Consider the following 57,671-nt stretch of genomic DNA (forward strand, 5'->3'; position numbering starts at 1 on the left):
ATAGCCATCCACGTCCTGCAGGCTGAGTCCTGCGTCCTCCAGCGCGCCCTTGGCGCACTCGGCGTGCAGTTGCGCGACGGTCTTGTCCGGTGCCTTGCGGGTCGGGTGCTCGTAGGCCCCGACGATATATGCCTTGCCTTTGATGCTCACGCTGGTCTTCTCCAGGTATCCGATGTCGGCACTTTGTTCGCACATCGTAGCCGCACACCCGGGACACCAGGCAAGCTGAAGATGGTGCCCTACCCAATTAAGGTGGGGTGACAGCGAGTGATATGTACGTATAAATGGATGCCGATGCACCCTTGCGGCGGCGCGCGGAGGGTTGCCGCTTTGTACCCGGAGCTAGCATGACGAGGCCGGGGCGGCTGGCAACGCGCTCCCGGAACGCCTCCCCGCGATGGATTCGGTTTCGCAGGCACCTCGGAACGAGAGACGCCGATGCCCGACGCGGCTCCTTGCAAGGCGCTGATCGCGGCGGACGACGTGGTGATGACGGGACTGGTGGCGAAGACCTGCCTTGAAAGGCAGGGGGGGGGATGTTGGGGTGTTCAACACTGCCCGTCTATGCGAAGCGCTCCTGTGCCGCATGTTTGCGCCGGAGCAACGGCGCGTACTCGTGCAACTCCCGCGGCGCGATGTCGAAGGCGCGACGGAATGCACGCGTAAAGCTCGACGCATCATTGAAACCCAACCCCGAGGCAATGTCCTGTACCTCGATATGCGGAAAGCGCACCAGCTCATTGGCTGCCATGCGCAGCCTGCGGCTGCGGATATAAGCGGCCAGGCCGCCTTCATGCTCAAAGAGACGGTACACGCTGGCGCGCGAGAGATGCAGCGATGCCAACACGCTGTCGGGCGACAAATCCGGATCGTGCAGATTGGCCTCGACATGGCGCCGCACCTGTCCATAGACGGCAGCGCGTACCGCCGCGCGGCCATTGCCGGAAAGACCGGCCTGACGGCTGAAAGCGGCGACAAGCAGCTCTACCGCGGTGATAAAGCGCTGACGCGCTTCCTCCCGGTCGAGCCCGACGATTTGTCGATTCAATGCAACCAGATGCTCAATGATCAGGCGGATCAAAGGCGTGGTTGCGTGAATCCAGCGGCCATGCAGCGAGGCGGCATCGGGGAACGACCTCTCCACCAAAGCGCGCGGCACAAAAAGGAGCAGTATCCGACCCTGAAAACTCCGGATTGTGCACGGCTGATCCATGTCCAGCGCGAGGATACTTGGCACTTGCGGTATGTGCGGCGCGTCGGGCGGCGGCTTGCCGCCCAGGAACTGGCCCGGTGGCCCTTCAAGGAACACGCTGAAGCTTATGTCATGAACGCTCTCGGTCGAAACCCGGCCCAACGATCGCACGGCCAGGTTCGGCCCGGTGTGGAAGTCGAAGAAGCTCAGATTGTCGATCGTGTAACGAGACAGCGAAGCAGCGAAGGTATCCTCGGCTCGCTTTGACGGAGGCCGTATGTCGTAGACAGGACTCATGCGCTCCTGCCAGGCCCGGAAGCTTTGCCGGGCGTCGCCTTGCACGCTGAAACTGCTGTGCACGATGCCGGGCGCAAGCGTCGGCGGCTCCGGCGGCAACAACAAGCGGCTTAGCGGCATGGCAGTGTGTGGCAGGTCGTTGTTCAATGCAGCGCCCATCGCTGATTCTTCGTCCAGTTATGAGCACGCCCCGTGTGGCTGAACCTTAAGTTGAGCCACCAGCCCGCCCGGAGCGCGCTGGTGCAGGTTGCAAAGCATACCAGTACTTGTTTTGCCGTAGCGCACAGTGAACGACTCGCCGGCAAATCGATCGTTTCAGTGCTTGGAAACCACACACTATCTTGAGCAGACCGACTATCGGTGACCGCATGGCATTTCCGTCCCGGCTTGCCGGAATGACCGCTTTCGAGGAGGGCCACTGCCTGTTTCGGGTCGACCAGAGCCAAATGGCACACGGCTGCCGGAGGTCGTATTCCGGCCAGGAAGGGCCGCTTAGTCGCTCCGTCGGGAAGACGTTCCGATGTCCGTTGTGCCCACAAAGGCGTCTACTGGCACTAGTGGAAAGGTCTCGTTGACGAAGTGTTTGGTTCCGCACAGACGCGCCCAGATCTTCGGCAAGAATAGCCGGGGGACCTTGGTATCCCTCATGCTTGTTGCACGTTCATGCACTTTTTGGGATGGATCGAGAACCTCAACAACGGTCCATCGAAAGGAGACCGAAGGATGACACACGTGCCTTCAAACGAAAACGGAATGACCTTGACAGCCAGCCAGTTGGACGCCTATCTCGCAAGGATCAAGATCGACCAGCCGGTCTCTCTCGACCTTCACGGCCTGTCGAGGCTTCATCGTGCTCACCTCATGACGTTCACCTTTGATGCGTTGGATGCCTTCATGGGATGGCCGTCCTCGATCACCCCGGCGTCTGCCTTCGCCAAGATGGTGGAGGGCAGGCGCGGCGGCTGGTGCTACGAGATGAACGGTCTCTTCGGCGCAGCTCTCGATGCGCTCGGTTTCCGGGTAACCCGTCTGTGCGGCGGCGTTAATCGTGAAATACTGGGCGACGTTGCCATCGGCAATCACCTAACCCTGCGTGTCGATCTCGACTGCCCCTATCTCGCCGAGGTCGGCGTGGCCGACGCCATCGTCGAACCCGTGCCGCTGGATATCGGACCGATCAGCCAGCGCGGCTTCGATTTTTCAATCATGTCGACGGAGGACGGCTGGCTGCGCTTCAACAATCATGCGCATGGCATCGCGCGCAGCTTCGACTTCCGGGTCGACCACAGCGACGAGGCTGCCATGGCCGCCATGCATGCCTGGTTGATGCGGGATCCCGGGTCGCCGTTCACAAACGCGCTGGCAGTCCTGCGTCATACCGCGGACGGCTATGTCGCCCTGCAGAACGATCGCTTGCGCAACGTGATGCCCAACAGCGTTAGCGAACACCGCATCACCAGCGCGGACCATCTCGCGGACACGTTTGAAACCGTTTTCGACCTCGACATTCCCCAGCCCGGGCACGTTTGGGACAAGATCCGGGCGATTAGCAGCGATAAGGCTGGCTGAACAGGCGACACTCGCTCACCACTGGGTATCTCAATGGCACGGGCGGAGGCGTGTGACTCAGCGTTAGGAGTTCCAATCTCTTGGCACGTCACAAAGTGAAGTTGGCAATAGGCTTCTGTTCGGATGAGATCGTGTAGATGGCCGTTGAACCCGAATAGCCGCTGTTGAGGCAGGCAACTTCGAACGGCGCATTCGGCCCACTTCGGCCATTCGCGGCTTGCTCTCCCAACGGCAGGACCGGCCGATCAGGCGACCCAAACGAAAGTGCCCACGACGAAGTGCCATAGTTCGACCCGGTACAGGCGCCGGCTAACGTCGCGCGTAACTTCAGCCACCTCCTGACGCATAGTCACCGGCACGCGTTCACTATCGACGATTACCACCCGAAATGGCCGGAGCACCATTAAGGTGCAGGTTTCGTCGCGATATCCGGTGTCCGGTGCTGAACGGCAGGTCGTTCGCCGGCTGACATCGCGTCCATTGGACGGCGAGAACGCCAGGCCGTCGGCCCGGCCGCGTCGCATCAGACCTATCGACGCAACTCGCGTGTCACGTCAATCGACTGGCTTGATGCGCCGGAATGCACCAAGCAGCGCGAGGTCATAGGTGATCTTTAGCAGGCCGCAAGCGACCAGTGGCGCGCCGACCCAGCCCATCGCCAGCAAGCCGCCAGCGAGGGTCGGACCCAGCGCGGAAGCCAGGCTCCTGGGTACCGCGGTCAGGCTGGCGGCAGCGGGGCGCTCGGGCGGCGTCACGACCGCCATCACATAAGCGGTCCTTGTCGGTACGTCCATCTGCGACAGCGCGCTGCGCGCGAGCAAGAGGACCAGCGTCGCCACCAGCGAAGGAGAGAATGCTGCGGCGATCAGGCATAGGCTGGACGGAATATGGGTGAACACCATGGTGTTCAGCAAGCCGAACCTGCGAGCCAGCGGCACGGCAACCAGCAGGGAGCCTGCGGAGAGCAAGCCCGACCAGAAAAAGAACCGGCCGGCAGCCCCTGGCGAGAGGCCGAATCGTTGCATCAGCCACAGTGCCAGCAGCGAGTTCACCACCAGCCCACCGGCAAAGGCGTCGACGCTGAACAGCAGGGCAAGGCGGGTAACGATTCGGCGGGACGGGCCTAGTGGCGTTCTAACCGATGCCACGCGCGGCTCTGGCTCGGGCATCCGCGTATAGAGGAACCAGAGCGCGACACCGGTCAATGCATAGATCATGAACATCGCGCGCATGGCGCTGAGGAACGATACCCCCAACTGGGAGGCAAGCCAGCCCGGCAGCGCCGCTGCCAACGCGCCAATGGCGGCGGAGAGGGCTCCGGTCAGACTGTACCGGGCGAACAGCGCCGTGCGCGCATCTGAGGTAGCGGAATCAGCAAGGCGAGCCTGCTCCAGCGGCAGGAACACGCTGACGTCTCCGGAGCTTGGGTTAAGCGTACCGACGAACGCAACTAGCAGTAGTGGCCAGAGGGAGGAGAGCCCGGCGAATCCGATGCCGGTCGCGGCCATCAGCGCGGCCGCCAGCAACAGCAGACGGCGCTGTGGGTAGCGATGGCCGAGGACGCCCACCAGTATCGTCGCCAGTGCCGAGCCGATCAGGGTGGCACTGCTGACCAATCCCACTGCCAGTTGCGCGAAACCGAGCGCTAGCAGGTATGCGGGCAGGAGGACGGCGATGAACCCGTCGCAGAAGCCGCGTAACGCGCGCCCGACCAGAAGTGGCAAGGCACCGGCATCGACGCCTGCTGGCAGTAGCAGGCGAGCGAGCCGGGCTTGGCCGACGGTCACGGCAGGATCCTCAAGCGTTTGCATCGCGGTACGCGACCATTGGTTTCACATCTTTTCCCGGTGCTATTTCGTACCGCCGGACCCATATGAGAAGGTGTCGAACAAGGTCACGCTGTCCGCCTTGGTCCATACGCCCACCGCGCCGGCACCGCTGATATGGTCGTCCGCCACATCGATGTAGCGCTTGCCGTCCAGCGCGACCTGGATATGGTTCCCCACGAACTCCACGCGTAGCGTATGCCAGACCTTGGCTTCGACAGGCGCATCCTTGTACTGGATCGTGTGCCTGCGTCCGGCTGCCGTGTAATACAGCGAGACATTGTTCTCCAGTGCATTCGCCCGCGCGACATAGTAGTTGTTGCCGTCCTTCCAGCGCCAGACAACACCGCCTGCCTGGTCCTCGCGGCCGGACATGGGTTTGAACCTTGCCTCCACGAAGCCATTGGCGATGGAGGCGGCAGGGTTCACACACCAGGGGAAATCCCCGGAACCGGACTGCTTGAGCACGTTGGTGCCGTCCTGCACGGACGGGTCCGCCTCGACAGTCCATTTCGGCGTGCCACCGCCGGTGACACCGGCCACCCATCCCGCCGGCAAGGTACCTTGCCTGTCCTGGTTGAACATGATCGTTTCTCCGGTTGCCGGCATGGCTGTCAGCAGCATCCATAACATGAGCGGGATCGGCTTCACAGTGCATCTCCCGAGCAATGACGCGACTAGCAGTTCATGCAGGCATCTTCGGCGGCCAACGATGCGCTTCCGCCTGGCAATGCTGGCACCAGGCATACAAGGCGTCGTACATCACCATGCCGTGCCTGAGCATCTCGTGGTCGTCGGAAAACACCTGCGAGAGCCCCAGCGAGATGGCGTAGAGCCCGCCCGATTGCGGTGTGAGGTCCAGCTTCGACGTGTCCGCCCCCCGCACAATGCCAGCGAGTTGCTGCAAGGCGGGATCATTCAAACGGTACTTGTCCAGGAAGGCGTCGAAGCTGCACAGTTCTCCGACATGCGAAAGTTCGACACCAGGAATGTCATAGGGAACAGCCCCGGTCTCGCCTGCGACTTTCACGACGTTGCCGGTCGGCACGTACAGGAATTCCGGTTCCTTGTCGATAAAACGGGCTATCAGCCAGGGACAGGCAATCCGGTCTATCTTCGGACGTTCGCGGGTAATCCATTTCATGGCCGGCTCCTTACGATTTGCCGATGGTCGGGTGATCGCCGGCGGACCATTGCTCAATGCCGCCAGTGAGATAGGCCGCTCGGATACCTTCGTCCTCTAGCCGTGCGGCGCAGTCCTGGCTGACTTGCAGGCCATGCGCGCAATAGACGATCACCGGCCGGCTGGAGTCGAGTTTTGCGATCCAGCTATCCATGTCGTCAGGGTTGCGCCAGGAGGCACCGACAATCATTTGCGCGCTGGCATCAAAAGCCTGCCTGCGCCTGACGTCGACAATCTGCGGCGGGACCGGCGCTTGAATCGCTTCGGCAAGTTCGTGGGAAGAGATGGCAGTGGGCATGTTCTTGGCTCCGAACTTACTTCCGGGCTTCGGCGAAGCGCTCGGCTGCCTGGGCCCAATGGATGTTCTGCATGAAGGCATCCACATACGCAGCAGCTTTTGCACCGAAGTCCATGTGATAAGAATGCTCATACATGTCGAGCGCCAGGATCGAAGTAGCGCCCGCCAGAGTGTGTGCGTGATCGGGCGCCCACTGGTTCACGAGCCGCTTGTCGCGTGGCGAGTAGTTCAGCAGCACCCAGCCCGAGCCGCCGCCCAGCGCCTTGCCCATGCCCGTGAACTCAGCTTGCCAGCGGGCCACGCTGCCAAAATCGCGGATAAGCGCCGACTCCAGTTCGGGGCCCAGGGCGCCGCCTTCACCGAGCCCGTCGAAATACACCTCATGCAGGATCATCGAATTGGCGGCGATCAGTTCTTCACGCTTCAGGCCATTGAGCATGAAGACGGGTGCGGTCGCCGGATCCAGCGCGGCAAGTTCCGCCGTGATGGCGTTCAATCGCTTCACAGCGCCGCCGTAGTTGTTCTCGTAATGGCTGATAATCAGCTTTACCGAAAGGCCGGTGAGCTTGCGTGGATCGACGGCAAGCGGCTTCATCTGGTAGGTCATGATCGATTCCTTGTTCGTGCGGCTCAGGCGTGAAGTAGCGGGTAGGCAACCAGACCAGCCAGGGCTGCGCCGATGACGATGACTGGCTCCGGCAGCTTCTTGAATTTCCAGAGCAGGGCGACTGTGACGAGCGCAAGCAGGGCGGTAGGCAGATCGACAATCGAGCGTTTGGCCAGGACGATCACGGCACCCGTGATGGCCCCGACTGCCGCCGCCGTCACGCCATCGACGAAGGCGATGATCCCGGGCCGCTTGCCGTACTTCTTGAAGTAGGGCGCCGGGATCACGGTGAACAGGTAGCAAGGCAGGAAGGTGCCAAGCGCGGCCACGGATGCGCCCGGCAGGCCGGCGACCAGATAACCGATGAAGCCGACCGTGATCACCACGGGGCCCGGCGTGATCATGGCCACTGCGACGGCGTCGACAAACTGCTTGTCGTTCAACCAATGGTGTTCGGTCACGACGCCGCCATAGAGGAACGGCACGATGGCAAGCCCGGAGCCGAATACGAAAGCGCCGGCTTTGGCAAAGAACACGCCAACCTGCGTCAACAGCGGCCAATCCACGGTGCTGACGATCCCGCTCACTGTTGTGGGTACCTGCGTCGCCGCCATGGCATTGAGGCCGCCCTGACGCAGCCACTTCGGCGGCGCCCGCCAGAACCACACCACCATGCCGGCCGCCAGGAACAGCCAGGCAATCTCGGACTCGGTGACGACCGTCACCGTCGCCAGCATCAGGTAGATCACCCACAGCAGCTTGTCGCGGCCAACGCTTTTGTTCGTGAGCTTGTATGCGCTGATCGCAATGATCCCGATGACCGCGGCACCTACCCCATAGAATACCGACTGCATCCAGGTCAGTCCGCCAAACCGGACGTAAGCCCAACCCAATGCCACCACCATCAGGAACGACGGAACGACGAATGCAATGCCGACCAAGGTCGCCCCGACGATGCGGTAATGCACATAGCCGAGATAGATGGCGAGCTGCGCGGCCAGCGGCCCGGGTGCCAGTTGCGCCAGCGCCAGGCCTTCCTTGTAATCGGCATCGGTAATCCACTTGCGTTCATCCACCAGGTCCCGGTGCATGTAGCCGGCGAGGGCCACGGGACCTCCAAAGCCCAGCGTACCCAGGCGCAACATATAGAGCACGAGTTGCCAGAGTGTATAGCCCATTCGCTCAGCCGCTGGCATGTCGGGGATATTGGTTTGCTGCAGGTTGCTCATGGATCGTCCTTGAGATAGGTTCAATGACCCCTAGCGTTTCCGGTTGTTCAAGAAGTGGGCATGCAGGGAATCGAGCACCAAGCCGGTTTCGGCCAGCAGCGCATCGTCATCGGCCAGCCGTTCACGGGCGCCGGCCAGAATCGCCTCGAACCCGCTCGCTTCCGGGACGGTCGGTCCGCCGACATCCAGCGCATGGACCATCCCCGCCAGACGCTGCAATCCTGGATTTGCCTCCAGGGCAAAGCTCGCCAGCAGCACCTCGAAGGAAACCTTTTCACCGACATGGGTGAATGTCGCGCCGTCGAAATCGAAGCCCAGGGCATCGGCGGGACAGTCACCGGGGGCTTCGAGCCACAGGAAACGAGCATGGGGATCGATGAAGCGCTGGATCAACCACGCGCAAGCCACCCGGTCGACCCAAAGATGGCGGCGTGTCGCCCATAGCCGCCCCTGGTATTGCGTGGGGTCGCGTCGCGCGATGGCCCCTGCGGCGGGGTGCGGCTCGCCCGGCGACAGGATTGTTTCAATGGCGCCCGTGAAGTCCCGCCACTGTGCCTCGGCACGCAAGGACGCCTCGTTGGGAAAGAAGTCGATCTTGCGGATCGCCTCGTAGATGCGGCCGAGCCGTCGCTGCAGGCGATTGAGTTCGGCTTCACTTAGACTGGAAAGCGTCTGGCGGGCTGCCGAGACGGACGCGAGGAGTTCGGCGTAGTCGCTCGACCTGTCGAACAACGCGCGGTAGGTGGCGGCGTCGTCGTCCTCTTGGGGCTGTACCGTCAACAGCCAGGCTTGGCCGTCCTGCTGCTGTGTATCGTCGGCCAGTTCGCGGAACTGTTCCACTTGCTCGGCGCCGGCCGGCAGCAGATAAGCCCCATCGCGCAAGGCGGCGCCGCCTAACGCCTTGAGCGTGCGCCAGATCCGCATGCGGGCGGTCGCACCCGATGTGGGAAGGCTGACGATCAGCAGGATCCAGGAATCTTGGGACGTGGTCATGGAAGGCAGCATAGGGTTCCATAGCGCAGGTTTCAATGATGTAGAGATCATTACAAAAACCGGGCCGATTGGGAGGTGGTCCCTCGAATCCCAATGGATCGACATCGCCGCTGCCTGGGTTCGCCCGCGCAAACCACGGGACGGACCAGCCCGAAAGACCGGATCCGGTGTTGCTCGCGCCGCACAAATCGGGCGCGGAAGGCTCCGCTGGAGTCTCGTTAACGTCGACTAGCCGGCGTAAAGCCGGCACGCAATGTCGAGTGGCCTGACGCAGACGACCAGGCAATGCACCCCGCCTTCCGGAAGAGCGAGACGAAACGTACCGGGTGCGCGGCGGCTTTGCGAGCGTCAATCTATTGCAAGGTACAACTCCCTATAAGCCCCGACGAGGTCATCGAGGCTGAACGAGCGATTCAAACCGCTCGGATTTGGCAGGATCCACGCTTTCGACCCGCCGAACATAGCGTTCTGGCGTCCCCACAAGACGTGCCGCTGACCTGAAATGGCTGCGTATGCGGCCTTCCCCAGGAAGGCGATATAGGTGGGGCGATAAAGTTCGATTTTCTTCAGTAACGCCGAAGCCGACTCAAGGAATTCATGCGGTGAAAGCTGGCCGGCCCGCGCCGTAGGCCGGCCAACAGCTGTTGTCAATCCGCACCGATGGGCGAGCAGGTCCCGGTCGTTTTCGGCACGCATCAGTTCTGGCGTGAAACCGGCCAAATGCAGGGCACGCCAGAAACGGTTGCCATTCCCTTCAAAATGGTGGCCCGTCGCCACCGCTCTCATGCCGGGGTTTATTCCACAGAAAACGACCGCCAGACCTTCCGATATTGCGTCTGGAAGTGACGTCAACGCAGCTGTCCCGGGTGCGCAGGTAGCCATTTGTGTGCTGTTTCAACCGGCGAGCATCTTCCCGTTAAGGAGAATGTGCAGCGTTCTGACAAAAAGAATCACAATCGCGAGGCTCAGCATGGCGAGCAGGATGATTGCAATCACCTTCAGGGGCCAGGCCTGGACGAACATCGCGTATTTCAGCGCGGCACTCGCCAGCGCCGCCATCGGAAAGCTGATCGCCCACCAACCGGTAGCAAACGGAACCCCCCTGCGAAACACCTTGGGTGCCAGTGTGAGGAATATGAAAAGACCGAAGTAGAACAGCAACCCGGAGAAGGTATCGACGTGCTGCGTAAAGTTGGTGTAGGCAAGAAAGCCCACTTCGAACGGTGCCATCAGGATTAGCAGCGAAGGGACCATGCCGGCGGGCAGCGGCTCGTGGTGAATCATTCGCGACATGATCATCGTAAAGAACAACAGGGCAATCATCGTTCCCACGGCCAGCGCGAACATGTTGACCTCATGCGCCCACGGCATTGGCATGGTTCCGCCCGCAACGGCGATATCCAACGTGGCCACGCCCGGGATGAACCAGGCGGGAACTGCGTGCGCAGCGTCGATCTTTCCCCGCAGCAGCCGGCCCGCAATCGCGAAACAGAGCGCGAGCGTGAAAATCGTACCTACCGCCCACATGACTTCGGCAAGCATCTGGCTCAGTTGGGCAACGACCGAGGAAAGCAGCAGGATAGCGATCGTGATCGTGCCGAAGAAATTGCCGGCGACGGGATGCCGGTATTCCGCGACGACCGCCTCAGGATGTTTGACTGCCTTGAAGAGATAGCCCGCGCTCAGCACGACGAATACAACCAGGGCGAGGATGCCGGCTGCGTCAGAGATCAGCGGAGTCACCCCAAATTCGTGGCTGGCCTGGCGCCACGCAATAGACAGTCCGGCAATACCCATTACCGACGCAAACAGGTTGACGGGCAAGTTTCTGATGGAAGCGGTTGTTCGCAAGGACTGCGGATGGGGACTCGAAAGCGTTGACACAGCACATTCTCCTGATTCTTGGGGACCCGGGACGTGGCGGCCAGAAAGCAGCCGATTGAGAGGCCGCGAATCGTTCGCCGCCTCGCCTGTCGGGGAGATGCGGCCGATGGTATTCTCTTCCACCGATGAAGATAATCTGTCATTATTGGGAATCATCCTCCCAAAAAATGAGAACATGGCTGATCGCTTCGAATCCATGTCGATCCTGGTGGCCGTGGTCGAAGCAGGCAGTTTTTCTGCCGCGGCGCGCCAACTCAAGATGCCGCTCGCAACGGTGAGCCGCAAGGTTGGAGACCTGGAGTCGCACCTGAAAACCCGACTCCTGCATCGCTCCACCCGACAGCTTTCTCTCACCGAAGCCGGGCAATCGTATGTCGCCGCATGCCGGCGCATTCTCGAGGAAGTGGGAGAGGCGGAGCGTGCGGCGTCCGGGGAATACGCGGCGCCCAAAGGCGAGCTGGTCATCACTGCACCCATCGTCTTCGGACGCCTGCACGTCTTGCCCGTGGTCGCGGAATTCCTCAAGACTTATCCGGACATCGATGTGCGGATGGTGCTGACCGACCGCAGGGTGCCTCTTCTTGAAGAGCACGTCGACGTCGCATTGCGGATTGCGGAACTGCCCGACAGCAGTTTCATCGCGGCACCGATTGGCACGGTGCGTCGGGTGGTGTGCGCAAGCCCCGCCTACTTCGCCGAATACGGCACGCCGACGAGCCCCCTTGAGCTCGCCACGCATGCATGCGTTACTTTCGAACAGATGACATCCAGGCAGGTGTGGAGCTTCATGTCGGGCAAGTCGGAGATCGCGGTGCCCGTCCGCTCGCGGCTTGCCGTCAGCACTGCCGAGGCTGCAGTCGACGCGGCGGTGGCTGGCGTCGGGATTACTCGCGTGGTGTCTTATCAGATGGCGAGCGCGTTGCGTGCCGGTGCACTCAAGATCGTGCTCGCACCGTTTGAGCCGGCGCCGTGGCCCATCAGCCTTGTTCACACTGGACAGGGAATCCTGCCGCTGAAGTTGCGCGCTTTTCTTGATTTCGCCACGCCGCGGTTGAGGGCCCGGGTGGTTGAGGTGGGGGTCTGACGTTTGCAAGTCGGGGGGCGAACGTTGCAAGTGGGGCGGGAATGGTCGTCGCCGTAGATGGCCGCTCACGGCCAGTTTGCGACACTCGCTGGCGTGTGTCCGCAGACGATTGAACGGCGGTTCTACCTTGGTGGCGGACAGTGGGACAATGGCGGACCGAGCCCATGTGAAGGTAAGGCCGGCAGACCTATCAAACAAACCGAGAAGTAGTTCGTGCCGCAAATCACTATCAAAGATGGCAACCTTAGCTCTAATTTCAAATTTTATCGAGAGAATTGAGTGTTGCAGTGGAATCTCCGGGGATTTCCCTAGGTTCAGATCTGATTTATACAACAATGCCACATAAAAATGAAAATATTATTCATCGCTTCGCTGGGATTTTTAGCGCTAATTCAAGCATCACTATCCTTCGCGGATAATGTAAATGGAAAAAATCTCTATTTACAGAGATGTGTCATGTGCCACGGAATGGATCTCAAAGGAACAGGACCGTTGGCTAATAAAAGCAACCCTCCCACACCTGATCTTACAACATCCGCTTTCAAAAAACGACTAAATGATTATCCTGGCGTTATTGTATCATCGATAATACTTCGTCCAAATGGAGACTTGATTCCCAAAACTCTGCAAGAGAATGGTGTAAAGCTATCGCCGTACTCTTGGAGGGTTAAGGATTTTCGCGATTTAAATCAATACATGATTAGTGTGATTTCCAAAAATCGATGATTTTTAGATGAGAGGTGGGCACGGAAATCTAAGGGCCATTTCAGGGTCCGGACGGCCTGGCCCCGTCATCGGGCCCAGCCCAAAGGGTCTTCTAACGGCCCTGCAGGCAAGTGCCGCCCGGCCAGCTTGATGCCCTGCCTGTCGCCTGCGGTCTGCGCGCACCGCCAGGCCGTCGGGTTAGCACCTCGGGCCTAACAAGGGGGTGGCTCCTTCCCTCAGCCCTGCAATGCGGGCATGACCACTTCCTGCACAATCCGCATCCCTTCGGGCGTACTCCAGCTACCCGCAAGCTCGGCAATTACCTGGTTCGTACTGGAGAGCGTGACGCCGTTCTTCTCCATGCGGCGCAAGGCCATGTCGTCGCCGATCTTGCTCGGCGAGCCGCCGGCATCGGCGATCACCTGCACTTCGTAGCCAACGCGCACCAGGCTCAGTGCCGGGAACACCGTGCAGACATCGTTGGTGACGCCAGCGATGATGAGCTTCTGGCGCCCGGTTGCCGCGACGGCCGCAGCAAAGTTCTCGTCATCCATCGCGTTAACGATACCGACGCGCTTGATGCGCGCGGCGAATTCGTCCGGCAGGATGGTTTCCAGTTCGCTCAGCAGCGACCCTTGTGCGTATTCCTCCATGCTGGAGGTCAGCACGACCGGCATCTTCAGGATGCTGGCGGTCTTGGCCAGCATCAGCGCGTTGCGCTTCATCTCTTCGAAGGGGATGGAATGGACCCAGCCCATGGTGCCGACCTGGTGGTCGATCAACAGAAGCGCGGCGTTATCGCCGGTGAAGCGTTCGAAAGCCATGATGAGACTCCTTCGTGGTCAGGTTGCGGTGGAGTGCAACGGCGGGCCGGCAAAAAGCATGACCTCGGCGCTGCCGTGGAGAGCTTGCAGCGTGATCGCGCAGCGCGCGTCCTGCGCCGGAAAGACCGGGAGCTTGAGATCGTTGCGCCCGAAGTCCTGGCCGTCCACCATCGCCGTGCCGAAGATCGGCATGACGAAGGCACAATGTCCTGAGTCGATGCGCACGGCCAGTTCGGCACCTTCTTCCAGCGAAATGTCGAGCATCGTCACTTCGGTCGGCGGCGTCAGCGGCGAACGGGCGTGCCGGAAGCGTCCCACGGGCACGCGCACCTTTGCCCCGGGCAACTGCACCACCGGTACATCCTGCGGTTCCAAGGTCAGTGCGAATGGAGCAATGTACTGTCGCTCCGGGGCAAGGTTGACGAAGATCTGCAACGAATGGACAGTCTTGCCGGCCTCTGCCGGAACTTCCTCATGAACGATACCGCTCCCGGCCGTCGCCCAGTGCAGGCCACCGGGTCGGATCAGGTTGCGGGTGCCGAGCGAATCACGGTTGTCGATGCCCGTTTCCGAGTCGAGGAACAGGTAGGACACGGCCGAGAAGCCGGCATGGGGATGCGGCGGAAAGGTCGGCGCGCTCATCCAGGCATGATCGATCCCGAGGAAGGGATCGATCAGCGCTGCCACCCCGCGCAGGCCGTAGGCGCGGAAGTGGCTGCCGTGGTTGGCGCGCTGCAGCGGGGCAATGACGGGCATGATGTTTGCCTCAGGCACCCTGGGCTTCACTCAAGGTTGGGTAGTCGATGTAGCCCTGCGCAGTGCCGCCGAAGAAGCCATTGCGGTCCGCCTCGTTCATCGGCGCGCTGTGCTTCAGCCGGGCGACGAAGTCCGGGTTCGCGAGTACCATCTGGCCGTAGGCTTCCAGGTCGGCCAGCCCCGAAGCCAGGTCGGCCCCGACCTGCTCGCGCGGGCGGCCCGGCCGGTTCAGGATCAGCGTGCGCTGCCAGAGCTTGCGGATGTCGGCCTGCACCGCTTCATTGCCCTGGTGCATGATGTGCAGGTAGGCCAGCCCCAGCTTGTCGAGTTCGGCGACCAGATAGCGGTACAGGGCCGGTCCTTCGGCGCCTTCGTCGATGCCCCACATCGTCGTGCCGGGCGACAGCCGGATGGCGGTGCGGTCCGCGCCGATTTCGTCGGCAATCGCAGCAGCCACCTCGATTGCGAAGCGGGCGCGGTTCTCGATCGAGCCGCCGTATTCATCGGTGCGGGCGTTCGCGCTGGGGGCGAAGAACTGCTGGATCAGGTAGGCGTTGGCGCCATGGATCTCGACGCCATCGGCACCGGCCTCGATCGCGCGGCGGGCCGCATAGCGGAAATCCCGGACAGTCTGGCGCACTTCCTCGGTGGTCAGCGCACTTGGCACCGGAATGTCCTGCATGCCCTTGGCCGTGAACATCGGCGTGCCCGGGGCGATGGCCGACGGCGCGACGCCCCGCCGGTGATGCGGCGTGTTATCCGGGTGCGACATGCGCCCGGCGTGCATCAACTGGATGAAGAGGTGGCCGCCCTTGGCATGCACGGCATCGGTGGTTTTCTTCCAGCCTGCCACGTGCGCGTCGGTGTAGATGCCTGGCGTGGTCAGGTAGCCCTGCCCGTCGTCCGAGGGCTGGGTGCCTTCGGTGACGATCAGGCCGACACTGGCGCGCTGGGCGTAGTACTCGGCAGCCATTTCGCCCGGCGTGCCGTCGTACTGGGCACGGCTGCGGGTCATCGGTGCCATGACCAGGCGGTTCTGCAGGGTGTAGCGGCCGACGCGGACGGGATCAAACAGTTTGCTCACGATGGAATTCCTCGGTTGAATTGGATGGAGGCATCATCGCGCGTTCCTTGTGCGGGATAAATATGGTAATTTGGAGAACATTGATCCGATAATGGAGCAATTGCATGGAACTGCTTAACGACATGGCGTTGTTTGTTGAGGTCGTCAAAGCCAAGGGTTTTCGCAGCGCCGGGGAGGCCATGGGCGTGCCGAACTCGACACTGTCGCGCCGGATCAGCGGATTGGAGAAGGCGATCGGGCTGCGCCTGCTGCATCGGACGACCCGCAAGATCGAACTGACCGAGGCCGGCCAGATTTACTTCGAGCGTTGCAAGCGCATCGTCGATGAAGCCCGCCTGGCACACGAGCAGCTCGGCGAAATGCTGGCCCAGCCCAGCGGCGTGCTGCGCGCCTCGTTGCCGGTGGATTTTGCGGTGACCTACCTGGCGCCCCTGATCGCCGAATTTGCCGGCCTCTATCCTGGCATCACCTTCGATTTCGACCTGACGCCGAGACGGGTCGACCTGGTCAGCGAACCCTTCGACGTGGCAATCCGCATGGGGGAATCCGAAAGCTCGCAGTTGATCGCACGCACGCTGGCCTCGCTCACGCCATACCTCTATGCCTCGCCGGGCTACCTGGAGCGATCGGGCGAGCCAGCCAATCCCGCCGACCTGGCACGGCATGAGTGCCTGGGCATCCTGAAGGCGGGATCATGGACATTGCACGATGGCGAGCGCGCCACCACGGTGTCGGTGGGTAGCCGCTTCACGCTCAACAGCGTTGGCATGATCCGCCGGCTGGCGACGCTCGACATGGGCATCATCCTGATGCCCGAGGAAATCGTTGCCGATGACCTGGCCAGCGGGAAGCTGCGGCGCATCATGCGGGCATGGCACGGCATGCCAATGCCGGTCTATGCCATCACCGAGACCCGCCTGCTTCCCGCGAAGACTCAGCGCTTCATTGAGTTCCTGCGGGAGAGATTGGGGCGATAGCTCGGCAGGGTCCAATAGTCGCCGAGCATCGGGATGATTCGGCCCTCAAGCGCAATGGGGATCAGTCCCGAAGAAGGACCGCTTAAACCATGGTCAAACCGCAAGACTTCTCGCGTTCGATCCACCCAAGGCGTGGTTTCTCCGCCATTTCCCTCCATGCAATGGCGAATGTCCGTCGCTCGGTGCCATAACCGCCGTTCAACCGCGCGCGCAACGGCCGTGATGGGTCAACCGGCCATTGAGCGAGCCGCACGACGCGCGGTGGAGCGACCGCCTTGCTCCCCAAACTGTCGAAATGCCAGCAAATGCTAGGCAAGCAACCGCAAGGCATCAGCGAGCGAGAGCACCGTTGTGCGCGAATCGAACGCCGTTGAAAAAAGATGATCGTGCACGACCTGATCCGGGTCGTAGCAGCAATCCTTGACCGTGAATAAACGGAAGTCCGCATCGCTCGCGTACGCGACCGACGACAGCACCACACCGGTCGAAGCAATGCCCACCATGAGCAGGGTATTGATACCCTGCGCGGAAAGCCGTACCTGCAGGTCGGTACCAAAGAACACGCTGGCGCGATGCGCGACGATGAGTGGCTCGGTGGCCTGTTGGCCGAGTTCCGGCGAGATCTGGTCGTCGACGAAAAGACCAAGTTGCTTGATTCCCTGCCCATTCCTGTTCAACGGACTGACTTCCGGATAGCCTGGACGGAAGTGGATCTTGGCGAAATAGACGCTGACGCCCTTGGCCCGCGCAGCGTCACACAGCTTGCGCGTATTGGAGAGCAAAGTGGGTGCGACCGATGGAAATAACGCCAGGATGTCGGTCTGATAGTGCATGACCACCAGAGCGGCTTGCGCTGGAACAATTGCCGGAATCCGCATGGTCACACTATGTGCATCAGCGGCGCTTTCCATGCCCTGTCGATGGTCTGCTGAATCGACGGGTCCACGTTCAACGGGTGGCGGCATAAGGCTACGCGATCAAGAATGATGATCGACTCTACCACGACCAATCGGTTGACCGTTCAGGGTCGGGGACGGACAGCCAGCAGGGATCTCACAATGCCTGCGCCCGGCCAATAGGGGACCGTCAGCTCTCGGTCCAACTGGCCGCTTGAGCGTCCGTAACGACGCTTCAAGCGGACACAGGCTGGCAACGCTGATGCCGCTTCATCGACCTCAAAGGCAAGGACCGCACGGCGACCTGTAAGGCGGCGGCAGTGATGCCTGTGGCACGCGTTTCACCACCGTCAAGCTTTCTCGGCTCGTCCCGGCGAATTCTCGGATACGTTGAACCAACCTGGCGTTGCATCGATGACAGCCCATAGCTTTTGCGGGATGCCAACCCGCGAAACGTCGCTAGCGGAAACAGAAAGGCGGATGCTTTCATCGCGACCTTCACGCGCCTGCGCCATCCAGTCTGGGTTGATTACGAGGCCCTGACCTACGGCCGCAAGCGCGAGCCCCATCTTTATCCCGGCTTCGGCTTGCTCCGGTGTCCTGATGCCGCCCGCCGCAATTAAGGGGACCCGACCACTAATGTGATCCCGCAGAATGTTGACGATCGACTTGTCAGAATTGGCCATCGCGGGCCTTTGATCCAACGCACTGCCGAGCGAAGCATGGATATAAGTCGCTCCGGTATCGATCAGGCGCGTGACCAACTGGAGGGAATYACTGATGCCCAGTCCTCCGTCTACGCTTTCTTCTACTGATATCCGATAACCAAGCGCGAAGGGACGATCGGCATGATCTGCGATGGTTCGCTTCACAGCCTCTACAACTGCGAGTGGGAACCGCATACGGTTTTCGAGCGAACCGCCCCATCGATCAACGCGTCGATTCGAATGGGGGGAGAAGAAGTTCTGGATCAAAAAACCGTGTGCGCCATGAAGCTCAATGCCATCGAAGCCGGCAGCGATAGCGCGTCGCGTGGCGGCAGCGAACGCCTCAATAACGTCCAGGATTTCCTCTTCCTGAAGCTCCCGCGGCACGAGGGCTGAGGCAAACGGGCCTGCGTCACCTTCAACGTCGCTTGCTGCTACTACGTCGCTGACGAGCGTCGGCAACGTCTTCACGCCAGCGTGAAAAATCTGCAGGATCGCATGGGCACCGCCGCTTTTAGCGGCCTTCGCTAGTTTTTTCAGACTTGGAATGAAGCGATCCTCGTACGCGGCAAATTCTCCAGTGAAACCAACCCCATTCTCTTGCACATGCGTGCAGCCGGTGATGACCAAACCGACGTCCTTCACCCGAAGGCGGTAATAGGCGTCCTCCTCGTCGGAGACGGTGCCATCGTCGTTGCTAGCCCAGGTTGTCATTGGGGCCATCGCTACTCGATTGCGTACGGTCAGGCCAGGTGCCAGCACTATTGGCTCAAAAATCTTGCTGTATTTCACGTAACTTTACTTCGGGTTCTGGTGGCTCGGGGACACAATGGCGGAATGTTGACCACCACCGCGTTATGGAAATCAAACCGTATAGTCGATCTGACTCATGTGTTCTTTGCCCATACGGTCGCCGAAGACAGGGTATTTTGAAAGCTTGGTGTCGATTTCCTGAATGTCAGCGCCCGTAAGTTGGAGGCGCTGGGCACCGAGGTTTTCGAGCAGATGCGCCTCGGTACGCGTACCCGGAATAGGAACGATATTGGATCCTTTCGCAAGCAACCACGCCAGCGAAACCTGCGATGGTGTCGCCCCTTTGGTAGCTGCGTACTCCTTGAGCCATTGGATGATGGGCATATTCAACTTCAAGAATTCCTTCGAGAAGCGAGGGAACCCAGCGCGAAAGTCATTTTTTTCGTCGAACTTCGTGTTCGTATCGAAGGCGCCGGCCAGAAAGCCTTGGCCCAATGGTGACCACGGCACGAAGCCGATTCCGAGTTCTTCACACGTCGCCAGCACACCATTCAGTTCGACGTTGCGGGTCCACAGCGAGTATTCCGTCTGGACTGCGGCAACTGGTTGCACGGCATGCGCGCGACGGATGGTCTTCACACTCGCTTCGGAAAGCCCGAAACGCAGAATCTTTCCCTGGCTGATCAGGTCCTTGATCGCTCCGGCGACATCCTCGATCGGGACACTCGGATCGACGCGGTGCTGGTAATACAGATCGATGCGATCGGTTCGCAGGCGTTTCAGAGACTCCTCAACCACTTTGCGGATATGCTCCGGGCAGCTGTTCAGCGCAATCGTTCCGTCAATAGCAAAGCCAAATTTGGTGGCGATCTGCACCTTGTCACGGAACGGCGCAACCGCTTCGCCAACGAATTCCTCGCTCAGGTACGGTCCGTAGACCTCGGCGGTATCGAAGAATGTGACGCCATGCTCGAAAGCCGTTCGGATTGTCTTTAGAGCTTCGTTTTTCGGGACGGGGGCATTGTAGTTGCCAGCGAAAGTCATGCAGCCTGCGCCGATTTCCGAGACCTGCAGTCCTCCTAACGTGCGCTGTTTCATACCTTGTCCTTGTGTGGGTTGAGTGTCATGTTTGCGTTGGGAATATGCCCTGCCAATACCGAGGGTGAGTTCGGCGGCTGCGACCGCGCCCAGTGCAATCGCGTGCTTTACGAAGGTGCGCCGGCTGTCGCTTCGGAGACTGAGACGATGCGGTGGCTGCTGCGGTAGTCCAGCGTCTTCGTCACTAACAAGCATGGTCATGCCTCGTGGTTTTTGCGGATGTGCGTTCCGCCGGCTGCGTACTGTCAATCTATCACCGTGAAACTCATACGATTAGATGGCACAATCCTCTTGCTGTTATAGGAAGGGGTTATAAATATGAAGGTGAGCCTGGATGACCTTGCCGCGTTCCTCACGGTGGCTTCGAAAAAGAGCTTTACGCGAGCGGCGGCGCAACTGGGGATCTCGCAGCCTGCATTAAGCGCGAAGATGACGTCTCTCGAACAGAGATTGGGCGTCCAGCTTCTGACGCGCACGACTCGCAGCGTCTCCACGACCGAGGCAGGCGAACGGCTGCTCAGATCGATCACGCCTCACTTCGAAGGTATTGCCTCTGGCCTYGCCGATCTGAACGCGCTGCGGGACAAACCAGCCGGGAGCCTGCGGATAACATCTGTCGAGCACGCTTCGCAAGAAATCCTGGTGCCGACGTTGGCAAAGCTGCTGCCTGAATACCCCGATATCAGCGTGGAGGTCATCAACGATTACAGGCTGGTTGACATCGTGGCGGAGCGGTTTGATGCGGGTATTCGTCTTGGCGTGCAGGTAGCGCAAGACATGGTTGCCGTGCGCATTGGCCCAGACTTCGAACAGTGCGTGGTCGGCGCGCCAACGTATCTCCAACGGTATGGCACACCCACGACCCCGGACCACCTGATGGGGCATCGCTGCATTTCCCTGCGCCTGCCGAGTTCCGGCGGCGTCTGGTCGTGGCCGTTCGTAAAGAAAGGGAACGAGCTGAAAGTACGGCCGGGTAGCGAGTTGTCGTTCAACACGATCACGCTACAGCTGGACAGCGCCCTGGCCGGGCTCGGCCTCGCATACTTGCCGGAAGACGTCGTGAGCGACTATGTCGCGGCTGGGAAACTCGTGCGCGTATTGGCCGACTGGTCGATGCCGATGCCCGGTTACCACCTCTACTATCCGAGCCGTCGCCAGCCGAGTCCGGCATTTACTGTTCTCGTTGATGCTTTGAGATTTCGAGCAACAGCAGCCCCGGTGAGATAGACGGGAGGGCCTGTGCGTCGCGCAGGCGCTGAGGGTGCACCCCAATGGGAAAAGGTGTACACCGTCGAATGGTCAATACGGGTAAGGCAGTGGCGGCTTCGCTATATGAGTCGGCGCGTCTTCAGGACGCTTGGCTCACGAACAAATGAAACGGAGCGTCGGTGTTTTCCTACGGCGCAAGCGACCGTCCGTTATAGCTTGAAAGCCGACCTGGATGCGGCGTGTCGCCGATCGTCCCCTGTGGGTCGGGAAGGGACGACCGGGTAGCGGCCGGTCGAGGTCCCTTCCCGGCCAAGTATGGATGTTCCGCCGACACGCGTCGGCGGCCGCGGCAGAATCGAAAACGGCCCATCAAGGGTGCTTGCCGGAATTCGACGTCTCCGCAAGACTGACTTGCATAGGTTGCGTTTCGCAACTATATTGCTTGCGAAGCGCAACTTGTGAGAGCCCGTCATGGATCTTGTCGACATGCCAGCCAAGCCCCGGGAAACTACGATACTGGAGCTCCGGGACTTTTCCCGAAGACTGGTTCGTGAACTCGGTTTCATGCGAACGACGCTGGCCGAGAGTGATCTTGCTCCGTCGGCTGTCCACGCGATCATCGAGATCGGGGCGACGCCGGGCATCAATGCGAAGGATCTGGGCAATATCTTGCGCCTGGACAAGTCGAACACCAGCCGGCAGGTCGCGAGGCTGGAGGCGAGCGGACTTGTGGAGCGCCAGACTGCAAATGAAGATGCGCGTTCGTCCGAGCTGTATCTGACGGACGCAGGGCAGAAGCTCCGGAGAAAGATCGACCGATTCGCGACGGATCAGGTCTCCAACGCGCTTCGACGTATGGTTCCTGCCGACCAGCAAGCCTTGGTCCGCTCTCTCGCGCTGTACGCCGACGCACTTGCAAGGGACAACTCGGCCAAAGCCACTTCCGAAGATGCCTCGCCCACACGGATTCTGGAAGGCTACCAGCCTGGCTGCATTGGCGACGTCGCGAGCTTGCACGCCCGCTTCTACTCGGAGCACTGGGGCTTCGGCGCTTTTTTCGAGAAGAAGGTGGCAACGGAGCTTGCCGAGTTCGCCGGTGCGCTGCCGGCTAGCGGCAAGGCGCTATGGCTCTACGCAGAAAATGGCCGATTTCTCGCCTCGTTGGCAATCGACGGGGATGACAACGCGGGCGTAGCCCATTTGCGATGGTTCATTGTGGACGATTCGTTGCGTGGCTCCGGTATCGGACGGCAACTGATGTCTCGCGCGATGAGATTTGTTGACGAGCGCTTTAGCGAGACATACCTCTGGACGTTCAAAGGTCTGGATGCGGCGCGCCATCTATATGAGTCATTTGGCTTTCGGTTGACCGGCGAATCGGAGGGGGCGCAATGGGGAACGGAGGTCATCGAGCAACGGTTCAGTCGTCGCTCGGCCAGACCCTGACACTAATTCGAAAATGGACGACAGCGAGAGGCCAGCAAGCCATGCGCTTGCGGCAGGGACCAGGCCGCTCATGCCGAGCGGCCTGGTAGTCAGTCTTGCGCAGTGGCCCCGGGAAACCCCTTCCAAAACCGGTCAAAAAATAAACCGTGTATTGATAAACGTGTCGCTGGCGTCGCGGCGTTCGGCAAGTAAGGGCTTTCGCCGCTGCGGGGGGGCCGGCCTATTCGGGCTGGATGCCGGCGATGGCGATCAGGCGTTTCCAGATCTGCTGGTCTTCCATGATCGCCTTGCTGACCTCCGGCCCGGCGGCCGGATACGGCGCGCTGCCGCGGCTGGCGTAGTGCGCGACGGCTTCCGGCGAGTTCACGAACTCCAGCGTCAGGCGGGTGAGCCGGTCCACGATCGCGGGGGGCGTGCCGGCCGGCGCGAACAGGCCCGTCCAGTTGATCATGGTGAGTTCCGGCAGGCCGGATTCCGCGATGGTCGGCACGTCGCCAAGGACCGATACGCGGTTTGGACCGACAACCGCCAGCGCCCGCATCTTGCCGGAGCGGATATGCGGCGCCACGGCGGATGCATCGACGCCGGCGTAGTCGACCACGCCGGCCATGACATCGGTCAGCAGATTGCCTTGCGTCTTGTAGGGGACGTTGACGGTCCGGATCTTTGCTGCTTCCCCGAACGCAGCCATGATCGTCTGGTAGCCGGAACTGCTGGTGCCGTAGTTCAGGCTTCCCGGCCTGGCTTTGGCGGCCGCGGTCAGATCGGCGATGGTGCGCAAGGGCGAAGAACCCGGCACCACGATGGCGGCCGGCAACGCGGACATGCGCGCCACGGGGACGAAGTCCTTGCGCGGGTTGTAGGGCAACTGCTTGTACAGGAACGGATTGGCTGCCATCGCGCCGGAGCCCGCATAGAGCAAGGTGTAGCCGTCCGGCGCGGCTTTCGCCACGTAGTCGGTGCCGATGATCATGCCCGCGCCGGGCCGGTTCTCGATCACGACACTCTGGCCGAGCTTCTGTCCAAGGAACTTCGCCAGCAGGCGGGAGTAGTCGTCCAGGCCGGTGCCGGGGCTGGTGACCGAAACGATCTTGATCACCCGTTCGGGATAATCCCGGGTCTGAGCGCTCGCCGGCAAGCCAAGGCCGTACAGGGTGCCGATGACAGCCAGGCCGATGAGGCGGCGCCTGGCCGGTAAGGGAATCATTGTCATGCTTGTCTCCTGCATTCTTGTTTGTTTTGATGGCAGCATCGAGCCGGCCGTAGCCGGCGTGTCAGGCCGCGCTGGCCTGGGGCTTTGCAATCAGCGCGTCCACCGCGACGACGCCGTCCGCGCTGCAGATGAGCGGATTGACATCGAACTCCGCGATCACCGTGCGTTGGTCGGCGGCAAACTCCGAGAGCCGGACGATGGCGTTGGCGAGCCCATCGATATCGACCGGCGGGGCGCCGCGGAAGCCCTGCAACAACGGATAGCCGCGCAGCTGTTCGAGCAGGCGGTGTGCCTGCTGCGTGGAGCACGGCGCCATGGTGGTGACCGTGTCCTGCATCAGTTCCACCAGGACGCCGCCCATGCCGACCACAAGGAGCGGGCCGAGTTGCGGATCCACCTGCGCGCCGACCAGGATCTCCACGCCGGCCGGGACCTGCCTTTGCACCAGCACGCCTTTGATGGCGGCCTCGCCCGCCACCTTACGCGCGTTCGCCATGATCTCGCGGTATGCCGTCACCACGGCGTCGGCATCGCGCACACCGATGCGGATCACGCCTGCCTCGGACTTGTGCGGGATGTCCGCGCTTTCGACCTTGAGGACCACGGGATAGCCGCAGGCCGACGCCGCCTCGATCGCTGATGCCTCGCTTGTCGCCAGGTGTTCGCCAACCACCGGTACCCCATACAAGGCCAGCACGTCCTTCGATTGCCGCTCGGTCAGTACCCTGGCCGGCGTGGCCTCGATCATCCCGCGCGCATCGCGAATCACGGATTCGTGTGTCAGGCGGGGCGGCCGTTCCTCGTTGCGCTGCGCCAGCCATTGCTCGCGGGCGTGCCAGGCTGCCAGCGCGGCGAAGCAGTCCGACGCCGAGCGGAACAAAGCGAGCCTGGGAAGGTTCTCGGCCATCGCGGCATTTGGCCCTTCCAGCCATTCCGACAGCCACAGCCCGCAGGCCATCTTGTCGTGCCTCGCCGCCAGGTCGTTGAACAGTTGCAGCCGCCTGACATTGGGCTCGCCCGTGACCGGCAAGGGCAACACCACCGCGCCATAGGCCGGGTCGCTGAACATGGCTTCGCCGCATTCGACAAAGGAGGTGAAGTTGTTGGCTGCCTCCGCGGTGACGTCGCACGGGTTGCGGGCCGCGCCGAAATCCGGGATGCAGCGCTCCAGCACGGCACGTGTTTGTTCGGCGGGTTGGGGCAGGGCCACGTGATGGTGTTCGGCTTCGTCCGCCGCGATGATGCCTGCCCCGCCGGAGATGGACACGATCGCGGTGCCGGCGGCGCTGGGCCGTGGCGCCTTGGCGAAGAACGCGGTCGTGGGAATCAGTTGTTCGAGCGTTTCGACCTGCACCACGCCCGCGTGGCGGAACGCCGCGGCATAGGCGCTGTTGGAGCCTGCCATCGAGCCTGTGTGCGACAGTGCCGCCTCGGCCCCCAGTTTGCCGCGGGCCGTCTTGTAGACCACCAGCGTCTTGCCGGCGTCGGCGCAGGCTTGCGCCGCCTGGACGATGCGGTTTGCGTCGGACAGTCCCTCGAAGATGCAGGCAATCGCGGCGCAGTGCGGATCGCCGGCGAGAAAGGAGATCTGGTCCGCCACGTCGATGTCCCCCGCATTACCGCAGGAAAACACATGGCTGAAAGCCGTACCGTGGTGGACGGCCTCCTGCATGGCGAAGGCGAGCGCGCCGGACTGGCTCACCACGCCGATCGCATGCGCCGGCAGCGGTGTCGTGCGCGGCGCCAGGTCGGCAAAGGAGACGATGGCGTTGTCGACGTAGCTGGCGTAGCCAATGCAGTTCGGTCCGAGCAGCCGTACGCCGCTCTCGCGCGCCAGCCGGATCAGCCTGAGCTGCTCTTCGACGTGTTCGGACTTGCCCGTCTCGGCGTACCCGGAGGCGAACACCACCACGCCGCCGACGCCAAGCGCGCCGCACTGGCGCACGATCGGCTCGACCGTGTCGCGTGCCGTTGCGATCAGGACGCAGTCCGGGGTCTCGGGCAGGTCGGCCAGCGAGGGATAGCAGACTTGCTCCCCGATACGGTCGTACTTCGGATTGACGAACATCCTTTGCCCGCCGAAGCCGCGCAGGTTACCCATGGCGCGGCCGGCGAAGGCGCGTTCGTTGGGCGTCGCGCCGACGATCGCGATGCTGCGGGGATGAAATATGCGCCGCAGATCGGCATGGGTGTACAGCGTGCGTGAAGCCATCGATTTTTCCATGTTCAGAAGGACTCCGGAAGGCCATCGCGCCCGGCAAGGCGGCCGGCGCGGCAGCAGTTCGTTATTGCGCGCCAGCGCGCCGGTGTTCCGGCCACAGCACCTTGACCGCTTCGCCGTCGATGCGGTGGGTGTGGCAGCTGTCGACCAGCGACGGCCGTGGCATCGGGCTCTGCCCGTCGGCAGGCCGGCGGCCGCCGCGCTCGGTGCGCTGCATCGCAAAGAGGCTCTGCATGGCGGTAGTGGCGAGTACGCTGACCAGCTCCGTCAGGTGCGTGCAACCTTGCACGCCGCCCAGACGCGCCTTGACCTCGCGTTTGAAGCCCGGGCCGATCCGCATGCCGCGCAGTGCCGCGTAGGCCGTCTCGATCTCGGGACAAAACTTGGTCGGACCGCTCTCGATGCGCGCCGTCGCAGCCTGGATGACCAGATCGCGGTCCACCGTCAGCACGATGCGCATGTCATGGATAGGCGTGCCCGGCGGCACCGTCTTGAAAATAAGGTCGGTGCCATCCGGACTGATGTCCTGCAACTGTCCTTCGATATCGAACAGTCCATCGCTGCGCGCAAAGCCGGAGGTGGCGATGTGGCGGTAGTGCAGCGGTTTTCTCCAGGCCGGAGTCGATGTGGATTGACTCATGAGTGCTTCGCCCCATATTGGTTGGAATCCGTTGGCGTCCTCCCTTGCCATCCGCGGCCAGGGAGGACGCACGCTGACAGGCACTGGCGTGCCAGGCGGTTCAGGGCAGGCGGCGCATGATCGATTCCGCGACGCAAACCGGCTTGTCCAGGCCCTGGCACTCGACCGTCATCTCGACCTTCATCTGCGCGCCGCCACCGGCAAGCGGATCCCAGGCCAGCAGCTTGAAATGCGCGCGAACGAGGCTGCCGACCCGCACGGGGGCGGGAAAGCGGACCTTGTCGAGCCCATAGTTCACCCCGGTGCGGGCGTCCAGGATCTTGTAGGCGGTCGCGGTAAGGACCGGCAGCAGGCTCAGCGTCAGGAATCCGTGGGCGATGGGGCCGCCAAACGGGCCGCCCTTGGCGCGTTCCGGGTCCACGTGGATCCACTGGTGATCGCCGGTCGCATCGGCAAACAGATTGATGCGCTCCTGCTCCACGGCAAACCAGTCGCTGATGCCGATGCACTCGCCGATGCGGCCTGCGAGATCCGTGATCTTTTCATAGGTCTTCATGTTTATTGTTCCTCCGGCGTCAGCGACGCCTGCAATGCCGCCGCACAGGCAGCTTCGTGCCGGTCGGCGCTGCCGAACAGGAAGTCGGCGACGACGGCACGTTTGTAGTAATGGCCCACGGCGTATTCCTCGGTCATGCCGATGCCGCCGTGCAACTGGATGGCCTGGCCGCACACGGCCTTGGCGGCACGCCCGATCAATGCCTTCGCCTGGGACAAGGCGCACTGGCGCGCGGCATCGTCGTCGTTGGCGAGGGACGCGAGCAGGGCGTACAGCATCGAGCGGGAGACTTCCATCTCCGTCGCCATGTCCGCGATACGGTGCTGCAATGACTGGAAGGTGCCGATGGGCACGCCGAACTGCTTGCGGATCTTCAGGTAATCCGCGGTGAGCTCGATGGCCTTTTCCATGACGCCGACCAGCTCGGCGCACAACGCAGCGGTGGCGTGTTCCAGGCCATGCCGGAGCGCGGCCGCACCGTTGCCAGGCTCGCCGAGCACGGCGGCCGGGCCCACCTGGACGCCGTCGAAGACCAGTTCCGCCGCGTGGCTGCCATCGTGCAGCCGCATTCCGCGCACGACGAGGCCCGGGCTGTCCGCGTCCACGAGGAACAGGGTCGTCCCGGCATGTCCCGCCAGCGATGCCGACACGATAAAGGTGTCCGCCACGGTGCCGCCCAGCACCAGCGTCTTGGTACCATGCAGCGCATAGCCGTCGGCGCACAGCTCGGCGCGCAGCGCAACCGGCTCTGGAAAACCGCCCGATTGCGCTTCGCTGTACGCCAGGGCGAACCGGCGCGTGCCCTCCGCCACTAGCGGCATCAGCCGGGCCAGTTGCGCGGGGCGGGCGGCCGCCACCAGCGTCTGGGCAGCGAGCACGGCGCAGCCGATATAGGGCTCCACCACCAGCCCCCGGCCCACCTCGTGGCAGATCAGCGTGGTATCGATGACCGTTCCGCCAAGGCCATCGTGGTCTTCCGGCAAGGCAGCCGCCAGCCAGCCATTGCCGGCAAAGGTGCGCCAGTGGGCCTCGCTGCAGCCGGTGCCGCCCTTGAGCAGCTCGGTGCGCTGTTCGAAGCTGTAACTCCTTTCGACGAAGCGGCGCACGCTGTCCTGCAGGAGTTGCTGCTCGGAATGCAAATTGAAGTTCATGATCGCTCGGTTCTTAGAGTTGGAACAGCGTCTTGGCGATAATGCCGCGCTGGACCTCGCTGGTGCCGCCGTAGATGGTCGAGGCCCGGCGGAAGAACATCTCATTGGCCAGTCCGCGCCCGGGCCACTGCGCCGGCATGCGCGCGCCGTCCGCTTCTTCCTGCGCGCTTGGGAAGGCCACCGCGCCATAGTCGCCGAGCGACTCCACCACGAAGGTGCTCATCCTCTGCTGCAGCTCGGTGCCGCGCACCTTGAGCATCGAGCCCATCGCGTGGGCGCCCGGGCTGTGATCCTGCTCCAGGGTGGCGACGCGCTGGACCATCATCGCAATGGCGCTCACTTCCGCCTCGAAGCGCGCCAGCTGCAAGGCGAACTCGTGCCGGCTCCCCAGCGTGCGCGTGCCGGCGCGCTGGCTGCCCGCGAGCTGCCTGAGCTGCGTCAGGTAGCGCCGCAGGGTCGGCAGATCCGCCGCCGACGCGTGTTCGTTGTTGAGCAGGAACTTGGTGATCTTCCAGCCTTCGCCTTCCTCTCCGATGCGATTCGCGACGGGCACGCGCACGTTGTCGAAGAAGGTTTCATTGAGGTGGTGGCGGTCGTCGATGCTGCGGATCGGCCGCACCGTGATGCCGGGTGTCTTCATGTCGGCCAGCAGGAAGGTGATGCCAGCCTGCTTTTTCACCTCGGTATTGGTCCGCACCAGCACGAAGATCCAGTCGGCCCGGTGGGCATAGCTGGTCCAGATCTTCTGGCCGTTGATCACATAGTCATCGCCATCGCGCTCCGCGCGGGTGCGCAGCGACGCCAGGTCCGAGCCCGAGCCGGGCTCGGAGAATCCCTGGCACCAGGTGCGATCCGCATTGAAGATCGGCGGCAGGTGCTCGGCCTTCTGCGTCGGTGTGGCGAATTCGTTCAACACCGGCCCGATCAGTTTCTGCGCGGCGCCATCCTGCGACGGTGCGCCGGCGGCCATGCACTCCTCGTCGAAGGCCAGCCGCTGCAGCACCGACCATCCGGTGCCGCCGTGCTCCTTGGCCCAGTAGGGCGCGCCCCAGCCCTTCTGGTTCAAAATGCGCTGCCAGCGCACCAGGTCCGCGTTGGGCGAGCGTGTGCCGCTGCGTACGGGCGCCACCAGGTCGGCCGGCAAGTGATCGCGCAGGAAATCGCGCACCTCCTGCCGGAACGACGCGAGGCCCGGATCGGGTTGAAAATCCATTTCGGTTCCTTCTCATCTGAAATCCATCGCGAAGGCGCATGAACCAGCGCCTTCGCCCGCCGCGCGGCGCGCGGCTCTTCACACCACTCAGACGTGCAGGATGGTGGCGACCGCAGCCGCCCCATCCAGGCCTATCTGGCCGCCGCCGTTCTCGGCCAGGGCGAGCCTGGCATTGTCACGTTGGCGCGGACCGGCTTCGCCACGCAGTTGCTGCGTCAGTTCGACCAGTTGCGCGACGCCGGTGGCGCCGATCGGATGGCCCTTGCTCAGCAGGCCGCCGCTCGGGTTGACGGAGATCTTGCCGTTCAACCCGGTTGCGCCGCTGCGCAGCATGCCAAGGCCATCGCCGGGACGGCACAGCCCCAGGCTTTCGTAGTACATCAGCTCTGAGGGCGCGGAGGCGTCGTGCACTTCCGCCACATGGATGTCGAGCGGATCGACGCCGGCCTGCTCATACACTCCGTACGTCGCGCGCACCGCGCAATGCGCGAGGCTGGCGTCGGGCGTGCCCGAAACCAGTACCGAGCCGCCCACCCAGACCGGGCGCGCGGTGGTCATGCGCTTGAGGTAATCGGGCGAGCACAGCACGACGGCGCAGGCGCCGTCGCCGATCGACGAGCACATCTGCAGGGTCAGCGGGTCGCTGATCATGCGGCTTGCCAGGACCTCTTCGACCGTCGTTTCGGTCCTGAACTGGGCGTAGGGATTGAGCGAGGCGGCCTTGCGGCTCTTGACGACGATCTGCGCGATATCCGCAGCGGTGGCGCCGGTCTCGGCCATATACTTGCGCGTCTTCTCGGCGTAGATGTCCATGAAGATCGAGCCGCTGCCCGATCCGACATGGGCCGGCTTTTCTTCCTCGAGGTCGACCGCCTTGGCCAGCGCGCCGAAGGAAACGCGCTTGTCCTCGTGCGTCATCCGTTCCGCGCCCACCACCAGGGCCACCTGGGCCTGGCCGCTGCGCACCGCGTTCCACGCGAGATGGAAGGCCGTGCTGCCGGTTGCGCAGGCGTTCTCCACATTGAATACCGGCTTTCCCATCAGGCCGGTGAAGCGCAGCGCGGCCTGGCCGCGGATCATTTCCTGGCCGGTGATAAGGCCGGCCACGGCGTTGCCGAAATACACCTGGTCGACGTCCTGCGCCTGCAGGCCGGCGTCGTCAAGCGCGGCCTTGACCGCGCTTGTCGCCAGCATCCGTACCGTCTGGTCGGGGAACTTGCCGAAGCGGGTCATGCCGACGCCGACGATTGCACAAGTCTTTTTCAATTGGATTCTCCACTAAGTGAAACGAAGGTCGTCAGAAGATGTGCCGCATCCCGAGGGTGACGGCGAACTGGCTGTTCTTGCCGGCGCCGAGGTAGTAGCCGGTGCCCAGGCCGCCCACCGAGGTGTCGAAATTCAGGCCGGCGTTCTTCGAGTAGGCGGTGGCGAGATACAGGCTGGTGCGCTTGGTGAAGAAGTACTTCGTCGTGAACATCACCTGCCACGGGTTCTTGATGTCGCCGAGCATGGCCCCGTTCACCGGATTGGTGACCTGCCGCACGTCGTCGTAGTAATAGGCTAGCGTGGATTCAAGTTGCGGCGTGAAGGCGTAGGTGCCGCCGACCCAGTAGTAGTTGTCGCGCAGGGTCTCGACGCCTGCCGGATTCTGGCTGCGGCCCCAGCGGTAGCCCGCCACCAGGCGCACCGGGCCTGACGCATATTTGCCCGCCACCGCGGCGCGTTTCGCCTTGCCCGGGGGGCCGCCGGCCGTCGTGGCGGCGTCGACCTCATCGTAGGCGACGCCGACGCCGAACGCGCCGGCCGCGTAGCTTGCCGCCGCGCCATAGGCAGCACCCGAACGGAAATTCCCCGGCACTTCGCCTGCCGTTGCGGGCACGGTGGTATCGACGCCAAACGACCAGTGCGCGGCGACTTCAAGCGGACCGAAGTTGGCGCCGTACTTGACGACGTTGTCCTCCCGGTAGTACCGGCCCAGGTACGCCACCACCGGCTCGTACTGAGGCTGGTAGAAGCCGGCCTGGTAGTTGGCCAGTACGTCGAAGATGGAGGTGTACTGGCGGCCGAAGGTCAATTTGCCATACGGGCTGTCGAAGCCGACGTAGGCCTGCCGTCCGAACAGCCGGCCGCTGTTGGCCATCTTGCCGTCATCCGAACTGAAGCCGCTTTCCAGCACAAATACGCCCTTGAGCCCGTTGCCGAGATCCTCCACGCCGCGCAAGCCCCAGCGCGACCCGCCGATGCCGCCGGTCAGCATGGCGACGCGATGCGCCGCCGGGCCCGCCGGTATGGTCGCACCGGTGCTCGACTGGTTGTTGACGTACTCGATGTTGGTATCGATCAGGCCGTAGAGGGTCACGGACTGCGCGCTTGCCGTTCCGGCAAGCGCCGCGCCGGCTGCCAGCAGGGCAACCCGGGCGCACTGCATGTGTTTGGTCAGCTTCATGAATGTCTCCATTTCTATTTTTGTATTCGCCGCGCCTGACGCTGGTTTGGGTCGGGCTCTGGATCACTGCATGCCGATGCCGGCCGCGACACGGTGCACCCGCATCGCGGCCGGCGCTCAAAGGGGGTCAGACCGGATCCCACGGAAAAACGTCACGCGACAGTTCCAGCGGATAGAAGGAACCCTGCAGCATGGGAATGGCGCGCTCGATGCACGACTGCACGGTCCAGCCTTCGCTGGCATGCGCGGTGCGGATCGGGCGCGGTTGCGAGAACAGGTAGATTTCGTTGTTGCGCACGCCAAAGACCTGCCCGGTGATCTGCTTGCCCTGGTTGCTCAGCAGCGCCAGCGTGAATGGCGCGATCTTGCCGGCTTCCAGCGTCATGTTGATCTTCATGCGTTCCGCGGCCTCCGGCGTGTTGGTCGGGATGCTGCCGACCATGCGCGTGAAGGCGAACGGCGCGATGCAGTTCGAGCGGACATTGAACTTCTGCATATCCACGGCGATGGACTTGGACAGGCCGACGATGCCCAGCTTGGYGGCGGCGTAGTTGGCCTGGCCGAAGTTGCCGATCAGGCCCGATGTCGAGGTCATGTGCACGAAGGCGCCGCCTTCCTGCGCCTTGAAGTGCGGCGCCACCGCGCGCGACACGTTCCAGCTGCCCTTGAGGTGCACGCGTACCACCGCGTCGAATTCTTCCTCGCTCATCTTGTGGAAGATGACGTCGCGCAGGTTGCCGGCATTGTTGACCACGGCATCGACGCGCCCGTACAGGTCGAGTGCCTGCTGGGCGATCTTCTGCGCCGAACTCCATTCCGCCACGCTGTCGGTGTTGGCGCTGGCCTCGCCGCCCGCTGCCTTGATCAGGTCGACGGTCTCCTGGGCCGGGCCGGCGCTGCCGCCGGAGCCGTCCATGTTGACGCCGAGATCGTTGACGATCACGCGGGCCCCCTGGCGCGCCGCCTCCAGAGCGATGCCGCGACCGACGCCCGCACCGGCGCCGGTGACGATGATGACTTTCCCTTGAAGCAAACTCATGGTTGAAACTCCTCCAAAAACGAACAAGAAATGGACTGGCCGGCTTTAATGGTTCAGGCCCAGGATGCTCACCGCCGCAATGCCCTGGTAAGGCACGCCGCCCAGGTTGTGCGTCAGGCCCGTGGTGGGATTGGCGAGCTGGCGCTCGCCGGCCCGGTCTTGCAGCTGGTTGTAGATTTCGTAGGCCATGCGCAGGCCGGAGGCCGCGATCGGATGGCCGAAGCATTTCAGGCCGCCATCGACCTGGCACGGCACGCCGTTGCCATCGCGGTCGTAGAAGCCGTCGAGCACGTCGTGCACCGCGCGGCCCGGTTCGGAGATGAACAGGTCTTCCATCGTGACCAGCTCGGTGATCGAGAAGCAGTCGTGCACTTCAATCAGCGACAACTGCTTGCGCGGATCGGTGATGCCGGCTTCCGCGTAGGCGCGCTGGGTGGCCATGCGGGTATTGCGTACGTGGCTGCCATCCCAGGCGTTGGTGGTGGACTCGATGCCCGAGCTGATGCTGAGCTGGATCGCCTTGATGGTGACCATGTCCTTGCGGCCGAGCGCGCGGGCGATCTCCGGCGTGGTGACGATGGCTGCCGCCGCGCCGTCGCTGACGCCGCAGCAGTCGAACAGGCCGAGCGGGTCGGCGATCATCGGCGCGGCCAGGATCTGCTCCATCGACACCGGCTTGCGCAGGTGCGCCTTCGGGCTGAGCGCGCCGTTCTGGTGGCTCTTCCAGGAAACCCGTGCCAGCGCGCGCTTCAGGTCTTCCTTTGAAATGCCATGCTTTGTGCGATAGCCGTCGGCCAGCTGCGCGAAGCCCGCGGGCGCCGATCCCAGCGGCAGCCACAGGTCGTTCATGGTGCCCTTGTACGAGAACGGCAGGCCGCCATAGCCGGTGTCCTTCAGCTTCTCCGCGCCGATCGCCAGGGCGATATCGACGGCGCCGGAGGCAACAGCGTAGGCCGCGCCCCGCAGGGCCTCGGTGCCCGTGGCACACATGTTCTCGGTGCGGGTGAACGGAATGCCGTCGAGCCGCAGCGCCAGCGAAGCGGGAATGGCGGAGTTGCCGATGTTCACCGCGTCCAGGCAGGAGCCGAACCAAGCTGCCTCGATTTCCTTGCGCCCGATGCCGGCATCGAGCAGCGCTTCGTCGAAGGCCTCGGCCAGCAGCTCGTGGGTACCCACGTCCCAGCGCTCGCCGAAGCGCGAGCAGCCCATGCCGATGATGGCGACCTTGTCCTTGATACCGTTTGCCATGATGTTGATTCCCCTTATGCCGACACCGGCGTGGCTTTCCAGAAATAGCGCGGATAGTTGCGCGCCTTGTCGACGTCCTTGATGCGGAACGCCATCCGCAGCGGTGTGCCGACGTCCAGTCCCTGCGGCCCGACATCGACGATTTCCATCAGTACCCGCGCATCGTTGTCGAACTGCACAAAGCCGACGTAGAGGGGCGGCGAGGGGTGATAGGACAGCCAGTCCGCGGTACTGGTCAACACCTTGGCCGGCACGTCGTACAGGTGCGCGCGTGTGAATCCGGCCGCCGGSGCGTTGCAACCTGCCTTGACGCAATAGGCCAGCTGCGGGAACTGCAGCGTGCCGCAATGAGGGCACTTGCCGGCGACAAAGCTGGCGAGCTGGTGCGCGCAGCGGTACTGCTCGGTGAAGGCGGTCTTGACCGGCTTCTCGGCGCGCATGCCCCATTCCAGGTCGATGGAGCCGCCATACGACAGCATGCGCAGGTAGGCGTCGTGGATCTGGCCGTCGGCGATGGCGCAGGCCACGCCGCGGCGCGGCCTGAATCCGAGAATGGCTTCGGTCACGCGCAGCACCAGCACGTCGCAGCCCTGGCCGAAGCCGGCGACCACGATCACCTGGCCTGGCTGCGCGCGCTCCAGCACATCGGCCAGCATCAGGCAGGCGTGCGCCGCGCCGGCATAGCCACAATGCTCGTCCAGGTGTGCGCTGACGGCTTCAGGCGCGAAGCCGCAACGCTTGGCCACCATCGCGGCAGCACCCTTCAGGGCCGATGCCAGGATGAAATGGCTGACGCCCGCGGGCGCGACGTTGGCGTCGGCCAGTGCCTGGGCCACGGTGCCCGGCACGACCTTGCCGTAGCCCTCGTCGCGGATCCAGCGCTCCTCCCAGTAGTAGTCGTACTTCCCGTCGGCGGCGCGGAAGTGGTCCACGAACAGGTTGGTGCAGCTGGCGCTGCCAATCAGGCTGGCCAGGATGTCCTCGCTGCCCAGCGTGAACGCCGCGGCGCCGGCGCCATAGGTCAGCTCTTGCGTGCTGGCAGGCTTGCCGGCAGGGTTGTCGCTCGCGACGAACAGCGCCTTGCCGTCCGCGGCGCGCAGCTGCGCCAGCAAGCCGGACACCCCGGCGCGCTGCGACAGGCCGACGTCCTGCGTGCGGACATTGGCCGGCAGGTCGAGCGCGCCCGCCACGATGCTGGCGCTCTGCAGGTCGCCGAAGGCGGGCCGCGTGGTGGCCAGCGCGAGCGCGGAAAAGTCGTGGCGAGGGCGGTGGTCCAGCGCGTCGCGCGCGGCTTCCACCGCCATGGTCACGCTGTCCTCGTCCCAGTTGCAGAAAGCGCGGTGGCCTTTGGCCAGCGCGGCATTGCCGGGCGCCATCCAGCGGTGAGCCGCGGCGATGGCGGCGCGCTGCATGCGCAGGCGGGGCACATAACCGCCGTATCCGGTGATTCCGTAAGGTGTCGTCGTCTTGGTCATGATGTCGGTGCTGTGGTTGCGGCGCTTGGTGAGTCCCGTTGAGGGTCGCAATTCCTGTGGTCTGGCGTTAGCTGCAAGTAAGCTGGCAAATCAGCGGGCAAATGGCAGCAAGAGCGTGTCGCCCCGCACGACTGCCTGGTGCAGCGAAGCGAGGCTGGCCATGCCGCCTGGCGAGGCGGGCATGGCACGGTCCGCCATGCGCGCGAAGCCCCGATGGCTGAGGGTCGTGGCGCCCGGCTGGCCCGGGCCATCCGGCGCATGCAGCAGCACGGCCGGGTCCGGTCCGCTCGCCACCATGGGCACCGGCCCGATACCTGCGGCCAATGCATCCGCGAAATCGTGCACGACGGCAGGCCGAGCCTTGCCGGGCGCCTTGCCTTGCGCGCTGCCGGAAAGGCCGGACGGCGCCGGGCACGCGGCGACAATGCAGCCACGCAGTCCGCCCTCGCCGAGCAGGGTCGTCACGGCGGCCCGGGCTTCCTGCGCGGCGATGGCAACCCGCGCGCCGGTATCGCTGGCGCAGCGGGCCATGGCCACCGGCGTCATGGCCGGGTTCATCGCCACGACCACGGCATCGCAGCGCAATACGGCATACCAGGCGACCGCGAGCTGCGGGCCGTCCCGCATCGCCAGCAGCACGGGGTCGCCGCGCCGCACCGCAAGGTGCTGCTGCAGATAGCCGGCCAGGCACAGGGCGGCGCGGTGCAGGTCGCCATAGGTGATGCGTTGGCCCTGGTATGCAATCGCGCAGCTGTCGTGGTCGCGCTGCGCGCGGGCCTCGAGGTATCCGAAGAGGTGGCAGTCCCGCGCGCCGGACGCATCGTCGGCGCCGGCGGACGATGCCGCCGGGAAGCAGGAGAGGACGGACATGTCGTTCGCCAGAGTCATCGGGCCGGATCCCGTGATCACTCGGGCTGGATGCCGGCGAGGTTGATCAACCGCTTCCACATCTTCTGGTCCTCGACGACGCTCTTGCCAAGCTCGGGACCGGTGGCCGGGAAGGCCAGGCTGCCGCGCTCCGCATAGTGGGTCTTGGCTTCCGGCGAGCTGACGAATTCGAGGCTCAGGCGCGCCAGCTTGTCGATGATCGGCTGCGGCGTGCCGGCCGGCGCAAACAGGCCGGTCCAGCTCACCATCTGCACGCCCTGCACGCCGGCTTCGGCCAGGGTGGGCGTGTCGGGCAACAGGGCCATGCGGCTCGGGCTCATGACCGCCAGCGCGCGCAGCTTGCGGGCCTGGACTTGCGGCACCGCGGACGCGATATCGGTAAGGCCGTAGTCCATGGTGCCGCCCATCAGGTCGGTCATCATGTTGGCCATGCCCTTGTATGGGACGTTGACCGCCTTGATGCCGGCGGCCTCGTTGAAGGCGGCGACCGCGACCTGGGAGGGCGCGCTGGCCGTGCCGTAGTTCAACTTGCCGGGCTTGGCGCGCGCGCCGGCTATCAGTTCGGCCACGTTGTGATAGGGCGAGCTGGCGGGCACCACGATGGCCACCGGCAGCATCGACAAGCGCGCGATGGGCGCGAAATCCTTGCGGGCATCGTAGGGCAGGTGCTTGAACAGGTTCGGGTTGGCCGCCATGGTACCGGAGGTGGCCAGCAACAGCGTGTAGCCGTCCGGCGCTGCCTTGGCCACGAACTCGCCGGCCATGATCATGTTGGCGCCGGGGCGGTTGTCCACCACGAAGCTCTGCCCGAGCTTCTCTGCCAGGTACTTCGCCAGCAGGCGCGTATAGGCGTCAGCGCCGGTGCCTGCGCTGGAGACGGACACCACCCGCACCATCCGCTCGGGGTAGTGCTGCGCGGTGGCCGGGACAGCCAGTGCCAGCAGGGAGCAGAATGCCGCGATGCGTCGACGGGCGAGTGAGGTGAAGGGGGTCATGCGGGTCTCCTGTCATTCGTTGTTTTGTGGATAGGCGCTGCGGGCAGCGCCGGAACCGGTTCCCGTATCCAGCATGGCGGGGACGACTCTTTCGGCGGAGTCACCGTGTTCTCGTGTTGGCTGAATGATTGCCGTGCCAGGGGGGGAGGGCACTCCCCGGGCCGGGGGGGCGGCGCGTGCGGGGCGCCGTTCGGGTGGCGAGGGTGTTTCGTATGAAACGGCAAGGCGGCCAGGTTTGCACGACGCCGGCAGGCTTGCCGTGCGTCAGGGATGGTGTCGCGGATTCACAGCTGGTGTGCTGCCGGCCGCGCGTGAGACGCGCGGATCCCGCAACCGCGGGCCGCCGGCCTGGCGCTTATGTGCGCTGCGCGGGTGGTTGTGTGCCGGCCAGGTCGCGCAGGCGCGCGGCGGCACCGCCACGCCCGGTCACGCCGAGCTTGGCGTAGATGTTCTTCAGATGCCACTTCACCGTCTCCGGCGACAGGTTCAGCACCAGCGCGATCTTCTTGTTCGGCATGGCTTGCGCAACCAGGCTAAGTATCTCGTGCTCGCGCTCGCTGAGTGCTTGAGAGGCTGAGGCCGGCATGCCCTTGCGGGGGCCAGCATCGTGGGGCGCGGCGGCGGCGGCCGATTGCAGGCGCTGCGCATAGAAGGTCAGCACGGGATCCAGCGCTTGCGTGTCGAGGAGCGCGCCGAGAACCCGGGGCAGGTCGCTGGAAACATCGAGCAGGGTGCGCACCAGGCCGAGCCGGTGGCCGATCCGCAGTGCCTGGCGCAAGTGCGGCAGCGCCGCCTGCGCGTTGCCGAGCTGCTGCCGGGCGATGCCCAATTGCAGCCACAATGTGGCGACCCGCACCTGCTGGCCACGTTGCTCGCAGGCGCGGATATAGGGCTCTATGCGGGCCACGGCGCCGGCGAAATCATGGACGTAGAGGCACATCTCGATGCGGGCGCGCTCCACGCCGTAGGTGACGCGCAGGGATTTTCCGGCGTGGCGGGCGCCAAGCGCCTCGAGACGTTGCAGCACGGCACCGGCCTGCTCCATCTGGCCCTGGTCCAGGTGGTGCCGCAAGCGCAGCCCGAGCGCGCTCACCAGCAGCCTGTCCAGCCCGAAACGCACGGCATAGGTCTCGAGCCGGTCCAGGCAGGTACCCGCCTCCGCGCGGCGGCCCGTCAGCCATTGCGCCTCCGACAGCACCAGCAGCGCGCGCATCACGGTGTCGGGCAGCGAGACGCGCTCCAGCACGTCAATGCGCGGCTCCAGCAGCCGCAGCGCCCCCTCGAAATCGTTCAGCTCGTATAGCGTATCCGCAAGCAGCCCGGCGGCCATGCACGACAGGCCCGCATAGGGGGCGCCGCGCTCGTCGGCCTCGCGCAGCACCTCGCGCACGATCCGCTCGGCCGGGACGATGCTACCTTCCAGCGTCAGGCTCATGGCGCTGATGCAGCGGCCCAGCAGGCGGCTGCGCGGCGCGCCGGGGCGCTCGCCGGTGTCATCGAGCACCGCTCGCGCGCGATCGTACTGGCCACGGTAGACGTAAGCCCACGCCAGGATGTTGCTGCGGCCGGTCCAGGCAAAATCGCTGGCATCGCGAGGAATGTCGCGCACGGCCTCGAGCAGGGCGTACACCGTATCGGTATCGTCCTGCTGCAGCGCCAGGCCGCAGCGCAGCAGGGTGATGGCGTAGCGCTGGCCAGCGTCAAGCATGGCGTGCTGCGATTCCATCCGTGCCAGGCTTTCCCGCAAGGCGTCGAACTTCCGCGTGTACAACTGCAGGTAAGCCGAGGCGACAAGAATGCCGAAGCGCGCCTGCACCTGCTCGGCCGGCAGCCGGCGCAGCAGGCTGGCCAGCTGGCCGAGCTCGCCCCCGGACAGCAGCTCGTAGGCGCAGGTCTCCACCATGGCGGCGGCCGCGCCCGCGTCGCCCGCGAGCACGGCGTGGCGCACGGCATCGTCGATATGTCCGCGCTCGCCAAACCAGTGCCATGCGTCCACGTGGAGCGCGCGTCGCGCATCGTCGGACCACCCTGCCACGCGCGTCAGCAAGACCTCTCGCAGCAGCGGATGCAGGCGATACCAGGTTTCCCGGTCGTGGCTGCCGATCTGCGTGATGAACAGGTTATCGTTCTCCAGCCGCGCCAGCCGGGCCTCCATCTGTGCGGCGTATTGAGGCTGTCCCAGCACGCTGGCGCACAGTGGGGCGCAGATGCGGTTGCAAACGGCCATGCGCGTCAGCATGTCCAGGTCGTCGGGCGCCAGGCGCACCAGCACTTCCTGCTCGAAATAGCTGGCGAATGTCCGCGCGTCGCGCACCTGGACGAGCGGGTAGGTGCCGCCCCCCCGAGCCCGCAGGTCCACGGCAAACAGCTGCAGGCCCGCAACCCAGCCGTCGGTGAGCGCGTGCAGGGCGGCCGCGTCGCGCTTGCCGATGCCCCCCAGGCGTTCGCACAGGAATTGCTCCGATTCGTCGGCGGTAAAGCGAAGGTCGCGCATGTCGACCTCAGTGAGCTTGCCTTGCGAGCGCAAGCGCTCCAGCGAGAGCGGCAACGCGCTGCGGGAGCTGAGCGCCAGGTGCACATGCGCGGGCACATAGTCCAGCAGCCACTGCAACGCCTGGTAGATACGCGCGTCGTCGATATGGTGCAGGTCGTCGAGCATCACCACGATTTCGCGCCGATACCGGGCAAGGCCCTGCACCAGGCTGATGACCCAATGCTCGATGGCGGCAGCGTCAGTGTCGCGCCCGATCAGCAAGGCGGTTTCCCGCACAATGGCGGGATCCACTTCGCCGATGCTGGCCAGCAGGCAATCGAAGAAGCGGCCCGGTTCGTTGTCCTCCACCGCCAGGGAAAGCCAGGTGACGTCGTAGTCCAGCGCCAGCAGCGACCTGCGCCAGGCCAGCAGGGTACTGGTCTTGCCACTGCCGGCCTGGCCCTGGACGACGACGCAGCGCTGGCGCCGCGCTTCCTGCAGGCGCGCCATCAATGCCTCGCGCGGAATCAGGTTGCGGGCCACGCGGGGCGGCATCACCTTGGTGCTGGCAATGGGCTCCACGGCGCTGCCCGATGCTGGCATGTCCGTGGCTTCTGCTGTCGAATGGCTCCGTGAGGCGTGTTCCTGCTCCGCGGAATCTGCGAGATGTGTTGCGTCGTCACCGGAACTTAAGGCCTGCGCGAAAGCCGCGGCCGGCTTGAGCTCCTGAGCGGGCATCCAGATATACGGCCTGCCGTCGCCGCGCGGAAGGTGCGCGTCGATTGCCTCCAGCAATAGCGGCATGGAGGGCACTCCGGGCCGCCGCGGTTGCGCGGCGGTGGCGCGGAAAAAGCGCTGCAGCATCCGCAGCCATGATGCAGGGTTCGGCGCGAAGTGGGCTTCGATACGAGGGTGCCGTGCCAGCCACTTCAGCACGGCCGCGTGCTGATGCGTCGCGTAGTTGTCGGCGATCAGGTGAAGGCGCGCGCCGGCCGGCGTGCTGCGCTCGAGCTTGCGCAGGAAGGCAAGCCACTCGCTTTCGCGCTGCCGCGTCTGCATTGCCGTCCGGGTCCGCGTCGGGGTCTGCATGTCCTCCTGCATCCCCTTGAGCGCGGCCAGCAAGCGCGCGACGCTGGCAGGCCGGCCGCTGTGCGCGGCCTCTTCGGCCGGTGCTGGCATGGTCTCGCCGCCGGCATGGATCGCCAGGGCATGTTCGGACGGCGCCATATACAGGCCAACGATTTCCAGAGGCTCGCCGGCCAGGCCGAGGTCGGCGGCGACGCCGGGTTTCTGCGCGGCGGGCGGCGCCAGGCCGGCCGCCCGCCAGTGCCGCGAGATGCTTGCGGCACTCACCCCCAGCTGTTCGGCCAGCTTGCGGGTGCTCCAGGGGGCGGGTGAATCCGGCCGGCCCTGGGTGGTCAGCGCTACCAGCCGCGCGATGTCGACCTTTACCGGGGGCGCGCCGCGCGGAAGGCTGGCCTCGATGCCCGCGAGCCGCAGCTTCGCATAGCGCTCGCGCCAGCGCGAAACCTGCACTCGGCCCACGCCGAGCCGTTCGGCGATGTCCTTGTTCTGCATGCCCGCCGCGGCCAGCAGCACCATGTGTGCGCGCTGTGCAAGGCGGGTGGCGCCGCCGTCGGCATCCCGCAATTGTTCCAGTGCGGCGCGCTCGGCGTCGGTGAGAACAATGTCAGGGGCTACTCGCATTCACGCACTCCATCGGGCTTGCCGCGTTCCGAAAATCGAAGCGCAGTAGAACATAACTTCCGTTTTGCGTGCAACTCTCCGTAACCATGATAGCCGCGGAACCGGCGAGGCGGCCGGGTGCCTCCGTCCGGCCCACCCCGAACGAGTAGTGCCAGGGGCGGGGCGGACGATTAGATTGATCCTGCCGAAAGATCAACATCGACATYGACATCGACATCGACATCGACATCGACGTCGAGACGGATACCCGTACATATTCCTGGAGACACACATGAGTTTTTCGCAAGCAGTGGTCGGCTCGGTTGGCTGGCTGACCTTGACCCGTCCCGACAAGCTGAACAGCCTGACCCGCGAGATGGTCGAGGGTATGACGGCGCAGTTGCAGGCCTGGCGCGACGATCCCGCCGTGCGCGTCGCGGTGCTCACGGGTACCGGGCGCGCCTTCTGCGCCGGGGCCGACCTCAAGCAAGGCGCGGCGCCGCCCGCACCTGGCGAAAAGGACTCACTCGACATCATCGTGGCTTTTTTCGACACGCTGCGTGCATTTCCCAAGCCCGTGATCGCGGCAGTCAACGGCCTGGCGCTGGCCGGCGGGCTGGAAGTGGTGCTGGCCTGCGACATCGTCCTGGCTGCCGAAAGCGCACGGCTGGGTGATGCGCACTCCAACTATGGCGTATTTCCCGGCGGCGGCGGTGCGGCGATCCTGCCGCGCAAGGTGCCGGACAACGTGGCCCGCTACCTGCTGTTTACCGGTGACTCGCTGAGCGCGGCCGAGATGAAGGGCTATGGCCTGGTCAACGAAGTCCTTGCCGATGCCGAACTGTGCGATCGCGCGCAGGCGCTGGGCGACAAGCTGGCCCGGAAGAGCCCGCTGGTGCTTGCGCGAATGAAGCGCGTGGCGGCACAGGCCACCGACAAGACCACGGCGGATGCGCTGCGCCAGGAGGTGCTGGAGCTGCGCGATCACAAGCGCTCGTACGACATCCAGGAAGGCCTGCGCGCCTTTGCCGAGAAGCGCGAGCCTCAGTTCCGGGGCTATTGATCGCATCGCGCGCATCGCGCCAATCCCGAATGCATTGCCGGCTTCGCCGCCGCGCCTAACCTAAAGCCAAGAGTATCGACCATGACATATCAACTTCCCACCGAAGACCAGACCCTGGCGGTCGAGAGCTTCCGCAAGTTCCTGCAGGCCGAGATCAAGCCCGTCGTCAAGGAGTATCGCGACCGCTTCATCCCCAAGGAAACCATGCGCGAGCTGACCCAGAAGATCGCGCAGTTCGGCTTGCCCGGCTGCACGCTCCCCGTCGAGCATGGCGGCATGGGCTTGTCGTTCACCACGCATTGCATGCTGTTCGAGGAACTGGTTGCCTGTTCGTGCGATATCGCGCTGACCGTGATGATCAACAACGGCATCGCCCGGCGCCTGCTGTCGGCAAAACCGGAGATTCGCGACCGCTACCTGCCGGGCATCCTGGCAGGCAAGCTGTTCGGCTGCGCCGGTATCAGCGAGCCGGACGTCGGCTCCAACGTAGCCGAGATCAAGACCCGCGCGGTGCGCGACGGGGACCACTTCATCATCAACGGTGAGAAGACCTGGATCACAAACGGCTTTTACTCCGACTTCCTGATCTGCACCGTGCGCGGCGAGAACGGGCTCTCGCACATCGTGATCGACCGCGAGGCGCATGGCTACGAGGCGCGCAATATCCAGAAGATCGGGCTGAACTCGCAATCCACCGCGCAGATCTTCATCACCGATGCACGCGTGCCCGCCACCAACCTGATCGACGACGAAGGCGCGGGCCTGAAGAACACCATGAAGATGTTCGAGCACGCTCGCGGCCATGTCGGCATGCTGTCGGTCGGCATCATGCGAGCAGCGCTCGAAGAATCGATCGCCTATGCCAAGGAGCGCAAGCAGTTCGGCAAGATCATCGCCGGCCATCAGCTGATCGCGGCCAAGATCGCGGACATGGCGATGATGCTCGACGCCGCCCGCCTGATGTGCATGCGCGTGTTTGGCATGATGGATGCCGGCGTGCGTTGTGACCTGGAGGCTTCCATGGCCAAGGCATTCGCGACCGAAGCCGCGGTCCAGGTGTGTCGCGACGCCGTCCAGCTGCACGGCGGCAACGGCATCACCAAGGAGTTCAACGTAGAGCGCTATCTGCGCGAAGCCATCATCATCCCGATTCCCGATGGCACCACGGAGATCCAGCGCTTGTTCATCTCGCGCCGGCTGACGGGGATTTCGGCGTTCTGAGAGGGGGAGGCGAGGAAGGCCGGCGCTGGGGGGCGCCGGCTTTTTTCGTTGGGCGTTCATCCGACGGCTATGTTGTCCTCGGCGCAGAAGGCAACCAGCGCTTCGGTAACGCCGAACGTGGGGCTATCCGGATCATGGACCGGCACGGAGAGGCCCAGGTCGATGCCATGGCATCGCGCACGGAACTGGTCATCCCCCCGCAGCACGTGATCGATGAAAGGTGGCCCGGAGGTGGCCGCACCGCGCCACGTCTTGGAATCACTCGGGCTGCAGGCCCGAGACTGCGATCATGCGTTTCCAGATGGCCTGATCGGAAATGACCGTCTTGCCCAGTTCGGCGCTGGTTCCAGGGTTCGGCATGGTGCCATGGGCGGCGTGATGAGCCATGGCGATCGGCGAGGTAGCGAATGCCAGGATCAGCCGTTCCAGATTGCTGACAATCGGCGCTGGCGTGCCCGCCGGCGCGAACAGCCCGACCCAGCTGATCCTTGAAATGGCATCGGCCATCGCGGCGTCCTGCATGCCGGTTTCCGCCAGGGTCGGAACGCCTGGCGCTTGCGGCAGCCGCTTGGCGCTCAGCATGGCAAGCGCGCGCAGTTTGCCGGACTGCAGGTGCGGCAGGATGTAGGAAGCCTCGACGACGCTATAGTCCACGACGCCGCTGATCAGATCGGGCAACAGGCCGGCGGCGGACTTATAGGGAACATTGACCGATTTGATTCCTGCCGCCTCATTGAAGGCCGACACCATCACCCGATAGCCCGTGCTGACGGTGGCGCAGTTGAGCGAGCCCGGCCTCGCACGCCCCGCGGCAACCAGGTCGGCGACGGTCTTGAAGGGCGAGGTACCGGGCACAAGCAACGCCAGCGAAAGCGAAGAGACGCGAGCCAGCGGCACGAAGTCCTTCACCGGGTCGTAGGGCAGGCGCTTGAACAGGAAGGGATTGGCGGACATCGCGCTGGACGCGGCAAGCAGCAGGGTGTAGCCGTCCGGGGCGGCCTTTGCCACGTAATCGGTAGCGATGATCATGTTGGCTCCGGGGCGGTTCTCGACCACCACGCTCTGCCCAAGCGCCTCGCCAAGGTATTTGGCCGGCTGGCGGCTGTAGTCGTCGAGTACCGTGCCTGGGCTCGTGATCGAGACGATCTTGATATACCGCTCTGGATACTTCTGCGCCTGCGCCCTTGCTGGCGACGCCAGGGTCAGTAGCGCGCCGCCGGCGGCGAAGCCCATGATGCGTCTTCGGGTCCGTGAAACCAGGGTGTCCATGCGTTCTCCTCGTGCGTTGTTGTCATGCGTGATGAAAGCTGTGCGCGTGTTGGGGCATCAGCGGGCCGACATCCGGATGGCGCCATCCAGCCGAATGGTCTCGCCATTGAGCATCGCGTTCTCGATGATGTGCATCGCGGTGGCGGCAAATTCCTCAGGCATGCCGAGCCGCGCGGGATGCGGCACCGACGCGGCGAGCGCGGAGCGTACATACTCCGGCGCCTTGGCAAAGAGCGGTGTGTCGAACACGCCGGGGGCGATGGTGCAGACGCGGATCAGCCTGTGCGCGAGGTCGCGCGCCGCCACCAGCGTCATGCCGACCACGCCGGCTTTGGCCGAGGCATACGGCGCCTGGCCGATCTGGCCTTCGTACGCCGCGACCGATGCCGTGAGCACGCATACGCCGCGTTCGCCATCGACGGGCTCATTCAGGGCCATGCGCGCCGCTGCCAGCCTCAGCGCATTGAAGGTACCCACCAGGTTGGTGCGAACGATCGACTCGTACTTCTCCAGCGAGCCCGCACTGCCATCCCTTTCGACCACGCGCACCGGACCTCCCGCGCCTGCGCAATGGATCAGCACACGCAGGGCGCCGAGCGAGGCGGCCGTATCGCAGGCGTGCAACATCTGCGCGGCATCGCAAACGTCCGCCCTGACAAAGCGCGCCAATGGCCCCAGTTCGGCCGCCGCGGCAATGCCATGGGATTCGGACAGGTCGGCTATCACCACGGCAACGCCCCGGCTGACCAGCTCGCGGGCGCACGCGAGGCCAAGCCCCGACGCGCCTCCGGTAACGACAGCAGACAATGCCGCAATCTTCATTGCCTTTGCACCATGTCCTGTTGATCGGGTGACTGCCCGGCGGGCCGATGCTTGTGCACCTGTTGGGGGTGATTCTTCAACGCCTCGATCAGGACGCGGTCCTGCGGCTTCTCCGATGCGGTCTTCGGGATCTGTTCCAGCACCTGTACAAAGGACGGCACGAAATTCGTCTCGAGACGCGCGCGGCAACTGGCAAACAGGTCGTCCACGTTGAAGGCCTTGCCGCGAGCCGGTACCACGGCCGCGACGACATCCTTTTCGCCCGGTGCCCCGGAGGCGGCTTTGACACCATAGACATAGACGTCGTCGACCAGTCCGGATTCCGCGATGGCCTTTTCCACGAATGCCGTATTGATGAAATCTCCGTTGCGCCGGATGCCGTTCCCCTTGCGGTGATCAAAGAACAACCAGCCCTGCGCATCCTCATGCACCATGTCGCCCGTGTGCAACCAGCCATCCGCGCACTTGACCGCGGACGCCTCGGGGTGGTTCACGTAGTCGACCCGATAAGGCTGGCCGTCGGCGTGCCGAAGCAGCAGCTCGCCTGACGCGCCGGCCGGTACATCGTGTCCTTGCTCGTCGACGATGCGGTGGATGAAGTTGGGACTCGGTCTGCCGATGCTCCCGACCGGGCCAGCGTCCACCGGGTTGAAAGCCATGCCGCCCTCCGCCTGGCCGTAGAATTCCAGGATCCGTGCGCCGAAGCGTTGCTCGAACGGGCGCCACAGCGCTGCCGGCATGCCCGCCGAGATGACCAGGCGCACGCGGTGATTGCGATCGCCGGGCCTTGGCGGCTCCGCGTACAGCGCCGCCGGCATGCCACCCAATAACGTGAGGGTGGTGCAACCGTATTGCCGGGCAATGTCCCACAGGCGCGATTTGGTGAAGCGGCGGGAGAACACTGCGTGCAAGCCGCCGCACAGTGCCGCTCCCAGCGTCACGGTCTGGGCGTTGCCGTGGGTCAGCGACAGTCCGGAATAGAGCGTATCCGTGCCGGTGTAGCCGAACCGTTCCAGCACGCTCCTCGCTGACGTGCAGTAGCGGCGATGGGTCAGCACAATCCCCTTGGGATCGCCGGTGGTGCCGGAGGTGAAGAGGATCTCCATGGCGCTGTCTGGTTCTGTCCCGTCATGCGGCAACTCATCCTGGCAAGGCAGGCGCAGGGCGTCCATGCCGAGTGCCGACGCCGGCCACGCAGATGGCTCTGGCCCTTCGTCCGTAGCCAGTACGAACACGTGCCTGAGGTCAGGCAGCGCGCACGGGATCTCTGCAATCTGAGGCAGGGCATAGTCCGCCATGACCAGGGCACAGGCTGCCGAATCGCGGATCATGAAGCGAAGCTTTTCGCCACGGGTTCTTGGATCAATGGGGACGACTACCGTCCCCAGGATCGCCGAAGCGATCAACAGTTCGACGACCTCGGCATGGTTGGCCATCAGCGTGGCGATGATATCGCCCCGGCGGTAGCCCATCGAATGCAAACCATGGGCCATTGCCTGCCCGTTACGCCACAGATCGCCGTAAGTCCGGACCTGATCCGGGCGTACCGATGCGCCCTCGAAGGTCAACGCAACCCGATCGGGATCGTGCTTCGCGTGGTCGCGCACCACGCCCGCGGTGGTGAGATGGGGGGGAACGTGCATGAGACGGGAGACCCTCAAAGAGTGAAATGCAAAGGCGACATTCTCTTTACGCCTTCCCAACGTCAAGCTACCCGCCGCGTGTGGCCTTTCCAGTACTTCTCCCGCACCTGCCTGCGCTGTACCTTGCCGACGACGCTGACCGGCAACTCGGCGACGAAGGTGATCGCCTTGGGTGCCTTGAACCTGCCAATGCTGCTCTTGACGTGCTCGATAAGCACCGCCTCGCTGACCTCGGCGCTTTGCTTGAGCACGACCTCGGCATGCACGGCCTCGCCCCATTGCTCATGCGGAATGCCCACCACGGCCGAGATGGCAACCGCAGGATGCGAATTCAGCGCGGCTTCGACTTCGATGGCGTAGACGTTGAAGCCGCCGGTAATGATCATGTCCTTCTTGCGGTCCACGATGAACAGGAAGCCGTCTTCATCGACATAGCCGAGGTCGCCGGATTTCCAGAAGCCGTCCTCGAATTCGGCCGCCGTTCCCTCCGGATTGTTGAAGTATCCCGGAATGATCCCGCGGCCCCGCAGCCAGATTTCGCCGGTCTGGCCCGGTGGGAGTTCCTTGCCCGCTTCGTCGGCCACCAGCAGTTCGGTGCCCGCTATCACGCGGCCCGCGGAGCCCAGCCGTTCGTCCGTGGCGGTGGCGTGGTCGGCCTTGGTCAGCGCGCTCACGCGCTGGATGCACTCGGTGGAGCCGTATACCTGCACGAAGATATTGCCGAAGCGCTGCTGCAGCTGCCGCAATTTGACCGGGCTCATCGGCGCCGCGCCATAGAAGAGGGTGCTCAGGCTGGACAGGTCGTAGGCCGACGCCTGCGCCATGTCCAGCAGGCGGTAGAGCAGGGTGGGCACCATCATGCCGATGGTGATCTTCTCGGTTTCGACATTGCGGCACCACTGGTCCAGGTCGGGCATGTTCTGCGTGACCGTGCAGCCGCCGCGGAACAGCGTGGGCAGCATGCCCATGCCCGAGCCGTGGCTGATCGGTGCCATATGCATGTAACGGGTGCCGGCGTCCAGCCAGTGCTCGTCCACCGCATAGAACGAATCGCGGTTGGAGAGCCAGTTGTCCATGGTGTACTGCGCGCACTTGCTCTTGCCGGTGGTGCCGCCGGTGAAGCGGTACACCAGGATGTCGCTGGTGGTGTCGCTTTCGATGCCGGGATCCGTATCCTCGACGCCTTCGAGCAGGTCGCCGAAGCAGGACAGGCCGTCGCGCGCGGTTGCGGGCGGGTCCATGCAGACTACCTGGATGCCGCGCTCGCGCAGCATGTCGAAGTAGCGGTCGAGCAGCGCGTTCTCAAGGAATACGACCTTGGGACGGATGAAATCGATCTGCCAGCGGTGCTCGTCGATGGAATCCCGGTAGTTGGTCCAGGCGACGGCGGCCTCGCCCTTGAGCGCGGTCCAGGCGTGCAGCAGCGACAGGTTGTCGTTTTCGAGGATGCACATGTAAATGTCGCCACGGCGCAGCGACAGCCGCTCGCGCATCATGTTGACGACACGATTGGTGTAGCGATGCAGCTCCGCGTGGGTGAAACGCCGGCTACGCTCGATGTTGACCAGCGCCTCGCGGTCGCGATGGAGCATCGCCAGTTGCCCGGTCAAGCGGGCGAAGTTCATCTTCATTCTTGTCTCCGTCATGCAAAGGTGGCGCATGCCTGGCGTAACATGCGCCGAATAGTCTGTTGGCAGTGCCCTGGCCCTTCTGGCGCCGCGCCTGTGCCGTCAGCGCGCGAGCCAGTCGGCGAGCACGGCATCGGTATGCTCGCCGCGATGGGGAATTGCCCCCGGCGCGCCGGCGGGTGTCCCGGAAAAACGCGGCGCCGGATTCGCCTCCAGCACGCCGCGCTCGCGCGTGTAGACGCCGCGCGCCTGCATATGCGGATGGTTCGCCGCTTCCTCCGGGCTGAGCACAGGCGCAAAGCAGACGTCGGTGCCTTCCAGCTGCGCGCACCAGGCATCGCGGTCGCGGCTGGCAAAGAGGATAGTCAGGCGCTCGCTGAGTTGGGGCCAGATGGCACGGTTGTACTGATCATCGTAGGTCGGATCGGCATCCAGGCCGAGCTTCTCGCGCAACTGCTGGTAGAACTGCGGTTCGACCGGGCCGATGGAGATATGGCGGCCGTCGGCGCAACGATAGGTCTTGTACCAGTGGGAACCGTCCAGCAGGCTCGTTCCGCGCGGGCCATCCATCCTGCCGGATGCCATCAGCCCGTGCAGCAGCGTCATCATGTGGGCGCTGCCATCGACAATGGCAGCGTCGACGACCTGGCCCTTGCCGGTCGTGCGCGCGCTTGTGATGCCCGCCAGCAAGCCCACGGCGAGATACATGGCGCCGCCGCCAACATCCCCGACCAGGCTTGGCGGCGCCACCGGCGCTTCGCCGGGCTGGCCCGCATACCAAAGCGCGCCGGACAGCGCGATGTAGTTGATATCGTGTCCGGCGGCACGGGCGAGCGGGCCATGCTGGCCCCAGCCTGTCATGCGTCCATACACCAGGCGCGGATTGCGCTGCAGGCAGAGTTCCGGACCCAGCCCGAGCCGCTCCATCACGCCGGGGCGCATGCCTTCGATCAAGGCGTCGCACTGTGCGGCCAGGTCCATCACGGTGGCCACGCCAGCCGGCGTCTTCAGATCGATGGCCACGGCGCGTTTGCCGCGCCGCGACAGCGCATGTTGGCTCAGGTCCGGCTCCTGCGCGCCGGCCGGCACGCGATCGACCACGACCACGTCCGCGCCCAGGTCGGCCAGCAGCATGCCGCAGAAGGGGCCGGGACCGATCCCCGCCATCTCCAGAACACGGATGCCGGCCAGCGGGCCCGCCCTGTTTGATTTCATCGTGTTGTCTCCGTACTTGTCTTGCAGGGCCCTGGAACAGGGATTGCGCCGCCTGTCAACCGGTCAGCGGAAGGACGGCTCGGGCATGGGGCCCGGCATGCGGGCCCGTGCCACGCCGAGCATGCGGCGATGCGCCGCCCAGAACAGGACGCGCAATGAGAAACCCCGAGCCCCCGTCATGGCCTGCTTGCATTCATCCGCATGCAGCTCCACCGCAATCCCGAGTTCCGCCGCCGCCGCGTAGCAGAGGATCTTCAGGCGCGGGTCGCTGGCGCGAATGCGGCTGTCGATCATCTGCCGCAGCGTCAGGTTGTAGGCATGGGGGTCGCCGCCACGCGCCGAACTGGCGGCGCACTGCTGCAGGTGCCGGCTGAACTGCCGGACTTCCTGCCGCAGGTCGATGAGCCCTTCCATGCGGGATGGGGATAGCTGTGGCATATCGTCAATCCGGCATCGGCGCCATGCCGCGGGCAACAGGGAGCATGGGGAGTGCCGTCATGGCAGCACGTTGCGCGGGTCGTCCTTCAGCACCAGTTGCCAGGCTTCCCGCGCCATGGGCGCGCTCTTTTCTTCCATCACGTGCGCAAGCAAGCCAGCCGAGCGGCCGACCAGCGACAGGCCGCGCGCGATCAGCGGATCGAGGCCCATGGCCGCGACCACGGCCGCGATCGCACCCACCGCATTGAGCGGCAGCGGCTTGTTCTGTTCCTTGGTCAGCACCTGGCCGATGGCGTCCATCAGGCGCCAGTGCACGCCGTAGTAGCCATTGGCGCGCGACAGTTCGCGCAGTGTCGGCACGCGCGGATCGCCATCGACGTGGATCGGGTGGCCGACGCCGTAGATCGGCTTGCGCAGTTCCTTGTGACGGCGGATCACGGTCCGCGCCGCCTCGAGGATCTGCTCATCGGTGGCGTCGCTGGTCAGCTCGCGGGCGCCCTCGATCAGCATCTCCGCGCCATTCTGCATGGTGCCGAGGAAGACGCTGCCGGCGCCCAGCAGGCCCGCGGCAACCGCGCCCTGGAGCGCCTCGGGCGCGCCAATGTAGGTCAGGCGCGCCGCCAGCGAGCTGGGCGTGATGCCGTGGTCGGCCGTGGTCACCAGCAGGGCGTTGACCATGACCTTTTCCTGCTGGCTGGGCAGGCGCGCCAGGGTGGTGTGGAAGATCATGTCGACGAAGTCGAACTTGCCGATGATCTCGGTGGCCAGGTTCAGGCCACGCACCATGATGGTGTCGGTGGTCGTGTAGCCGATTTCAGTCTTTACCATTGGGAAGGCTCCATTCCTTGATACGAGAGGACAGCGTCCAGCGCGGTCACTCCTTGTCCTTGCGGCCGGACCGCAAGCGGGTTGATTTCCAGCTCGTCGACCTGGCCGGCATGCCTGACGACGAAGTCGCTCAGCTTCACCAGCGTATCGACCAGCGCGTCGATGTCGCACGCGGGCTGGCCACGATGGCCCTTGAGCAGTTCGTGGCAGCGTGTCTCGGCGATCATCTGCCGGGCCGACTTCGGCGTTAGCGGCAGCAGCCGCCGGCTGACGTCCTTGAACAGTTCGATGCTCACGCCGCCCAGCCCGAAAGTGCAGACGTGGCCGAACACGGGATCGCGGTGAATGCCGACCACGGCTTCCACGAAGGGTGAGGGCAGCATGGGCTCCACCAGCACACCTTCGATCTCGCCGGGCGCGCACGCCTTGCAGCCGTTGGCATGTATCGCCTCAAACGCGGCCTTGGCGTTGCTTTCGGATGCGATGCCCAGGCATACGCCGCCGATATCGGTCTTGTGAGTAATCGCGGGGCTGACGATCTTCATCACCGCCTTGCCGTTCGCCACGTCGCGGAAGGCCTGCGCGGCTTCGTCGGCGGAGCGGGCAACCACGCCGTCGGGTACGGGGATCCCCGCCTTTTTGAGCAGAGACTTGGTCCTGGCTTCCGACAGGTTCGCGGTGGCTTCGGCCTCGCCCACGCTGCCCAGCGGCAGCCACTTGTGGTCGAACTCGGCGCGCCAGCGGCCATACGCGATGAAGCGCTTGATGGCCAGCACGGTGTTGCCGATGGCGCGCATGGGCATCAGACCGCCATCGATCATCTTGCGGTGGCCTTCGCCCGTGCGGTCGCTCATCCAGACCGGCACGATGGGCGTCGTCACTTCGCCCTGCACCTTGACCAGGCTTTCGCCGAGCAGGACGGTGGTCTGGCCGTACTCGACCGGAATCGGCACCATCACCAGGTCGGTATTCGGATCGCTCGCCGTCGCCTTCAGGGTGGCGTAGCTGACTTCCGAATTGACCAGCACTTCCGCCGTGACGTCGACAGGATTGTCGACGGCGGCATAGCCGGGCAGGGCCTTCTTCAGCGCGGCGACCGTCTCGGGCGCGAACTCGGCCAGCTTCAGGCCGGCGGTGCCGACCATGTCGGAGGCGAGCGCGGCGGTGCCGCCCGAGAAGCTATATACGGCAAGCTGTTCGCGGCCGGTGGGCGTCGCCCTGGACAGCAGCGAGGCGACATCGATCAGCTCGTCGATGTCATCGACCTCAATGATGCCCAGCTCGCGGAATACGGCGGTGTTGATCTCGGCGGAACCGGCAATGGCGGCCGTATGCGACTGGGCCGCCCTGGCGCCGTACTCCGACTTGCCGACCTTGATCGCCACGATCGGCTTGCCGCGGCGGGCCGCGTGCAGCGCGGCGGCCATGAAGCGCGGGCCGTTGCGCACGCCTTCCAGCGTGGTGACGATGACCTTGATATCCGGGGCGTCAGCCATGTAGTGGATGAAGTCGCTGACCTCCAGATCCACTTCATTGCCGCCGGAGCACCACAGCCCGATGCCGACGCCGCGATCCATCGACTGGATGAACGAGCGTCCGAGGCCGCCGCCCTGCGTGGCCACGCCGATCGGGCCGGGACGGCGGTCAATGCGCCAGGCCGGCGAGAACGTCAGGCCAAGGCGCGCGTTCATGTTGTTCAGTCCCGGGCAATTCGGACCGTAGATCCGCATGCCGGTGCTGTGCGCGATCGCGCGCATCTGCGCTTCCACGGCACGGCCGGCTTCGCCGGTTTCGCCGAAACCAGAGGTGAAGACGATGGCAAACTTGACGCCAATCTTGCCGCAGTCGCGCAGGGTGTCGAGCACCGTGTCCGCGCGCACGGCCAGGATGGCCAGGTCGGGCGCCGCCTTCAGGTCCAGCACGGAAGCCACGCAAGGCCGGCCATGGATCTCCGTGCGGCCCGGGTTGACCAGGAGCAGTTCACCAGTGAATTCCGAGTACTTGGTCAGGTTCTCCAGCGTGCGTCCGCCGATGCTGTCCGGCTTCTCCGAGGCGCCGACCAGCACAATCGATTGCGGCAGGACCAGCCTGGACAGGTCGGTGAAGCTCGGCGGCGAGGGATCGTTGCCTGCGCTCATTGTGCTTCCCCGGGGTGGCGGCGCTTGAACAGGCAGGTGGCGGCCATTTCGGCCACCACTTCGCCGCGTTGGTTGATGCCCTTGCGCAGGAAGCCGACGATGCCGCGGTCCGGGCGGCTGGTGGCCTTCTGCTCCACCACTTCGATGTCCACGCGGATGGTGTCGCCGATGAAGGTGGGCTTGGGGAACTTCAGCCGGTTCTCCAGCACGCTGAATAGCGAGCCTTCGAAGAATTGGTTGGGAATCGAGCGCGAAGTCAGGCCGGCCATGAACGACGCCACCAGCATGCCGTGGGCAATGCGCTGGCCGAAGATGGTGCCCTTGGCGTATTCGGCGTCGACGTGCACCTTGTTGAAGTCGCCGGTCAGCGCGGCGAAGGCAGCCACATCAGCCTCGGTGATGGTGCGCGACGAGGTCGAGTACGTCATGCCGGGAGTCAGGTCTTCCCAGTAAAGCGTGGTATTTGCGATCTGTTCGAGGATGGCGGGTTGGGTCATGTCTGGTGTCTCCGTATAGCGTGCCAGGGCTCAGGTCAGGGCGCTGATGCCCAGGATTTCGCGGCCGATGATGAGGGTCTGAATTTCCGTGGTGCCCTCGGGGATCATGCCGCCGCGGGTGTCACGGAAGATGCGCTCGATGGGGTATTCGGTGGCGTAGCCCATGCCGCCATGGACCTGCAGCGCGAGGTTCGCGACTTCGAAGGCGGCTTCCGTCGCATACAGCTTGGCGATCGAGCATTCCGTGCGCGAGTTGCCGTTCTGCATGGAACGCGCGGCGCGGTAGCCGAGCGCGCGCGCGGCCAGCGTCTTCATGGTCATGTCGACGATGTGCTTTTGCACCAGCTGGAACGAACCGATGGGGCGGCCGAACTGCTTGCGCTGCAGCGCATACTCGGTCGACAGGTCCAGCGCGGACTGCGCCGCGCCCACGGCGCCCATCGCCACGTTCAGTCGCCCGAAGTTAAGGCCGATGAGGATCTGCTTGAGGCCCTGGCCTTCGCGGCCGAGCAGGTTGGCGGCCGGCACTTCGGCATTGTCGAAGGAAAACGCGGCCGTGCCGGTACTGCGCGCGAACATCGTCTCGACCGGGCGGATTTCATACGGCGTTTCGTCCCGTTCGACCAGGAACAGCGACAGTTCGCCATTGCAGGTCTCGCTGAACGTGCGCGCCACGACGATGCCGAAGTCCGCGAACAGGCCGTTGGTGATCCACAGCTTGCTGCCGCTCAGCACGTAGCGGTCGCCGCGCTTGTCGGCCCGGGTCTTGATCTCGGCGACATTGGAGCCGACGTCCGGCTCCGAGATCGACACGAAGGTCTTGCGCTCGTTGCGCAGCAGCGGACGCATGAAGCGCGCCTTCTGGTCTTCCGTGCCGTAGGCGTTGATGATTCCGGAAACGATGTTCAGGCCGTTGAGCAGAATGCGCAGGGACAGCCAGCAATAGCCGGCTTCTTCCATCATCACGGCCCATGTCAGGTAGTCCAGGCCAAGGCCGCCGTCGGCTTCCGGCAGGTAGCCGCCGAGATAGCCGAAGTCCGCCAGGCCGCCGATCAGCTCGTGCGGGAAGCGCTTGTCGGCTTCGGCCTGCTGGATGCGCGGCGTGAAGTTCTCTTTCAGGTAGCGGCGGATGTTGTCGCGCAGCAGTTGCTGGCTGGCATCCAGTCCGTCGACGTCGAGCATCGGCTCAGCCATAGCGGCCTCCGGTCACGAAGAGGGTGGTGCCGGTGATGTAGCGGGCGTGCTCCGACGCCATGAAGGCCACCGCGCCGGCGATGTCGCTGGTCTGGCCGGGGAAGGTCACGGCGTTCTTCGCCATCACGTTCTCGAGGATGGTGTCGTAGTTCGGCAGGCTCTTGATGTATTCGGTCTCGATATAGCCCGGGGCGATCGCGTTGACCGTCACGCCTTTGCGCGCCTGCTCCAGCGACAGCGCGCGGGTGAAGCCGACCAGCCCCGCCTTGGCGGTGGAATAGTTGGCCTGGCCCGGGTTGCCGAACAACGCGCGCGAGCTGATGTTGATGATGCGGCCCCAGCCCTTCGCATGCATGAACGGCAGCGCGGCGCGGCAGCAGTGGAACGCGCCCTTGAGGGTCACGCCCAGCACCAGGTCCCAGTCGGCCTCGTCCATCTTGAGGATGGTGCGGTCCTTCACCAGGCCGGCGTTGTTGACCAGTACGTCGATGCCGCCGAAGGCTTCGTTGCCCGCCGCCATCATCTTGCGTACCTGCTCTTCATCGCGCACATCGCACTGCACCGCGATGGCCTTGCCGCCAGCGGCCTCGATGCCGCGCGCGGTCGCGTCGGCCGCGTCGAGGTCAAGGTCGCTGATGACGACAGCCATGCCTTCCTGCGCCAGCATGCGCGCGGTCTCGGCGCCGATGCCTCGCGCCGAGCCGGTGATGACCGCGACACGGTCTTTCAGTCCTAGGTCCATCTCTTTGTCTCCATTCTCTATGGGTTGGGTTCAACTGTCGGCCAGCAGCGAATTCCGGACTTCGCGCAGTGCCGCCAGGTAGGTTTCACGATGCTTTGCGATGCGTTCCGCCGGGCCCGCCAGCGAAATCCCGACCGGCTGGTCGCCCAGCCATCCCGCGACTGCCAGCGCGGTTACGCCCTCGGTGCCTTCGTCGCGCGCCTCGTACCAGCCGAGTTCGCGCCCGTGCGCCAGTTGCGCCATCAGCGGATCGATGTCGACCACCGTATGCGGGGTGATGGCCCTGCGTTCGATGCCTTCCAGCCTTGCGCGCGCGGCCTCGGGCGGAATCAGCCCAAGCAAGGCCTTGCCCAGCGCGGAGGCGTGCAGGGCAACGCGCTCGCCCACGTCCAGGATGTAGCGCAGCGGCAGCCGGCTTGGCTGCGCTGCGGCGACCTTGACGGCGGCGGATTCGAGCACGCCGAAAAAGGCGCTTTCATTGGTTTTTTCCGTCAGCTGTTCGACCGCCTCCTGGGCCAGCGTGGTCAGCGGGTCGTTCTCCCGGATCTGGCGCGCGGTCTCGAACAGGCGGCCGGTGGGGTAGAAGCGGCGCGTGCGCGACGTCCGCATCAGGTAGCCAAGCGAATGCAAGGTGTGCAGCAGGTCGGAGGAACTGCTCTCGGCGACCGCCAGCAGGCGCGCCATGTCGGAGTTGGAGAGCTCGCGTTTTTCGCGGGCAAACACCTCAAAAACGGCCATGGTTCGGCTGGCTGCCGGGATCGGGGTGGGCATGCTCGGGTTCCTGGAAGATTTCTGTCTACGACATATGGGATAACTATACGGGATTTCGTAGCTCGGTCAAGAAATAAAACTGCTGTTAAATACGATAGGCAGAAGTACACTACGGCAATCCGTAGGAAATGGGCTATCCATTTGCGAGAAAAGAGGTGTTGTTAGCACATTTAGTGACGTAAATGCCACATATAGGAGACTGACGAATGATTTGCCATTTCAAACTGAGCTCGCCACGTCCGGTGGGCCGCGCATGGGGCGTTGCCCTGGCCTTGTTCACAACAGGCTTGTGCTGGTCAGCTTCGCCGGCGTCGGCGCAGGCGGCTTACCCGTCAAGGCCG

At 64.2% G+C, this 57,671-nt stretch carries 51 protein-coding genes and 1 pseudogene (1 of these 52 running past the window's edge); 9 read left to right on the plus strand and 43 right to left on the minus strand.

Annotated elements, in window-relative coordinates; translation table 11 throughout:
* Both AC1DT6_RS28235 and AC1DT6_RS28240 read right to left on the minus strand, forming a co-directional pair.
* Positions 1-150 (minus strand): annotated as a pseudogene (locus tag AC1DT6_RS28235) (thiolase domain-containing protein); the annotation flags it as partial.
* A 412-nt stretch (positions 151-562) separates the two neighbouring features.
* The gene (locus tag AC1DT6_RS28240; protein ID WP_441629518.1) at positions 563-1,636 is read right to left on the minus strand and encodes a helix-turn-helix domain-containing protein; all 1,074 of its coding nucleotides are present in this window, start codon (positions 1,634-1,636) and stop codon (positions 563-565) included.
* A gap of 606 nt (positions 1,637-2,242) precedes the next feature.
* Here AC1DT6_RS28240 and AC1DT6_RS28245 point away from each other — a divergent pair.
* Positions 2,243-3,058, plus strand: a complete 816-nt coding sequence (locus tag AC1DT6_RS28245) for an arylamine N-acetyltransferase family protein (protein ID WP_441629519.1) — start codon at positions 2,243-2,245, stop codon at positions 3,056-3,058.
* Positions 3,059-3,612: 554 nt separating this feature from the next.
* Here the strand turns inward: AC1DT6_RS28245 and AC1DT6_RS28250 are convergent.
* The 9 genes from AC1DT6_RS28250 to AC1DT6_RS28290 all read right to left on the minus strand — a co-directional run bounded on the left by AC1DT6_RS28250 (position 3,613) and on the right by AC1DT6_RS28290 (position 11,078).
* On the minus strand, positions 3,613-4,869 hold the full coding sequence (locus AC1DT6_RS28250; protein ID WP_477103713.1) for an MFS transporter: 1,257 nt from the start codon (positions 4,867-4,869) through the stop codon (positions 3,613-3,615).
* Between the two features lie 39 nt (positions 4,870-4,908).
* On the minus strand, positions 4,909-5,469 hold the full coding sequence (locus AC1DT6_RS28255; protein ID WP_477103714.1) for a 3-keto-alpha-glucoside-1,2-lyase-like domain-containing protein: 561 nt from the start codon (positions 5,467-5,469) through the stop codon (positions 4,909-4,911).
* 100 nt (positions 5,470-5,569) lie between these two features.
* The gene (locus AC1DT6_RS28260; RefSeq protein WP_045242333.1) at positions 5,570-6,028 is read right to left on the minus strand and encodes a chromate resistance protein ChrB domain-containing protein; all 459 of its coding nucleotides are present in this window, start codon (positions 6,026-6,028) and stop codon (positions 5,570-5,572) included.
* 10 nt (positions 6,029-6,038) lie between these two features.
* Positions 6,039-6,365, minus strand: coding sequence for a rhodanese family chromate resistance protein ChrE (gene chrE, locus AC1DT6_RS28265; protein ID WP_441629522.1), 327 nt, complete (start codon positions 6,363-6,365; stop codon positions 6,039-6,041).
* Positions 6,366-6,381: 16 nt separating this feature from the next.
* Positions 6,382-6,972 (minus strand): superoxide dismutase, encoded by a 591-nt coding sequence (locus AC1DT6_RS28270; protein ID WP_441629523.1) that lies wholly within the window; start codon positions 6,970-6,972, stop codon positions 6,382-6,384.
* Between the two features lie 23 nt (positions 6,973-6,995).
* Positions 6,996-8,201, minus strand: a complete 1,206-nt coding sequence (locus AC1DT6_RS28275) for a chromate transporter (RefSeq protein WP_441629524.1) — start codon at positions 8,199-8,201, stop codon at positions 6,996-6,998.
* 30 nt (positions 8,202-8,231) lie between these two features.
* Positions 8,232-9,194, minus strand: coding sequence for a chromate resistance protein ChrB domain-containing protein (locus AC1DT6_RS28280; RefSeq protein ID WP_441629525.1), 963 nt, complete (start codon positions 9,192-9,194; stop codon positions 8,232-8,234).
* 348 nt (positions 9,195-9,542) lie between these two features.
* Complete coding sequence (mug, locus tag AC1DT6_RS28285; protein ID WP_441629526.1) at positions 9,543-10,076, minus strand: G/U mismatch-specific DNA glycosylase; 534 nt, start codon at positions 10,074-10,076, stop codon at positions 9,543-9,545.
* 12 nt (positions 10,077-10,088) lie between these two features.
* Complete coding sequence (locus tag AC1DT6_RS28290; protein ID WP_441629527.1) at positions 10,089-11,078, minus strand: SLAC1 anion channel family protein; 990 nt, start codon at positions 11,076-11,078, stop codon at positions 10,089-10,091.
* 175 nt (positions 11,079-11,253) lie between these two features.
* On the opposite strand from AC1DT6_RS28290, the gene AC1DT6_RS28295 reads away from it, so the two are divergent.
* Positions 11,254-12,162 (plus strand): LysR substrate-binding domain-containing protein, encoded by a 909-nt coding sequence (locus AC1DT6_RS28295; RefSeq protein WP_441629577.1) that lies wholly within the window; start codon positions 11,254-11,256, stop codon positions 12,160-12,162.
* A gap of 348 nt (positions 12,163-12,510) precedes the next feature.
* Complete coding sequence (locus tag AC1DT6_RS28300) at positions 12,511-12,888, plus strand: c-type cytochrome (protein WP_441629528.1); 378 nt, start codon at positions 12,511-12,513, stop codon at positions 12,886-12,888.
* 215 nt (positions 12,889-13,103) lie between these two features.
* On the opposite strand, the gene AC1DT6_RS28305 is transcribed toward AC1DT6_RS28300, so the two are convergent.
* The 3 genes from AC1DT6_RS28305 to AC1DT6_RS28315 are packed head-to-tail and all read right to left on the minus strand — an operon-like array spanning position 13,104 to position 15,531.
* Positions 13,104-13,691, minus strand: coding sequence for an isochorismatase family protein (locus AC1DT6_RS28305; RefSeq protein ID WP_441629529.1), 588 nt, complete (start codon positions 13,689-13,691; stop codon positions 13,104-13,106).
* A gap of 18 nt (positions 13,692-13,709) precedes the next feature.
* Positions 13,710-14,447: a pirin family protein gene (locus AC1DT6_RS28310; protein WP_441629530.1), complete on the minus strand. Its 738-nt coding sequence runs from the start codon at positions 14,445-14,447 to the stop codon at positions 13,710-13,712.
* A 10-nt stretch (positions 14,448-14,457) separates the two neighbouring features.
* On the minus strand, positions 14,458-15,531 hold the full coding sequence (locus AC1DT6_RS28315; protein WP_441629531.1) for an alkene reductase: 1,074 nt from the start codon (positions 15,529-15,531) through the stop codon (positions 14,458-14,460).
* Between the two features lie 104 nt (positions 15,532-15,635).
* Here AC1DT6_RS28315 and AC1DT6_RS28320 point away from each other — a divergent pair, with 104 nt between their 5' ends.
* Positions 15,636-16,508, plus strand: coding sequence for a LysR family transcriptional regulator (locus AC1DT6_RS28320; protein WP_441629532.1), 873 nt, complete (start codon positions 15,636-15,638; stop codon positions 16,506-16,508).
* A gap of 308 nt (positions 16,509-16,816) precedes the next feature.
* On the opposite strand, the gene AC1DT6_RS28325 is transcribed toward AC1DT6_RS28320, so the two are convergent.
* The 3 genes from AC1DT6_RS28325 to AC1DT6_RS28335 form a co-directional block, all read right to left on the minus strand.
* Positions 16,817-17,419: a cysteine hydrolase family protein gene (locus tag AC1DT6_RS28325; protein WP_441629533.1), complete on the minus strand. Its 603-nt coding sequence runs from the start codon at positions 17,417-17,419 to the stop codon at positions 16,817-16,819.
* Positions 17,420-17,754: 335 nt separating this feature from the next.
* Positions 17,755-18,903, minus strand: a complete 1,149-nt coding sequence (locus tag AC1DT6_RS28330) for an NADH-dependent flavin oxidoreductase (protein ID WP_477115133.1) — start codon at positions 18,901-18,903, stop codon at positions 17,755-17,757.
* Positions 18,904-18,975: 72 nt separating this feature from the next.
* Positions 18,976-19,962 (minus strand): aldo/keto reductase, encoded by a 987-nt coding sequence (locus tag AC1DT6_RS28335; protein ID WP_441629535.1) that lies wholly within the window; start codon positions 19,960-19,962, stop codon positions 18,976-18,978.
* A gap of 318 nt (positions 19,963-20,280) precedes the next feature.
* Here AC1DT6_RS28335 and AC1DT6_RS28340 point away from each other — a divergent pair, with 318 nt between their 5' ends.
* Positions 20,281-21,189 (plus strand): LysR family transcriptional regulator, encoded by a 909-nt coding sequence (locus AC1DT6_RS28340; RefSeq protein WP_477103715.1) that lies wholly within the window; start codon positions 20,281-20,283, stop codon positions 21,187-21,189.
* Between the two features lie 453 nt (positions 21,190-21,642).
* Complete coding sequence (locus tag AC1DT6_RS28345) at positions 21,643-22,617, plus strand: GNAT family N-acetyltransferase (protein ID WP_441629537.1); 975 nt, start codon at positions 21,643-21,645, stop codon at positions 22,615-22,617.
* Positions 22,618-22,837: 220 nt separating this feature from the next.
* Here the strand turns inward: AC1DT6_RS28345 and AC1DT6_RS28350 are convergent, their stop codons facing one another.
* From AC1DT6_RS28350 to AC1DT6_RS28415, 14 genes are all read right to left on the minus strand, one after another.
* Positions 22,838-23,830: a Bug family tripartite tricarboxylate transporter substrate binding protein gene (locus tag AC1DT6_RS28350; RefSeq protein ID WP_441629538.1), complete on the minus strand. Its 993-nt coding sequence runs from the start codon at positions 23,828-23,830 to the stop codon at positions 22,838-22,840.
* 61 nt (positions 23,831-23,891) lie between these two features.
* Positions 23,892-26,042 (minus strand): acetate--CoA ligase family protein, encoded by a 2,151-nt coding sequence (locus AC1DT6_RS28355; RefSeq protein ID WP_441629539.1) that lies wholly within the window; start codon positions 26,040-26,042, stop codon positions 23,892-23,894.
* Positions 26,043-26,115: 73 nt separating this feature from the next.
* Positions 26,116-26,691, minus strand: a complete 576-nt coding sequence (locus AC1DT6_RS28360; RefSeq protein WP_441629540.1) for a DUF2889 domain-containing protein — start codon at positions 26,689-26,691, stop codon at positions 26,116-26,118.
* Between the two features lie 100 nt (positions 26,692-26,791).
* Entirely contained in the window at positions 26,792-27,247 is a 456-nt protein-coding gene (locus AC1DT6_RS28365) for a MaoC family dehydratase (RefSeq protein WP_441629541.1), read from the minus strand.
* A gap of 2 nt (positions 27,248-27,249) precedes the next feature.
* Complete coding sequence (locus tag AC1DT6_RS28370; protein WP_441629542.1) at positions 27,250-28,398, minus strand: acyl-CoA dehydrogenase family protein; 1,149 nt, start codon at positions 28,396-28,398, stop codon at positions 27,250-27,252.
* A gap of 13 nt (positions 28,399-28,411) precedes the next feature.
* Positions 28,412-29,611, minus strand: coding sequence for an acyl-CoA dehydrogenase (locus AC1DT6_RS28375; RefSeq protein WP_441629543.1), 1,200 nt, complete (start codon positions 29,609-29,611; stop codon positions 28,412-28,414).
* A gap of 87 nt (positions 29,612-29,698) precedes the next feature.
* Positions 29,699-30,877, minus strand: coding sequence for a thiolase family protein (locus tag AC1DT6_RS28380; RefSeq protein WP_441629544.1), 1,179 nt, complete (start codon positions 30,875-30,877; stop codon positions 29,699-29,701).
* Positions 30,878-30,908: 31 nt separating this feature from the next.
* Positions 30,909-32,057 (minus strand): porin, encoded by a 1,149-nt coding sequence (locus tag AC1DT6_RS28385; RefSeq protein ID WP_441629545.1) that lies wholly within the window; start codon positions 32,055-32,057, stop codon positions 30,909-30,911.
* A gap of 127 nt (positions 32,058-32,184) precedes the next feature.
* On the minus strand, positions 32,185-33,096 hold the full coding sequence (locus tag AC1DT6_RS28390) for an SDR family NAD(P)-dependent oxidoreductase (RefSeq protein WP_477115134.1): 912 nt from the start codon (positions 33,094-33,096) through the stop codon (positions 32,185-32,187).
* Between the two features lie 45 nt (positions 33,097-33,141).
* Positions 33,142-34,344 carry an acetyl-CoA acetyltransferase gene (locus tag AC1DT6_RS28395; RefSeq protein WP_441629547.1) on the minus strand — a complete coding sequence of 401 codons (1,203 nt, stop codon included), beginning with the start codon at positions 34,342-34,344 and terminating at the stop codon, positions 33,142-33,144.
* A gap of 14 nt (positions 34,345-34,358) precedes the next feature.
* Positions 34,359-35,819, minus strand: coding sequence for a 3-oxoacyl-[acyl-carrier-protein] synthase III C-terminal domain-containing protein (locus tag AC1DT6_RS28400; RefSeq protein WP_441629548.1), 1,461 nt, complete (start codon positions 35,817-35,819; stop codon positions 34,359-34,361).
* 90 nt (positions 35,820-35,909) lie between these two features.
* Positions 35,910-36,689 carry an AMP-binding protein gene (locus AC1DT6_RS28405; RefSeq protein WP_441629549.1) on the minus strand — a complete coding sequence of 260 codons (780 nt, stop codon included), beginning with the start codon at positions 36,687-36,689 and terminating at the stop codon, positions 35,910-35,912.
* Positions 36,690-36,724: 35 nt separating this feature from the next.
* The gene (locus AC1DT6_RS28410) at positions 36,725-37,702 is read right to left on the minus strand and encodes a Bug family tripartite tricarboxylate transporter substrate binding protein (RefSeq protein ID WP_441629550.1); all 978 of its coding nucleotides are present in this window, start codon (positions 37,700-37,702) and stop codon (positions 36,725-36,727) included.
* 355 nt (positions 37,703-38,057) lie between these two features.
* Entirely contained in the window at positions 38,058-41,882 is a 3,825-nt protein-coding gene (locus tag AC1DT6_RS28415) for a LuxR C-terminal-related transcriptional regulator (RefSeq protein ID WP_477103717.1), read from the minus strand.
* Positions 41,883-42,153: 271 nt separating this feature from the next.
* Here AC1DT6_RS28415 and AC1DT6_RS28420 point away from each other — a divergent pair, with 271 nt between their 5' ends.
* Positions 42,154-42,924: an enoyl-CoA hydratase/isomerase family protein gene (locus AC1DT6_RS28420; protein WP_477103718.1), complete on the plus strand. Its 771-nt coding sequence runs from the start codon at positions 42,154-42,156 to the stop codon at positions 42,922-42,924.
* Positions 42,925-43,005: 81 nt separating this feature from the next.
* Entirely contained in the window at positions 43,006-44,145 is a 1,140-nt protein-coding gene (locus tag AC1DT6_RS28425; protein ID WP_441629553.1) for an acyl-CoA dehydrogenase family protein, read from the plus strand.
* Between the two features lie 258 nt (positions 44,146-44,403).
* Here the strand turns inward: AC1DT6_RS28425 and AC1DT6_RS28430 are convergent, their stop codons facing one another.
* The 12 genes from AC1DT6_RS28430 to AC1DT6_RS28485 form a co-directional block, all read right to left on the minus strand.
* Positions 44,404-45,414 carry a Bug family tripartite tricarboxylate transporter substrate binding protein gene (locus AC1DT6_RS28430; protein ID WP_441629554.1) on the minus strand — a complete coding sequence of 337 codons (1,011 nt, stop codon included), beginning with the start codon at positions 45,412-45,414 and terminating at the stop codon, positions 44,404-44,406.
* 57 nt (positions 45,415-45,471) lie between these two features.
* Positions 45,472-46,236: an SDR family NAD(P)-dependent oxidoreductase gene (locus tag AC1DT6_RS28435; protein ID WP_477103719.1), complete on the minus strand. Its 765-nt coding sequence runs from the start codon at positions 46,234-46,236 to the stop codon at positions 45,472-45,474.
* A complete protein-coding gene (locus AC1DT6_RS28440) occupies positions 46,233-47,945 on the minus strand; it encodes an AMP-binding protein (protein WP_477115135.1) in 1,713 nt (570 codons plus the stop codon). The genes AC1DT6_RS28435 and AC1DT6_RS28440 overlap by 4 nt, the downstream gene beginning before the upstream one ends.
* Positions 47,942-49,510: a class I adenylate-forming enzyme family protein gene (locus tag AC1DT6_RS28445; RefSeq protein WP_441629557.1), complete on the minus strand. Its 1,569-nt coding sequence runs from the start codon at positions 49,508-49,510 to the stop codon at positions 47,942-47,944. Before AC1DT6_RS28445 ends, AC1DT6_RS28440 begins: the two co-directional genes overlap by 4 nt.
* A 99-nt stretch (positions 49,511-49,609) precedes the next feature.
* Entirely contained in the window at positions 49,610-50,722 is a 1,113-nt protein-coding gene (locus AC1DT6_RS28450) for a CaiB/BaiF CoA transferase family protein (RefSeq protein WP_441629558.1), read from the minus strand.
* A gap of 63 nt (positions 50,723-50,785) precedes the next feature.
* Positions 50,786-51,160, minus strand: a complete 375-nt coding sequence (locus tag AC1DT6_RS28455; protein ID WP_441629559.1) for a hypothetical protein — start codon at positions 51,158-51,160, stop codon at positions 50,786-50,788.
* A gap of 57 nt (positions 51,161-51,217) precedes the next feature.
* Entirely contained in the window at positions 51,218-51,988 is a 771-nt protein-coding gene (locus tag AC1DT6_RS28460) for a citryl-CoA lyase (protein WP_441629560.1), read from the minus strand.
* Positions 51,982-54,126 carry an acetate--CoA ligase family protein gene (locus AC1DT6_RS28465; RefSeq protein WP_441629561.1) on the minus strand — a complete coding sequence of 715 codons (2,145 nt, stop codon included), beginning with the start codon at positions 54,124-54,126 and terminating at the stop codon, positions 51,982-51,984. Before AC1DT6_RS28465 ends, AC1DT6_RS28460 begins: the two co-directional genes overlap by 7 nt.
* The gene (locus AC1DT6_RS28470; RefSeq protein WP_441629562.1) at positions 54,123-54,623 is read right to left on the minus strand and encodes a MaoC family dehydratase; all 501 of its coding nucleotides are present in this window, start codon (positions 54,621-54,623) and stop codon (positions 54,123-54,125) included. The genes AC1DT6_RS28465 and AC1DT6_RS28470 overlap by 4 nt, the downstream gene beginning before the upstream one ends.
* 30 nt (positions 54,624-54,653) lie before the next feature.
* The gene (locus AC1DT6_RS28475) at positions 54,654-55,817 is read right to left on the minus strand and encodes an acyl-CoA dehydrogenase family protein (RefSeq protein ID WP_441629563.1); all 1,164 of its coding nucleotides are present in this window, start codon (positions 55,815-55,817) and stop codon (positions 54,654-54,656) included.
* The gene (locus AC1DT6_RS28480) at positions 55,810-56,559 is read right to left on the minus strand and encodes an SDR family NAD(P)-dependent oxidoreductase (RefSeq protein ID WP_441629564.1); all 750 of its coding nucleotides are present in this window, start codon (positions 56,557-56,559) and stop codon (positions 55,810-55,812) included. Before AC1DT6_RS28480 ends, AC1DT6_RS28475 begins: the two co-directional genes overlap by 8 nt.
* A 30-nt stretch (positions 56,560-56,589) precedes the next feature.
* Entirely contained in the window at positions 56,590-57,330 is a 741-nt protein-coding gene (locus AC1DT6_RS28485; RefSeq protein WP_441629565.1) for an IclR family transcriptional regulator, read from the minus strand.
* A 206-nt stretch (positions 57,331-57,536) separates the two neighbouring features.
* Here AC1DT6_RS28485 and AC1DT6_RS28490 point away from each other — a divergent pair, with 206 nt between their 5' ends.
* Positions 57,537-57,671, plus strand: partial view of a Bug family tripartite tricarboxylate transporter substrate binding protein gene (locus AC1DT6_RS28490; RefSeq protein ID WP_441629566.1) — the beginning only. 882 nt of this gene lie beyond the right edge of the window; the window shows 135 of its 1,017 coding nt (coding positions 1-135); it begins with the start codon at positions 57,537-57,539; its stop codon lies off the right edge, out of view.

Source organism: Cupriavidus sp. 01L45, from assembly GCF_056399885.1.

Coding starts and splice junctions, on each gene's coding strand:
- AC1DT6_RS28245 (WP_441629519.1), top strand. CDS start 2,243: ATGACCTTGACAGCCAGCCAGTTGGACGCCTATCTCGCAAGGATCAAG.
- AC1DT6_RS28250 (WP_477103713.1), bottom strand. CDS start 4,869: ATGCAAACGCTTGAGGATCCTGCCGTGACCGTCGGCCAAGCCCGGCTC.
- AC1DT6_RS28255 (WP_477103714.1), bottom strand. CDS start 5,469: ATGTTCAACCAGGACAGGCAAGGTACCTTGCCGGCGGGATGGGTGGCC.
- AC1DT6_RS28260 (WP_045242333.1), bottom strand. CDS start 6,028: ATGAAATGGATTACCCGCGAACGTCCGAAGATAGACCGGATTGCCTGT.
- chrE (WP_441629522.1), bottom strand. CDS start 6,365: ATGCCCACTGCCATCTCTTCCCACGAACTTGCCGAAGCGATTCAAGCG.
- AC1DT6_RS28270 (WP_441629523.1), bottom strand. CDS start 6,972: ATGACCTACCAGATGAAGCCGCTTGCCGTCGATCCACGCAAGCTCACC.
- AC1DT6_RS28275 (WP_441629524.1), bottom strand. CDS start 8,201: ATGAGCAACCTGCAGCAAACCAATATCCCCGACATGCCAGCGGCTGAG.
- AC1DT6_RS28280 (WP_441629525.1), bottom strand. CDS start 9,194: ATGACCACGTCCCAAGATTCCTGGATCCTGCTGATCGTCAGCCTTCCC.
- mug (WP_441629526.1), bottom strand. CDS start 10,076: ATGGCTACCTGCGCACCCGGGACAGCTGCGTTGACGTCACTTCCAGAC.
- AC1DT6_RS28295 (WP_441629577.1), top strand. CDS start 11,254: ATGGCTGATCGCTTCGAATCCATGTCGATCCTGGTGGCCGTGGTCGAA.
- AC1DT6_RS28300 (WP_441629528.1), top strand. CDS start 12,511: ATGAAAATATTATTCATCGCTTCGCTGGGATTTTTAGCGCTAATTCAA.
- AC1DT6_RS28305 (WP_441629529.1), bottom strand. CDS start 13,691: ATGGCTTTCGAACGCTTCACCGGCGATAACGCCGCGCTTCTGTTGATC.
- AC1DT6_RS28310 (WP_441629530.1), bottom strand. CDS start 14,447: ATGCCCGTCATTGCCCCGCTGCAGCGCGCCAACCACGGCAGCCACTTC.
- AC1DT6_RS28320 (WP_441629532.1), top strand. CDS start 15,636: ATGGAACTGCTTAACGACATGGCGTTGTTTGTTGAGGTCGTCAAAGCC.
- AC1DT6_RS28325 (WP_441629533.1), bottom strand. CDS start 17,419: ATGGAAAGCGCCGCTGATGCACATAGTGTGACCATGCGGATTCCGGCA.
- AC1DT6_RS28335 (WP_441629535.1), bottom strand. CDS start 19,962: ATGAAACAGCGCACGTTAGGAGGACTGCAGGTCTCGGAAATCGGCGCA.
- AC1DT6_RS28345 (WP_441629537.1), top strand. CDS start 21,643: ATGGATCTTGTCGACATGCCAGCCAAGCCCCGGGAAACTACGATACTG.
- AC1DT6_RS28350 (WP_441629538.1), bottom strand. CDS start 23,830: ATGACAATGATTCCCTTACCGGCCAGGCGCCGCCTCATCGGCCTGGCT.
- AC1DT6_RS28355 (WP_441629539.1), bottom strand. CDS start 26,042: ATGGCTTCACGCACGCTGTACACCCATGCCGATCTGCGGCGCATATTT.
- AC1DT6_RS28360 (WP_441629540.1), bottom strand. CDS start 26,691: ATGAGTCAATCCACATCGACTCCGGCCTGGAGAAAACCGCTGCACTAC.
- AC1DT6_RS28365 (WP_441629541.1), bottom strand. CDS start 27,247: ATGAAGACCTATGAAAAGATCACGGATCTCGCAGGCCGCATCGGCGAG.
- AC1DT6_RS28370 (WP_441629542.1), bottom strand. CDS start 28,398: ATGAACTTCAATTTGCATTCCGAGCAGCAACTCCTGCAGGACAGCGTG.
- AC1DT6_RS28375 (WP_441629543.1), bottom strand. CDS start 29,611: ATGGATTTTCAACCCGATCCGGGCCTCGCGTCGTTCCGGCAGGAGGTG.
- AC1DT6_RS28385 (WP_441629545.1), bottom strand. CDS start 32,057: ATGAAGCTGACCAAACACATGCAGTGCGCCCGGGTTGCCCTGCTGGCA.
- AC1DT6_RS28395 (WP_441629547.1), bottom strand. CDS start 34,344: ATGGCAAACGGTATCAAGGACAAGGTCGCCATCATCGGCATGGGCTGC.
- AC1DT6_RS28405 (WP_441629549.1), bottom strand. CDS start 36,689: ATGTCCGTCCTCTCCTGCTTCCCGGCGGCATCGTCCGCCGGCGCCGAC.
- AC1DT6_RS28410 (WP_441629550.1), bottom strand. CDS start 37,702: ATGACCCCCTTCACCTCACTCGCCCGTCGACGCATCGCGGCATTCTGC.
- AC1DT6_RS28415 (WP_477103717.1), bottom strand. CDS start 41,882: ATGCGAGTAGCCCCTGACATTGTTCTCACCGACGCCGAGCGCGCCGCA.
- AC1DT6_RS28420 (WP_477103718.1), top strand. CDS start 42,154: ATGAGTTTTTCGCAAGCAGTGGTCGGCTCGGTTGGCTGGCTGACCTTG.
- AC1DT6_RS28425 (WP_441629553.1), top strand. CDS start 43,006: ATGACATATCAACTTCCCACCGAAGACCAGACCCTGGCGGTCGAGAGC.
- AC1DT6_RS28430 (WP_441629554.1), bottom strand. CDS start 45,414: ATGGACACCCTGGTTTCACGGACCCGAAGACGCATCATGGGCTTCGCC.
- AC1DT6_RS28435 (WP_477103719.1), bottom strand. CDS start 46,236: ATGAAGATTGCGGCATTGTCTGCTGTCGTTACCGGAGGCGCGTCGGGG.
- AC1DT6_RS28445 (WP_441629557.1), bottom strand. CDS start 49,510: ATGAAGATGAACTTCGCCCGCTTGACCGGGCAACTGGCGATGCTCCAT.
- AC1DT6_RS28450 (WP_441629558.1), bottom strand. CDS start 50,722: ATGAAATCAAACAGGGCGGGCCCGCTGGCCGGCATCCGTGTTCTGGAG.
- AC1DT6_RS28455 (WP_441629559.1), bottom strand. CDS start 51,160: ATGCCACAGCTATCCCCATCCCGCATGGAAGGGCTCATCGACCTGCGG.
- AC1DT6_RS28460 (WP_441629560.1), bottom strand. CDS start 51,988: ATGGTAAAGACTGAAATCGGCTACACGACCACCGACACCATCATGGTG.
- AC1DT6_RS28465 (WP_441629561.1), bottom strand. CDS start 54,126: ATGAGCGCAGGCAACGATCCCTCGCCGCCGAGCTTCACCGACCTGTCC.
- AC1DT6_RS28470 (WP_441629562.1), bottom strand. CDS start 54,623: ATGACCCAACCCGCCATCCTCGAACAGATCGCAAATACCACGCTTTAC.
- AC1DT6_RS28475 (WP_441629563.1), bottom strand. CDS start 55,817: ATGGCTGAGCCGATGCTCGACGTCGACGGACTGGATGCCAGCCAGCAA.
- AC1DT6_RS28480 (WP_441629564.1), bottom strand. CDS start 56,559: ATGGACCTAGGACTGAAAGACCGTGTCGCGGTCATCACCGGCTCGGCG.
- AC1DT6_RS28485 (WP_441629565.1), bottom strand. CDS start 57,330: ATGCCCACCCCGATCCCGGCAGCCAGCCGAACCATGGCCGTTTTTGAG.